This is a genomic window from Streptomyces sp. NPDC059850 (genome assembly GCF_042731515.1).
Classification (GTDB): Bacteria; Actinomycetota; Actinomycetes; order Streptomycetales; family Streptomycetaceae; genus Streptomyces.
This window is the reverse complement of the sequence record NZ_JBHWJI010000054.1, coordinates 18360-68277: the sequence shown is the minus strand read 5'-3', so window position 1 is coordinate 68277 and position 49918 is coordinate 18360. Positions and strand designations below refer to the sequence as shown.

General features: G+C 70.7%; 45 protein-coding genes and 1 pseudogene. 8 read left to right on the top strand and 38 right to left on the bottom strand.

Features of this window, described 5'->3' with window-relative positions:
• Window positions 1–45 precede the first annotated feature (45 nt).
• The 27 genes from ACFV9T_RS33510 to ACFV9T_RS33380 form a co-directional block, all read right to left on the bottom strand.
• Entirely contained in the window at window positions 46–573 is a 528-nt protein-coding gene (locus tag ACFV9T_RS33510) for a PPOX class F420-dependent oxidoreductase (RefSeq protein WP_385446268.1), read from the bottom strand.
• Between the two features lie 54 nt (window positions 574–627).
• Window positions 628–1611: an NADPH:quinone reductase gene (locus tag ACFV9T_RS33505; protein WP_385446272.1), complete on the bottom strand. Its 984-nt coding sequence runs from the start codon at window positions 1609–1611 to the stop codon at window positions 628–630.
• Window positions 1612–1648: 37 nt separating this feature from the next.
• Window positions 1649–2623: a UbiA family prenyltransferase gene (locus ACFV9T_RS33500; RefSeq protein WP_385446267.1), complete on the bottom strand. Its 975-nt coding sequence runs from the start codon at window positions 2621–2623 to the stop codon at window positions 1649–1651.
• A 12-nt stretch (window positions 2624–2635) separates the two neighbouring features.
• A complete protein-coding gene (locus ACFV9T_RS33495) occupies window positions 2636–4183 on the bottom strand; it encodes a class I adenylate-forming enzyme family protein (RefSeq protein WP_385446266.1) in 1548 nt (515 codons plus the stop codon).
• 41 nt (window positions 4184–4224) lie between these two features.
• The gene (locus tag ACFV9T_RS33490; RefSeq protein WP_385446265.1) at window positions 4225–4902 is read right to left on the bottom strand and encodes a methyltransferase; all 678 of its coding nucleotides are present in this window, start codon (window positions 4900–4902) and stop codon (window positions 4225–4227) included.
• On the bottom strand, window positions 4903–6405 hold the full coding sequence (locus tag ACFV9T_RS33485) for a flavin-containing monooxygenase (RefSeq protein WP_385446264.1): 1503 nt from the start codon (window positions 6403–6405) through the stop codon (window positions 4903–4905).
• Between the two features lie 21 nt (window positions 6406–6426).
• A complete protein-coding gene (locus ACFV9T_RS33480; RefSeq protein WP_385446263.1) occupies window positions 6427–6888 on the bottom strand; it encodes an SRPBCC family protein in 462 nt (153 codons plus the stop codon).
• Between the two features lie 28 nt (window positions 6889–6916).
• Complete coding sequence (locus ACFV9T_RS33475; protein ID WP_385446262.1) at window positions 6917–7693, bottom strand: maleylpyruvate isomerase family mycothiol-dependent enzyme; 777 nt, start codon at window positions 7691–7693, stop codon at window positions 6917–6919.
• Entirely contained in the window at window positions 7690–8802 is a 1113-nt protein-coding gene (locus ACFV9T_RS33470) for a PEP-utilizing enzyme (protein ID WP_385446261.1), read from the bottom strand. The genes ACFV9T_RS33475 and ACFV9T_RS33470 overlap by 4 nt, the downstream gene beginning before the upstream one ends.
• Window positions 8799–9449, bottom strand: a complete 651-nt coding sequence (locus ACFV9T_RS33465; protein WP_385446260.1) for a transcriptional regulator — start codon at window positions 9447–9449, stop codon at window positions 8799–8801. The genes ACFV9T_RS33470 and ACFV9T_RS33465 overlap by 4 nt, the downstream gene beginning before the upstream one ends.
• Complete coding sequence (locus ACFV9T_RS33460; RefSeq protein WP_385446259.1) at window positions 9446–9739, bottom strand: acyl carrier protein; 294 nt, start codon at window positions 9737–9739, stop codon at window positions 9446–9448. The genes ACFV9T_RS33465 and ACFV9T_RS33460 overlap by 4 nt, the downstream gene beginning before the upstream one ends.
• The gene (locus ACFV9T_RS33455; protein ID WP_385446258.1) at window positions 9726–11258 is read right to left on the bottom strand and encodes a PEP-utilizing enzyme; all 1533 of its coding nucleotides are present in this window, start codon (window positions 11256–11258) and stop codon (window positions 9726–9728) included. Before ACFV9T_RS33455 ends, ACFV9T_RS33460 begins: the two co-directional genes overlap by 14 nt.
• Window positions 11255–12238, bottom strand: a complete 984-nt coding sequence (locus ACFV9T_RS33450) for an SDR family oxidoreductase (protein WP_385446257.1) — start codon at window positions 12236–12238, stop codon at window positions 11255–11257. The genes ACFV9T_RS33455 and ACFV9T_RS33450 overlap by 4 nt, the downstream gene beginning before the upstream one ends.
• Complete coding sequence (locus ACFV9T_RS33445) at window positions 12235–13353, bottom strand: SDR family oxidoreductase (protein WP_385446256.1); 1119 nt, start codon at window positions 13351–13353, stop codon at window positions 12235–12237. The genes ACFV9T_RS33450 and ACFV9T_RS33445 overlap by 4 nt, the downstream gene beginning before the upstream one ends.
• Entirely contained in the window at window positions 13350–14597 is a 1248-nt protein-coding gene (locus ACFV9T_RS33440) for an acyl-CoA dehydrogenase family protein (RefSeq protein WP_385446255.1), read from the bottom strand. The genes ACFV9T_RS33445 and ACFV9T_RS33440 overlap by 4 nt, the downstream gene beginning before the upstream one ends.
• Entirely contained in the window at window positions 14594–16285 is a 1692-nt protein-coding gene (locus ACFV9T_RS33435) for an AMP-binding protein (RefSeq protein ID WP_385446254.1), read from the bottom strand. The genes ACFV9T_RS33440 and ACFV9T_RS33435 overlap by 4 nt, the downstream gene beginning before the upstream one ends.
• 29 nt (window positions 16286–16314) lie before the next feature.
• Window positions 16315–17910 carry a class I adenylate-forming enzyme family protein gene (locus ACFV9T_RS33430; protein WP_385446253.1) on the bottom strand — a complete coding sequence of 532 codons (1596 nt, stop codon included), beginning with the start codon at window positions 17908–17910 and terminating at the stop codon, window positions 16315–16317.
• Window positions 17911–17947: 37 nt separating this feature from the next.
• The gene (locus tag ACFV9T_RS33425) at window positions 17948–18478 is read right to left on the bottom strand and encodes an SRPBCC family protein (RefSeq protein WP_385446252.1); all 531 of its coding nucleotides are present in this window, start codon (window positions 18476–18478) and stop codon (window positions 17948–17950) included.
• A gap of 17 nt (window positions 18479–18495) precedes the next feature.
• A complete protein-coding gene (locus ACFV9T_RS33420; protein ID WP_385446251.1) occupies window positions 18496–19146 on the bottom strand; it encodes an isochorismatase family protein in 651 nt (216 codons plus the stop codon).
• A gap of 9 nt (window positions 19147–19155) precedes the next feature.
• Window positions 19156–19944: a 2,3-dihydro-2,3-dihydroxybenzoate dehydrogenase gene (locus ACFV9T_RS33415; RefSeq protein ID WP_385446250.1), complete on the bottom strand. Its 789-nt coding sequence runs from the start codon at window positions 19942–19944 to the stop codon at window positions 19156–19158.
• 38 nt (window positions 19945–19982) lie between these two features.
• Window positions 19983–21167 carry a 3-deoxy-7-phosphoheptulonate synthase gene (locus ACFV9T_RS33410; RefSeq protein WP_385446249.1) on the bottom strand — a complete coding sequence of 395 codons (1185 nt, stop codon included), beginning with the start codon at window positions 21165–21167 and terminating at the stop codon, window positions 19983–19985.
• Window positions 21149–23143 carry an anthranilate synthase family protein gene (locus ACFV9T_RS33405; RefSeq protein WP_385446248.1) on the bottom strand — a complete coding sequence of 665 codons (1995 nt, stop codon included), beginning with the start codon at window positions 23141–23143 and terminating at the stop codon, window positions 21149–21151. The genes ACFV9T_RS33410 and ACFV9T_RS33405 overlap by 19 nt, the downstream gene beginning before the upstream one ends.
• 58 nt (window positions 23144–23201) lie before the next feature.
• The gene (locus ACFV9T_RS33400; RefSeq protein WP_385446247.1) at window positions 23202–24185 is read right to left on the bottom strand and encodes a ParB/RepB/Spo0J family partition protein; all 984 of its coding nucleotides are present in this window, start codon (window positions 24183–24185) and stop codon (window positions 23202–23204) included.
• A 395-nt stretch (window positions 24186–24580) separates the two neighbouring features.
• A complete protein-coding gene (locus ACFV9T_RS33395) occupies window positions 24581–25840 on the bottom strand; it encodes a cytochrome P450 (RefSeq protein WP_385446246.1) in 1260 nt (419 codons plus the stop codon).
• Window positions 25841–26028: 188 nt separating this feature from the next.
• Window positions 26029–27393, bottom strand: a complete 1365-nt coding sequence (locus ACFV9T_RS33390; protein ID WP_385446245.1) for an amino acid permease — start codon at window positions 27391–27393, stop codon at window positions 26029–26031.
• A 36-nt stretch (window positions 27394–27429) separates the two neighbouring features.
• Window positions 27430–29640: a phage holin family protein gene (locus tag ACFV9T_RS33385; RefSeq protein ID WP_385446244.1), complete on the bottom strand. Its 2211-nt coding sequence runs from the start codon at window positions 29638–29640 to the stop codon at window positions 27430–27432.
• A gap of 213 nt (window positions 29641–29853) precedes the next feature.
• Complete coding sequence (locus tag ACFV9T_RS33380) at window positions 29854–31092, bottom strand: hypothetical protein (RefSeq protein WP_385446243.1); 1239 nt, start codon at window positions 31090–31092, stop codon at window positions 29854–29856.
• A gap of 261 nt (window positions 31093–31353) precedes the next feature.
• On the opposite strand from ACFV9T_RS33380, the gene ACFV9T_RS33375 reads away from it, so the two are divergent.
• Entirely contained in the window at window positions 31354–31551 is a 198-nt protein-coding gene (locus ACFV9T_RS33375) for a hypothetical protein (RefSeq protein WP_385446242.1), read from the top strand.
• A gap of 15 nt (window positions 31552–31566) precedes the next feature.
• Here the strand turns inward: ACFV9T_RS33375 and ACFV9T_RS33370 are convergent, their stop codons facing one another.
• From ACFV9T_RS33370 to ACFV9T_RS33355, 4 genes are all read right to left on the bottom strand, one after another.
• Window positions 31567–32277, bottom strand: a complete 711-nt coding sequence (locus tag ACFV9T_RS33370) for a maleylpyruvate isomerase family mycothiol-dependent enzyme (RefSeq protein WP_385446241.1) — start codon at window positions 32275–32277, stop codon at window positions 31567–31569.
• Window positions 32278–32318: 41 nt separating this feature from the next.
• Window positions 32319–33413: a methyltransferase domain-containing protein gene (locus ACFV9T_RS33365; protein WP_385446271.1), complete on the bottom strand. Its 1095-nt coding sequence runs from the start codon at window positions 33411–33413 to the stop codon at window positions 32319–32321.
• 1399 nt (window positions 33414–34812) lie between these two features.
• Window positions 34813–35427 (bottom strand): DJ-1/PfpI family protein, encoded by a 615-nt coding sequence (locus ACFV9T_RS33360; protein ID WP_385446240.1) that lies wholly within the window; start codon window positions 35425–35427, stop codon window positions 34813–34815.
• 28 nt (window positions 35428–35455) lie between these two features.
• Window positions 35456–36400, bottom strand: a complete 945-nt coding sequence (locus ACFV9T_RS33355) for a GlxA family transcriptional regulator (protein ID WP_385446239.1) — start codon at window positions 36398–36400, stop codon at window positions 35456–35458.
• A gap of 394 nt (window positions 36401–36794) precedes the next feature.
• On the opposite strand from ACFV9T_RS33355, the gene ACFV9T_RS33350 reads away from it, so the two are divergent.
• Window positions 36795–38399: an ATP-binding cassette domain-containing protein gene (locus ACFV9T_RS33350; RefSeq protein WP_385446238.1), complete on the top strand. Its 1605-nt coding sequence runs from the start codon at window positions 36795–36797 to the stop codon at window positions 38397–38399.
• 10 nt (window positions 38400–38409) lie between these two features.
• Here ACFV9T_RS33350 and ACFV9T_RS33345 read toward each other — a convergent pair whose 3' ends face one another.
• Window positions 38410–39111, bottom strand: a complete 702-nt coding sequence (locus ACFV9T_RS33345) for a TetR/AcrR family transcriptional regulator (protein WP_385446237.1) — start codon at window positions 39109–39111, stop codon at window positions 38410–38412.
• A gap of 98 nt (window positions 39112–39209) precedes the next feature.
• Here ACFV9T_RS33345 and ACFV9T_RS33340 point away from each other — a divergent pair, with 98 nt between their 5' ends.
• Window positions 39210–40121 carry an SDR family oxidoreductase gene (locus tag ACFV9T_RS33340; protein WP_385446236.1) on the top strand — a complete coding sequence of 304 codons (912 nt, stop codon included), beginning with the start codon at window positions 39210–39212 and terminating at the stop codon, window positions 40119–40121.
• A 648-nt stretch (window positions 40122–40769) separates the two neighbouring features.
• Here ACFV9T_RS33340 and ACFV9T_RS33335 read toward each other — a convergent pair.
• The 3 genes and pseudogenes from ACFV9T_RS33335 to ACFV9T_RS33325 all read right to left on the bottom strand — a co-directional run bounded on the left by ACFV9T_RS33335 (window position 40770) and on the right by ACFV9T_RS33325 (window position 43622).
• Window positions 40770–41381 carry a hypothetical protein gene (locus tag ACFV9T_RS33335; protein WP_385446235.1) on the bottom strand — a complete coding sequence of 204 codons (612 nt, stop codon included), beginning with the start codon at window positions 41379–41381 and terminating at the stop codon, window positions 40770–40772.
• Window positions 41378–41710 (bottom strand): annotated as a pseudogene (locus tag ACFV9T_RS33330) (IS5/IS1182 family transposase); the annotation flags it as partial. The pseudogene ACFV9T_RS33330 and the gene ACFV9T_RS33335, both read right to left, overlap by 4 nt.
• A gap of 1252 nt (window positions 41711–42962) precedes the next feature.
• A complete protein-coding gene (locus tag ACFV9T_RS33325; RefSeq protein ID WP_385446234.1) occupies window positions 42963–43622 on the bottom strand; it encodes a hydrolase in 660 nt (219 codons plus the stop codon).
• A gap of 160 nt (window positions 43623–43782) precedes the next feature.
• Here ACFV9T_RS33325 and ACFV9T_RS33320 point away from each other — a divergent pair, with 160 nt between their 5' ends.
• Complete coding sequence (locus ACFV9T_RS33320) at window positions 43783–44247, top strand: MarR family winged helix-turn-helix transcriptional regulator (RefSeq protein ID WP_385446233.1); 465 nt, start codon at window positions 43783–43785, stop codon at window positions 44245–44247.
• Window positions 44248–44250: 3 nt separating this feature from the next.
• Here ACFV9T_RS33320 and ACFV9T_RS33315 read toward each other — a convergent pair whose 3' ends face one another.
• Complete coding sequence (locus ACFV9T_RS33315) at window positions 44251–44664, bottom strand: ATP-binding protein (protein WP_385446232.1); 414 nt, start codon at window positions 44662–44664, stop codon at window positions 44251–44253.
• 119 nt (window positions 44665–44783) lie between these two features.
• Here ACFV9T_RS33315 and ACFV9T_RS33310 point away from each other — a divergent pair, with 119 nt between their 5' ends.
• The 4 genes from ACFV9T_RS33310 (at window position 44784) to ACFV9T_RS33295 (ending at window position 48079) form a co-directional block, all read left to right on the top strand.
• Entirely contained in the window at window positions 44784–45605 is an 822-nt protein-coding gene (locus ACFV9T_RS33310; protein WP_385446231.1) for a helix-turn-helix domain-containing protein, read from the top strand.
• On the top strand, window positions 45602–45838 hold the full coding sequence (locus ACFV9T_RS33305) for a DUF397 domain-containing protein (protein WP_385446230.1): 237 nt from the start codon (window positions 45602–45604) through the stop codon (window positions 45836–45838). The genes ACFV9T_RS33310 and ACFV9T_RS33305 overlap by 4 nt, the downstream gene beginning before the upstream one ends.
• A gap of 106 nt (window positions 45839–45944) precedes the next feature.
• The gene (locus tag ACFV9T_RS33300; RefSeq protein WP_385446229.1) at window positions 45945–46934 is read left to right on the top strand and encodes a hypothetical protein; all 990 of its coding nucleotides are present in this window, start codon (window positions 45945–45947) and stop codon (window positions 46932–46934) included.
• Window positions 46931–48079, top strand: coding sequence for a GDSL-type esterase/lipase family protein (locus tag ACFV9T_RS33295; protein ID WP_385446228.1), 1149 nt, complete (start codon window positions 46931–46933; stop codon window positions 48077–48079). The genes ACFV9T_RS33300 and ACFV9T_RS33295 overlap by 4 nt, the downstream gene beginning before the upstream one ends.
• Window positions 48080–48096: 17 nt before the next feature.
• On the opposite strand, the gene ACFV9T_RS33290 is transcribed toward ACFV9T_RS33295, so the two are convergent.
• Together ACFV9T_RS33290 and ACFV9T_RS33285 are read right to left on the bottom strand one after the other, a co-directional pair.
• Window positions 48097–49308 (bottom strand): cytochrome P450, encoded by a 1212-nt coding sequence (locus ACFV9T_RS33290; protein WP_385446227.1) that lies wholly within the window; start codon window positions 49306–49308, stop codon window positions 48097–48099.
• Between the two features lie 85 nt (window positions 49309–49393).
• Complete coding sequence (locus tag ACFV9T_RS33285) at window positions 49394–49762, bottom strand: winged helix-turn-helix transcriptional regulator (protein ID WP_385446226.1); 369 nt, start codon at window positions 49760–49762, stop codon at window positions 49394–49396.
• Window positions 49763–49918: the final 156 nt, after the last annotated feature.

The following is a 49918-nucleotide window of genomic DNA, read 5'->3' as shown; positions in this document are numbered from 1 at the left end:
CGTCCGGGATCTTCCCGGACGCGCCCGGCGCCGTATGACCTGTGGCTAATCCCGGGCCCGTTGGGCCGCGGCGCGTTCCGCCTCGGCCTTCAGCAGGGCGTTCGGGGTGATCTCGATGTACGCGGCCTCCTCGTACACCGTGGCCACCGTGCGGTCGTAGAGCTTCCGGCCCTTGCCGTACGAGTCCACGATGATCTGCGCGGCGCGCGGCTTCTCCTCGTCCGGCAGGATGCGCGCCGTGCACGGGATGACGGCGCCCTTGGGCCTGCCCCGGATGTTGGACGGCGCGAACAGCACCTGGTCGTTGTTCCGCATTCGCCGCACCTTCCAGGAGTCGCAGCCGGTGCGCAGATAGGCGCGGCCGTTCTTGAGGCCGAACCACATCGCGGACGGTACGGGGTCGCCGCTGCGCTTGTAGGTGACCAGGAGGGCGAACCGGCGGCGCCTGAACTGCCGCAGATCACCGGGGCCGCCCGGGGTCGCCGTGACCTGCCAGGTCACCGGGTCACGCCAGGAGTCGTACATCCGCAGAAATCGCTGTTCCCACCATTCCTTGCTGAGCAGACGCGGCACGTACGGCCTTCCTTTCTGTTCCGGTCAGGTCTGTTCCGATCAGGTCAGTTCCGGTCAGGGGATCAGCACGATGCGGCCCGGGCCACCGGGCCCGGGTTCACCGCCCTCCCGGCCTTCCAGCAGGCGGTGGGCCCGCGCCGCCTCCGTCAGCGGAAGCTCCGCGCGGACCCGGCCGCGCAGCCGACCGGTGGCCAGCTCGCGGTTGATGGTCTCGGCGGCGCCCGCGAGGTCCGCCACCGAGGCGTTGCTGATGGCGAAGCCGTGGAGGCTGATGTCGCGGGTGTAGACGGCGCCCACGGGCAGCACGGCGCGCGCGCCCATCCCGGCCATCAGGACGACGCGGCCGCCCCGGGCGAGCAGCGGGATCGTCGTCTCGAAGTCATGGCGCCCGGAGCAGTCCCACGCCACGTCGACCCCGTCCGGGGCGAGGCGGCGGACCGCGTCGGGGGTGTCCGGGGCGGCGCGGTCGAGGACGTCGGCCGCGCCGCAGGTACGGCACCACTCGGCGTTCTCCGCGCGGTCCACGGCGATGACGCGCGCCCCGGCCGCGCTCGCCAGCTGGACCACGGCGCTGCCCACGCCGCCGCCCGCGCCCTCGACGAGAACGGTCTCGCCGGGCCGGACGCGGGCCTCCCGGAACAGGCCGAGGTGCGCGGTCCCGGCGGTGTGCAGCACGGCCACCGCCGCCACCGGGTCGACCCCGGCGGGCAGCGGATACAGCCGGTCCACGGGGACGGCGGCGTACTGGGCGAAGGAGCCCTGTCTGCCGTCGTGGCCCAGGCTGTTGCTCCACACCCGGTCGCCGGGCGCGAAGGGCCCGGCGGGGGTTTCGACGGTGCCGACCAGGTCACGTCCGACGACGAACGGGAAGGTCACCTCGGTGGCGAACGCGCCGGAGCGGACGAAGGTGTCCACATGGTTGGCCGCCACCGCCTCGACCCGGACGAGCGCCTCGTCCGGGCCGGGTACGGGACGGGGCAGCGGCCCGGTCCGGATGTCATCGGCACCGCCGAAACCGGTGATGTACGCCGCCGTCATATCGCCGTTCACTGCACTGCGCTCCCCTTGCAGACCGTCATGCGAGAAGGAAGGCGAGGGCCAGTCCCAGGCAGCCGAGGTCGACCGAGCTGAGCCCGATGAAACGCGCCTTTCGCCATTCTTCCTTTCCGGCACCGTAATAGAGCTGAACGGCGTGGAGGACAACGACCGGCACGGCCGTGAGCCCGAGCATCGGATCGAATCGGGTCGTGGTGTAAAGCAGCGTCAGCAGGGTGACGCTGGCGGCGAAGAGCAGCCCCAGGAATACCTTGAACGCGGCAGGCGGCAGCAGGACCGCAAGCGTGTAGCGGGAGACCTCGGAGTCGCCTTCTTTGTCTGACGCGTTCCCGTAGGACACGATCAGCAGGAACCACAGTCCGACCAGTGCGCTGGCGATCAGGGATTCGCTGGAGACCTGGCCCGCGATCAGCCAGTACGGCACCAGGCCGATACAGCCGATGACGTAGAAGATGGTGATTTCGAGTCCGGCGGGCAGATAGCTGAGCTTCAGTCCGGTCGAGTACTGCACCGAGGCGATCTGCCCGACGAGCATCACCAGGATGGCGGCCAGCGGCGCCGTACCGTCCAGGCTGGCCACGGCCCCGAGCCCGGCGGCGATCGCGATCACCCACATCGCCACCCCGAACCGGACCGCCTCGCGTTCCGTCAGCACCCCGGTGAGCAGCGGTTTCTTGGCGACGGTGGAGGCGGGGCGGCCCGCGTAGTTGCGGGCGTCGCTGCCGTCCCGGTAGCCGCCGAGGTCGTCAGCGGCGCCGCCGCTCCACTGGGTGGCGCACACCATGAGCAGGGTCAGGGCGAGCGCGGCCGCGGTGTCGCCGCCGACCCGGCCGTCCAGGCGCAGCAGGAGCAGGGCGAGGAGCCAGCCGTAGGCGTGGTGGTAGATCCGGACCTTGCCGAGCTGGACGTAGCCGATGAGTTTGGTGCCGAGCGGTGTCTTGGTCGCGCCGGACGCCGCGTTGGAGGTGGTGCCGGATGCGCTGGTGGCGGTCATGGGCACGCTCCCTCAGACGCTGATGGAAAGGCGCTGCTGTTCGGCCAGGGTCTTCTTCAGCAGCTCCCGCTTGATCTTTCCGGTGACGGTCCGGGGGAACTCGCTGTCGGGGATGATGACGGGTTCGGCCATCGCGGCGAGACGGCGGGACGCCGATTCCCAGGCCTTGCGCCGGAATTCGGTGCCCGGCCGCAGGGAGAGGACGGGCTGAAGCGTGCCGCCCATTTCCAGCACCACGAGTTCCAGGAACTCGGGGAACTTCTCCAGCAGGATGTCCTCGATGCCGATACCGCTGATGGCCCCGGAGACCTTGTCGACCTGGCGGTCGATCAGGGTGATGCGTCCGGTGCGCGATTTGGTGCCCCAGTCGCCGGTGTCCCACCAGCGTTTGTCCGGGTAGTTCTTGGACGTCAGATCGGGCCGGTTGATGTATCCCGAGAAGACGCCGGGGGTGTGCACCACCATGCGCCCCGGGGTGCCCGCCGGTACGGGCCGCCCCGAGTCGTCGACGATGCGGACCCGGCAGAACGGGAACCGGGGCCCGGCCGGGTGGCCGCGCAGCAGCTTGGCGCGGCGCAGTCGGCGCAGGGCGCGCAGCGGCTTCTGGGTGCCCTTGAGGTGGCTGCGGATGGAGATGGGCCCGGTCTCGTTCTGGCCGTAGACCTCGACGCAGACGGCGAAGCGGTGGTCCGAGCCCTTCAGCAGGGCGCTGACCGTGTCCGGGTGGATGACGTCGAATCCGGCGCCGAAGAAGCGGATCGAGCGGAACGCGCCGCCGGGCGCGAGATGCTGCCAGGCGCGGAAGGTGTTGGGGTGGGTCTCCAGATAGCCGGGGCGGTGGCGCTTGAGCATCCGGTCCACGTTGTCCGCGGAGTCGTCCTCCAGGAGCAGCAGCGGCGCCTTGCGCATGAGGGCGGCGAGGATGCCGACCACGGTCCGGCCGTGCACGGGCGAGATGGCGAGGGCGAGGTGGCCCTCCAGCCGGGAGAGCCAGTGGATGACGGCCTGGACGCGGGCGTTGAACTGGATGCTGGCGCTGGAGCACTCGGCCAGCTTGGGGGTGCCGGTGGTGCCGGAGGTGTGGACGACGACGTACGCCGCGTCGGAGGCGACCTCGCGGGGCCTCGATATCCGTTTGTGGGTGGGGAGTTCGGCGGCGATGTCGCGCCAGTCGATGAAGGTGCCGATGTCCGGGAAGGTCTTCTCGCTCTCCGCGAGCCGGGCGTCGGTGGAGATGACGGCGGTGATGCCGGAGACGTTCTCCACCATCGAGGCGACGACCGGTCCTGAGAGGGTCGGGCTCATCAGGATGGGCACGGCGTCCAGGGCGGTGATGGCCGCGTAGGCGACGATGATGTCGGTCGGGGACTCCAGCCAGACGACGCAGCGCCGCCCCGGCTCGACGCCATGGGCGCGGAGGGCGGTCGCACCGCGCGCGGCGGCGTCGGCGACATCGCCCGGCCGTACCTTCTCGTCCTCGGCGGCGACGGCGATGGGCTGGTGGTCGACGATCCAGGGCTCGGCGTCGCTGGGCAGACTCAGCAGCTTGTCGAAGATCAAGGGTGGGCCTCTTCTCCTACGATTCCCCTACGCGGGGCGTCCTACGAGGGGACGACTTCCAGCAGTTCGTAGACCACGGGGCCTTCCGGCTCGTCCACGGTGGTGGAGTCGACGGTGATCAGCCGCTGCTTCTCGGCCGCCGCCAGCTCGTCCAGCTCGGCGCGACCGGCCCGGCTGCTCAGTGCGATCAGCACCCGTCCCCCGGGCGCGACATGATGCCTCGCCTCGCGGAAATACCGCTGGTGTGCCTCGTATCCGGGGTCGACATAGGCCAGTTCATGGGCGCTCAGATCGAGTTCCGGCGGCGCCCACACATTGTTGGAATGCCAGTAGACCACGTCGAACGGGGGTGCGTCGTGGAGCGCGTTGAACAGATCGCTGTGCACGGAGGTGAGCCGGTCCGCGACGCCGAAGCGCTCGGCGTTGAGTTCGGTGTTCTTCACCGCCGCCGGATTGAGATCCGTGGCGTATACGGCACGGCAGCCCGCGAGCGCGGCTTCGACGGCGATCAGTCCGATACCGGAGCCGATTTCGAGGAACGTGCCTCCGGCCGGGAAGTCCAGCAGGGAGAGATGGGCCAGGCTGGACTTCGAGTGCGCCGGGGAGAACACATCCGGCAGCAGGGTCCATTCCTTGCCGCTCAGCTCGATATCCGTTCGCTGCCGCACTTCGGCCCGGCTCGCCTCGCTCCGGCTCAGGGGCTGGGTGTAGTCGTACATTCAGCGCTCCGCAGGGGTCGTCGCGTAGTTCTCGATGTCGAAGCGGGCCAGGCCGTTGCGCAGCCTTTTGGTGGACCATGGCCAGGTGACGAAGTTCTTGCCCTTTTCGTCGAGATAGACGCTGCCGCATCCGCCGGTGTTGTAGACGGTCGAGGCGAGGCCGCGCTGCACCTCGTCGTTGAACGAGCGGAAGGGCTCGGGCCGGATTTCCATCGCGTCGATGCCCCGGTCGCGTGCGGTGCGTATCGCGTCCACGACGTAATCGAGCTGGGCCTCGGCGAGGGCGAGCAGCGAGTTGTACATCACGATGTTCGGGCCGAGCAGCAGATAGGCGTTGGGCAGGGCGGGCAGCGTGGTGGCCCGATAGGCCTCGGGGCTTTTCGACTTCCAGGTCTCGGACAGCAATTGGCCGTCGCGTCCCCGGATGCGTGTCGCGATCGGCGGGTGGCGCATCTCGAAGCCGGAGCCGAAGACGACGACGTCCACCTCCACCCGCTCGCCGTTCGCCGCGATCAGCTCGCTGCCGTCCGCCCCGGCGAGGGCGTGCGGCACGAGCCGGGCGTTGGGCCGGGTCAGGGCCGGGAGGTAGGTGTTCGACAGCAGCAGCCGCTTGCAGCCGACGGTGAAGTCCGGGGTCAGCTGGGCGCGCAGCTCGGGGTCGGGCACCTGGCGCCGCAGGAGCCGCTTGCCGACCGGGGTGAGCAGCCGGGCGGAGCTTCGGCGGCGCATGACCAGGGCCAGGGCCTTCAGGAAGCCGTCGCAGACGCCCCGGAACAGCCGCTGGGTGACGGGGACGTGCCGGAAGAGCCGCCGCACGGGCCTGGGGACCCGGAAGTCGAGCCGGGGTATCACCCAGGCGGCGGTGCGCTGGAAGACGTACAGCTCGCGCACGTGCGGCTGGATCTCGGGCACGAGCTGGATGGCCGAGCAGCCGGTGCCGATGACGGCGACCCGCTTGCCGGTGAGGTCCACGTCGTGGTTCCAGCGGGCCGAGTGGAACGTGGCGCCGGGGAACCCGTCCAGACCGGGCAGGGACGGGGTGATCGGCTCGTGCAGCAGCCCGGAGGCGAAGATGACGTGCTGGGCGACGAAGCGCCCCCGGCTGGTGTCGAGGACCCAGCGCCGCCGCTCCTCGGACCAGGCGGCCTCCAGCAGCTCGGTGCCGAAGCGGAGCGCCGGGGTCAGACGGAACTTCTCCACCGTGTCCTCGATATAGGACAGCAGCTCGGGCTGGCCGACGAAATTCCTGCTCCAGCCAGGATTGGGGTGGAAGGAGAAGGAATAGATCGACGAGGGGATGTCGACGGCACATCCCGGATAGGTGTTCTCCCGCCAGGTCCCGCCGACCCGGTCGGCCTTCTCCAGGACCAGGAAGTCAGTGATGCCGCCGCGCCGCAGTTTGACCGCGGCGGCGATACCCGATAATCCCGCGCCGATCACGATGACATGCGCCTGCTGTTCCCCGGCCGGGGCCGGGGTGTCGTCGTCCGTCGATATCGCCATGGGTTTCCCCCTGTCGCGTCATCACGCGCGTTCCAGAATCTCCTTGCTCAACCGCAGTTCCCGCTCCACAGAGCCGGGGATGGTACGCCGCAGCACCGGATCGAGCATCCAGCGGGTGAGCGGGTTGAAGTCAAAGGAAATCATGCGGGTGGCCCGGATGCCGCCGTCCACCGGCACACAGGAGAACCGGGCGCTGAATTCGGCCATCCGGTGATTGAACTTGTTCAGTGGCAGCGGTGCGAGACGGATGTCGATGCACGAACCCGGGGTAAGCCGCATCTGGGCCACGGCTTTCGGCTCCGGAAGAGGCAGCCCGGGCAGCTTGGGCTGAAACTTGAACTCGGTGAGATTTCCGGTCCTGCGCACCCAGGAGATCGGTCCGACCTTGTCATCGACTTCGACGTAACGTTCGATGTCCATCACGAAGTCGAGGAAGGCTTCCGGTGTACAGGCGATTGTCTGTTCTTTCTCCACCTTGACCATGACGTCACACTACCGTCCTGCCTCGCTTTCAGAGATACGCCCGCGCGTACAGCACCGCGAGTTCGGCGAGTTCACCATCGGCTTTCAGCCCCGACGCCGCGCCCCGGGTGCGCCGGGTCGCGACCCGGCACCACGCCAGCAGCGGTCCGCGCAGCACATCGGTCGCGTCCTCCGGTCCGAAGGTGTGGCCGGTGCCGTCCCGCGCGGTCAGCTCCAGCCGGAGGGTGCGGCCGCCGGGCGGGCGCACCCGGGAGCGGGCCAGCGCGTAGCGCAGGGTGGCGTGGCCGAGCGCGGCGATGTGGCGCAGCCGGGGCGTATCGGCCACCGGGAGGCCCAGCGCGTCCCGGATGTCCAGGCCGTGCGCCCAGTGCTCCATGAGCCGGGCGGTGGCGAACACCTCGGTGGTCATGCCGAAGCCCCAGGCCACACGGTCGCCGGGGGCGCGCTCCGCCATGAGTCGGCGGGTCGCCGTACCGGCGCGGTCCCACCAGGCGGTCAGGTCGCCGGGCGGGAGCCCGTCACCCCGGCGGCATCCGGCGGCGGTGAAGTCCTCGGCGGTCGGATAGTCGGGGACGGTCGCGGCGAACGCGCGCGGGCCGCCCGCCAGGGTGTCGCGGGCGACCTCCTCGGTGTCGGCCAGATGGGACACCTGGTCGGCGACGGTCCAGCCGTCCGCCGCCGAGTCACGGCCCCAGTCGGCGTCGGCGAGGGACCGCACCAGCGCGCCGAACTCCCGCTGCTCAGCGGCGAGATCGGCCAGCTCCTCGCGTACCGGGGTCACCGGGGTCGCACGTACGGGGGTCACAGGATCGCCACCGTCCCCGCCGAGCCGTCCACCGCGACCGGGCCGCCCGTGGCCAGCCGCTCCAGCGCCACCGCGCCGACCCCGGTCACACAGGGCACCCCGAGTTCGCGGGCGACGATCGCGGCGTGGCACAGCATCCCGCCCTCGGCGGTGACCAGGGCCGCGGCCTCCGCCATCAGCGGGACCCAGTCCGGGTCGGTCTGCTCGGCGAGCAGCACCGCGCCCGGCTCCCAGCGGGGGTCGTCGATGTCCCGCAGCCGCAGCGCCCGGGCGGTGGCCACCCCGGCGGAGGCGGCGATGCCATGTACGACCTTCGCGTCCGCCTGAGCAAGGACAGGCCCCGGCGACTCCCCCAGCGCGGTGGTCATCGGCCGGAACTGAAGCCACACCAGACCGCTGTCCAGCAGGGCGAATTCCAGGTCGGCGGGCACGCCGAGCGCGTCCTGCAGCGCGACGCACGCCACGCCGACCGGCAGTCCGCCGCTCGTCAGCGGCTCCGCCTCAGAGCCCCCGGCGGGCCCCTCGGGCGCCCACTCCTCCCAGGCCGGGGTGACGGCACCGGAAACCAGGGCGTCGCCGCTGCCGTGCACCCACTCCAGCCGCCCCCGGCCGGGCGCGCGGCCCAGCCACAGCCCGCTGCGCACCGGGGTACGGAAGGGCTGGAGCAGCACCGCCATCCCGACGTCGAGCAGCGGACGGCCGGAGGCGGTGCGCTCCCGGTAGGCGGCGACCCGGCCGCTGCGCGCGGAGTCCCGTACGGCGGCGATGGCGTCGGCCAACTGGGCGGCAGGCACGTCGAGTTCGCTGCGGAACATGCCCGCGTAGCTGAGCGCCGCCCCGTCCTCGACCGTGGCCGAGCTGCGCACCGCCCAGCGCGGGGCGACCGCCGCGAGCCGGGCGAGGTCGTCGGCGGCGGGCTCCCCGCCGACCGGCACCACCCACGTGTCGGGGATGGTCACCCCGGCGCGCAGCAGCGCGGCGAGCCCCACGGCCTTGCCGCCGACCGCGATCCGGTCGCCGTCGCCGAGCGCGCCCGTGAGCCGCAGCACGGTGTCCGCGCTGCCGACAGGAGTGTCCGCGCCGCTCACCGGGATCTCCGCGCCGCTCATCGCGACGTCCCCGCCCGCTCCTCTTCCTCCCGCTCGATCCCCATCGAGAGCAGCAGATCGCGGTGCAGCTCCATCCAGGTGTCGTGGTACGAGTCGCACATGACGCCCGTGAACGCCTTGTGGTCACCGTCGCGCAGCCGGGCCAGCGCGCCGGTGAGCCCGTCCGCGTAGCGCCCGAAGCGGGGTCGTACGGCGGCCAGTTCGGCCAGGATCGGGGCGGCCTCGTCGTGCACCGTGCCCAGTTCGGCCACCCGCTCCTGGTCGTAGGCGGGGTCGGTGTGGTCGTTCGTCGTGCCGTCGCGGAGCTGCCAGCGGGTGCACAGCTCCTTGAACCGGTCGTTCACCGGCAGGAAGCGCTCGTATCCCGGTCGCAGCCGGTCCCGGGCGTCGCCCGCCAGATCGTCGGCGATCAGCGTGGCGTGCCGTTCGCGGCCCTCGGCCGTGATGCGCCACAGTCCGCGTCGCTCCATGTGGGTGGCGAGCCCGTCGGCCCGCAGTTTCTCCAGTTCGGCGAGGACGTCGTCACGGTCGTGCCCGGCGGCCGCCACCAGCGGGTCGGCGGTGGCCATGCCCTTGATGACCAGGGTGTGCAGGACGTCGAAGGCGGCGGTCTCGGTGTCGGGAAGCACGGCATCTCCCGTCGTCATGTCGAAGTGGCGTCGGCGCGCAGTTCGTCGAGGAGTCCGACGAGGTCGCCGACCGTCGTGATCCTGGCGGCCTTGGGGTTGTCGACCAGCGCCACGCCGAAGCGCTCCTCCAGGGCCAGCAGGATCTCCAGCGTGGCCAGCGAGTCGATCTCCAGGTCCTGGATGATGCGGTCGCTCGGTCGCAGATCCCGCTGCACCCGCTTGACCTGGGCGTAGACCTCCTCCAGTGCGGTCAGGGTCTCGGAATTGACGGACGTCCGGGCGGTCTGGGTGGAGTCAGGAAGGGTCAAGGATGTTCACCTCTCCGGTACTGCCATTGATGGAGACGGCCGTGCCCGCAGGCAGCGAGGCCGCGCCGGGATAGCCCACGACGCACGGAATCCCGTACTCGCGGGAGAGGATCGCGATATGCGACAGATCGCTGCCGCGCTCGCTGAGCACGCCCTCGGCGAAGGGCAGCAGCGGGGCGATGTCCGCGTCGGCGGACGAGCAGACGATGACCACCGGCTCGTCGGGCAGATCGCCCTCGGGGGTCATCACCGTGCCGGTGCCGATGCCGGGCGCCACCCCGCGCAGCCCCTGGGGCGTCCGGCTCAGCCACGGGCGGATCACCCCGTCGTCGCCGGTGAGGTCGAGGTGTTCGGGCATGGGGGTGGCGAGCGCCGCCCGGCAGGCCTCGATCCGTGGCCGGGCCCGCTCGATCAGCCCCGGCCGGGTGGCGAGTTCGCTGAACTCCCGGATCGTCAGATACGGCCACAGGTCGGCGTCGCCGCCCATCGAGGACGCCAGCGCGGGCAGCAGCCGCCGGTAGATGTGCAGGGTGCGCATCGCGAGGGACTTGGAGTGCTCGCGTCCGGCCATCATCTCGCCGACGGCGACCGCAAGCGACCGTACGGTGCGGCTGCGCCAGGGCGAGACCATGCCCGCCAGGGCCTCGGCCGGGTCGATCGGCGCCACGGACGCCTCGCCGCTGCCGCCCGCCACCTGCTTGTGCCGCACCGCGTAGTCCTGCCAGGGCGCCTGGTCGTCCGCGACCTCGTAGAAGGAGGAGGCCAGGAAGTCGCCGGGGCCGTACGGGTCGAGGGTGGACGCGGCGGTGTGCAGCCGGTCCCAGACCAGTTCGCGCGGGCGGGTCAGCCAGTGGGCGATCTCCTTGCCGTGCCGCAGCAGCTTGCCGTAGACACGCCGCTGCAGCGCGGTGACCGGCACCAGCCCCGAGGTGGTCAGGATGTGCACCGCCCAGGCCTCTTCGAGGACGGGCTGCGCGTCGCGCAGCACCCCGGCGAGCGCGATGGGGCTGTCGGTGGTGGTCGCGGCGCGCAGCCTCCACTCCAGCTCGGCGACCCGCTCCTCCAGGGAGCGCAGCCGGGGCCCGGTGTCGCGCAGTTCGCCCAGCAGCTTGGCGCTGCCCGCGACCTGGCGGACCCGGCCGGAGCGCAGCGCGGTCAGCTCCTCCGGGGAGTCGATGCCCTCGAAGTACGCGTCGGTGACATCACTCGGCTGAAGTCCCGGGATGGACGCGGACAGATGACAGTAGGCGGCCAGATTGTGGTACGGGCGGCAGCCGAAGTAGCCGACGAAGACGTAGTGTCCGCCCTCGGCCCAGGCCGGGCGGCCCCACAGCCGCCGGGCGAGCGCGCGGGTGCCGCGCTCCATCGGGTCGCCCACCAGCGACCACGACATGGGCGAGAGCCGCTGCGGCGCCACTTCGCCGAAGTTGCCCGCCGAGTAGACACGGAAGTAGGGGTGCGCGTCAGTGTCGACCGACACCTCTACCGACTGCGGTTGCTCGGTCGCCTGCTCAGTCATACGAGGGCCCTCCTCTCCGTACCGCCACGCAGCGCCTCACCGGTGGCCCCGAGGTAGTCGGGGTCGGGGACGGGCCAGGGCTCGGGAATGTCCCTGAGGACGCCCACGTCCAGGTCGAACCAGGGCTCGGTGTACTCGGTCAGCTCCTTCGGCGCGCCGACCCGTTCGCCGACCAGGCGGGTGAACCGGCCGAGCTGCTTCGCCTCGACGATCTTCGGTACGACGCCCCAAGGGCGGCACACCTCCGTGAAGACCTCGCCGAGGGTGGGCAGCGCCGGGTCGAACCAGGTCCAGGTGGCCCGTCCGATGGGCGTGGTGAGCGCCTTCAGCACGATCTGCGCGGCGGAGGTGGCGTCGGTGATCCAGCACGGGAACTCCCCGCGCCGGGCCAGGTGCACCGGGTATCCGGCGAGCAGATGCGGGAAGACCATCGGCAGTCCGTGCCGGGTGTCGGGGCGTCCGCCGCGCGGGTCGGGGCCGAGCACCGGGCCGAAGCGGACGACGCCGACGGGGAGTTCGGGGGTGTCCCGGACCAGCCGCTCGGCGCAGTACTTGCCGTACTCGTACCAGTTGCGGAACCGCTGGCCGGTGTACAGCTCGCGGTTGGTGACGCGGCCCTTGGCGCGGCCGAGCGCCAGCAGCGAGGAGATGTGCACGGCCTGCCGCAGCCCGGGCAGTTCGCGCAGGAAGGCCAGCGCCTGGCGCATCCCGGAGCTGTGGGTCTCCAGCACCTCACCGGGCCCGGAGGTCCAGGACACCGAGCCGAAGCAGAGCACCACATGGGTGGTCTCCTCCCGGACCCGGGCCAGGTCGGCGGCGGACAGGCCGAGGCGTGGCATCCGTACGTCGCCACGGACGCCTTCGCCCACGGCGGTGCGGCCGCTGCGGGAGAGCACCCGGACGGTGGCGCCCTCGCGTTCGCACGCCTGCGCCACGGCCGTGCCCAGGAAGCCGGAGCCGCCCAATATCAACACGTTCATGCCAGGAACCTCGACAATCCGCTGTCGGCGGGGGCCAGGGGACGCTTCGGCGCCGGGAGGTCGAACAGCAGCCGGGCGAGGAGTTCGGTGGAGGGTTCGGGCAGCGGCCCGTCCACCAGACCGGCCAGGCGGCCGCGTTCCATCACCCGGTCCAGTCCGATGTAGCGCAGTCCGATGACGCTGTTGCGCCACGCCTGGGACAGCGGCAGGAAGCGTTCGGCGTTGGCGGAGATCCACAGCACCTGTTCGGCGGAGGCCGGGACCAGCCGCAGCCACTTGCCGAAGTGCAGCGGCGACAGGGCGCGCGCCACTTCCAGCAGGCCACGGATCGAGGGGGCCCGCTCCCCCGCCGACAGATGGGTGACGACGGGCTCGGGGCGCGGCCCTGAACGGTGCAGCCCGGCCAGCGCGTCCAGCAGGGTGCCCGCCGCGAGGTCGCGCGGCAGGACGTCGACCCGGGCGCCGCGCATGGCGGGCAGCACCCGGCCGGGCAGCTCGTCCCACCGCTCGGCCAGCAGGTACAGCGAGTTGCGCTTGCGGGTGGCGCCGGTCCGCGAGTCGCCGAGCAGGGCGGCGACCCGGCTGATGAGGACATCGGGTTCGCCGGGGCCGTGGCGCCGCGTCAGCTCCTGTTCGGCCAGCCACTTGCTGTGCTCGTACGCGGTGCGGTGGCGGTCGGCGGGGAGCGGGGTCTCGGCGATCCGGCCGAGGGCGCCGCCCGCGACGAAGATCGAGGACGCGTAGCCGTAGACCACCCGGCGGCCGGAGCGGCGCTGCAGCTCGCGGGCCACGTCGTAGCCGTTCACGGCGCCGAGCACATTGACGGCGTACAGATCTCGGCCGCTGCCCGCCCAGTTGGTGTCCCCGGCGAGGTTGACGACGGCGTCGACGTCCTCGGCCAGTTCGTCCAGCTCCGCGTCCGTCAGCCCCCACAGCGGTTCGCGCACATCGCCGCCGACCTGGGCCGGGGCGAGCGAGGGGAACAGCCGCTCGAAGGGGACCTGGCCGGGGCGGGCGCGGCGCACCAGCGGCACGATTTCGATCCCGCGCCTCGGGGCGATCTCGGCGACCGCGGTGCCGAGTTGTCCGGTGATTCCGGTCAGCAGCAGTTTCATCCGAGATCGACACCCTCGTCGTAGGCGGCGATGTCGGGCACCAGTCCCCCGGCGACCAGCTCCCACATCATCTCGTCGGTGCCGCCGCCGAGCCGGGCCAGCCGGGAGTCGCGCCACATGCGGGCGAGCGGGGTCTCGTCCTCCAGATAGCCGGGGCCGCCGAACAGGTGCATGCACTCGCTCATGACCTCTTCGACGAAGCGTGCCGCCGTGGTCTTGAGCGCCGCGATCTCGCGGGTGCCGCACGCTCCGGGGACGGCCACGCCCTGGGCGGCGGTGTAGACGGCGTAGCGCAGGGCGATCAGCCGGGACGACAGCTCGGCCAGCCGCAGCCGCAGCGACTGCTGTTCGATCAGCGGTTTGCCGAACTGCTTGCGGCGCTGGAGGTGCGCGGTGGCCAGCCCGATGGCGCGGGCCGCGCCGCCGACGGCCTGGGCGGCGATGGAGAGCCGTTCGTGGTTGAGCCCCCAGGTGGCGCCGAGCAGTCCGCCGCCGCGCCGCCCGACCAGGGCCTCGTCGGGCACCTCGGTGTCGATGAGCATCCAGGTGGTGTCCAGCGCGGAGGTGCCCGCCTTGTCGAGCCGTTTGCGGGGCGTGAGCCCGGCGCGCGGTACGGCGAACAGCCCGAGCCTGCCGTCGACCGGCCCGGAGCCCTCGTCCAGCCTGCACAGCAGCAGGGCGAAGTCGCAGACCAGGCCGAGCGACAGATACTTCTTCTCGCCGGTGACCCGCCAGCCGCCGGGCGTCTTTCGGGCGAGGGTGCGCACTCCGTTGAGGTCGGAGCCGCCGGTCGGTTCGGACGCGCCGAGACAGCCGACGAGGCGCCCTTCCAGCGCCCCGGCCCGGTACTCGGCGAGCAGGGCCGAGTCCCCGAAGCGGGTGAGGATGGACAGGACCGTCTCGCAGTGCAGGCTGAGCCCGACCGACAGGCTGGCGTGTCCGAGCCGCCCGCTCTCCTCGGCGACGATCACGCCGAACCCGGGGTCGCCGTACGGCTCCGCCGCCGACGCGTCGCGCCAGCGCTCCTCGAACAGTCCGGCGCGGCCGAGGTCGGCCAGTGCGTCGCGCGGGAACAGCCCCTCGGCCTCGGCCTGTTCCGCGACCGGTTCGAATGTCCGCCGCAGCAGCTCCGCGATGCCTTTACGGGTGTCCTCCACCCGTTCGCCGAACGGCCCGGCCGTGAAGAGGCGGGAGGTCTGCCCGGCCGGTGCGGTCTGCTCCGCCGGTGCGGCCACAACACTCACGAGTCGTCACGCTCCTTCAGTTCACCCGCCACGTACGACAGCCACAGCGAACGGCGGCGGGGCTTGCGGCTGGAGGTCAGGGGGATGGTGCCGCGCTTGACGTACAGCACCTTCGCGTGGGCCGCGTCGCCCGTGAACGACGCGATGACGGACAGCGCGTCGTCCAGCCGCTCGCCCAGGGGGCGTTCGGTGACCACCAGCACCGTGGGTGCGCCCCCGGTGATCCCGGCGACGACGGTCGCGTAGCGCCGGGAGATGGCCCCGGAGGCGACGAGTTCGAGTTCGATGTCCTCCACGAAGACGTTCTGGCCGTTGATCTTCACGCTGTCGCCGAGCCGCCCGATCACATACAGCTCGCCGTCCAGCAGGAACCCGGCGTCGCCGGTATAGAGCCTGCCGTCGTGCAGCTTGGCCAGGTCGTCGGGGCCGGGGTCGGCGTAGCCGTCGGCGACCGAGGGGCCCTCGACGTAGATCTCCCCGAGTACGCCCTCGGGCTGCGGGGCGCCGTCCTCGTCCAGGATCTCCACGCGCGCGGTCTCCAGCGCCGGACCGCAGGAGACCTGCCAGGTCCAGGGCTCGTCGACCGGCACGGTGCTCAGCTCGACGATCTCGCTCACGTCCAGCTTCTCGCCGAGCCGCCGCTCCAGACCGCCCGCCCGCACCATCCGGGGGACGTGGTGCTTGCTCACGCCGGTGACCGCGAGGGTGCCCTCGGCCAGCCCGTACGCGGGCATCAGCGCCCGTACGTCGAAGCCGTGCGGGCCGAGCAGCGCGGCGAAGCGGGCCAGCACCGCCGGGTCGATCCGCTCCGCGCCGCTGACGACGGCGGTCAGCGGGGAGAAGTCCAGCCCGTCGAGGTCGCCGGGGCGGACCGCCGACAGCACCCGCTCGAAGCCGAAGTTGGGCATGCACATGTTGGAGTACGGGGTGCTGCCGTACTCGGCGATCCAGCCCCGGGTGTCCCGGATGAACTGCTCGGGCCGCATCAGCGCGTGCTCCACCTGGAGGGTCAGCGCGCCCAGCAGCCCACCGACGAGCCCCATGTCGTGGTAGAGCGGCAGCCAGGTGACCGCGCCGTAGCCCACCGGGTCCATCCAGCCCTGGATCATGCGGAGGTTGGCGGCCAGGTTGGCCATCGAGATGCGCAGCCCGCGCGGTGAGCCGCGCGAGCCCGAGGTGAACTGGAGCACCGCCAGCTCGCCCCAGGCGCGCGGCGCCTCCTCCGGGCGGTCGGCGTACTGCGGCGCCAGGACCTCGGTGCCGCCGCCGAGCCGGGCCACGTTCTCCGCGACGACGTCCCGGTAGCGCGGGTCGGCGATGGCGTGGCGCGGGTGGATGCGGGCGGTGATGGCCTTCAGCTGGTTCTCGTAGCCCTCGCCGCCGCGCAGGGCGAGCGGCAGGGGCAGGACCGACGGGGTGGCGCCGATCGCGAGCAGCCCGAAGAACTGCGTGACGAAGTCCTCCCCGCCCGGCACCACCAGCGGCACCACATCGCCGGGCCGCACCCCCGCGTCGGCGAGCGCGGCGGCCGCGCCCAGGGTCCGCCGGGCCAGCTCCCGGTAGGTGAGCCGCTGCCAGGAGCCGTCGTCCAGCCGGAACCGCATGCCCCGGTCGTCGGACGGGTCGTCCAGCCAGCCGAAGACGCGCTCGTGGTCGGGCGTTTTGGGCCGGGAGTTGCGCTGCGCCATGGTGACCTTCCCCCTTGATTCGGTCGGCTCTATGCGGTCGGCCGGGCGTCCGGCCCGGGCTCGGCGGTCCGGTCCCGCAGCAGCCGCGCCAGCTCCAGCCGCTGCACCTTGGCGGTGGCGGTGCGCGGCAGTTCGTCCAGGGTCAGCTGCACGGGCGGGCGCATCGGGGCCAGCCGGGCGGCGGCCTCCGCCCAGCGGGCGGCGTCCAGCGGCCCGCCATCCCGGGTCACCACGACCGGGGTCGGCGCGCCCTCCTCACCGGGCACGACCACGACCTCCAGCAGGCTGTCGAGCCGCGACATCAGCAGGTCCTCGGCCTCCAGCGCGCTGCCGAACCCGGGGATGACGTCGACCTCGCGGTCGGAGACGTGCAGACAGCCCCAGCGGGTGCGGTAGCCGACGTCACCCATCCGCCACCAGCCGTCGTCCAGCTGCCGCCGGAAGCGGGCGTCCTCGCCGAAGTAGGTGAGCGCCCGGCCGTCCGAGCGGACCTCGATGAAGCCGGGGTCACCGGGGCCGGGGGTGCGGCCGTTGCGGTCGACCACCCGGACCGCCGTCATCCCGGGGAACGGGAAGCCGACGCAGCGTCCGTCGGCGGACATCGCGCGCCGCCGCGAGGTGGCCCGGCCGACCGTGGGCCCGACCTCGCTCTGCCCGTACAGCTGGAGGTGGAACGGGCGCCGGCGCCGCGACGCGCCCAGGATCTTCTGCACGGTCCTCGGGTGGATCGCGTCGAACGTGCTGCTCAGGGCCTGGACGTTGGACAGCGGACCGCGCGGGTCGTCCGCCAGCGGCTCCCACTCCACGAACGTATTGGGATGCGCCTCCAGGACACCGGGTTTGACCTCGGCGAAGATGTCGGCGATCCGCTCGGGCGTGGCGTCCTTGGTGATGACGATCGGGAAACCGCGCTTGAGCGCGATGGCGAGCGCGGTCACCAGGCGCGAGTGGACGAACGACACCCGGACGGCGAGGGTTTCGCGGCCGCGTATCAGCAGCCGGGCGCCCAGCGCCTGCGGGCGGTAACGGGCGCGCAGCGAACGGGCGGTGTGGACGACGAGCTTGGGGATGTCGGTGGTGCCGGAGGTGTGGGTGAGCAGCGCGGGGCTGCGGGTCCTGGTCCGGGTGTACGGGCGCGGCTGCGCCTCGGGGTCCCGCCGCAGCGCGGTGGTGCCCTCGGCCTCGCCGGACACCAGGAAGACCCGCTCGCAGCGCTTGGTCACGTCCGGCGGCAGCTCGCCGACGAGCTTCTTCTCGTCGGTGATCAGATGCGGCCAGTCGCAGCGGTTCAGCAGCTCTGCGACGACCTCGCCGGTAAGGCTGGGCGAGAGGGCGACCGGGACGGCGCCGAGGCGGGCGACCGCGCAGGTGAGCAGGAAGATGTCGAAGCCGTCCGATTTGTAGACGGCGACCTTGTCGCCCGGACGCACCCGAAGATCGCGCAGCGCGGACGCCATTTCGGCGACGAGATTCGCGCAGGCGTAGACGGTGAGATCGCTGCCCAGCTCCGGTGCGATGTCGAGTTCATGGTCGAGGGTGATTTTCTGGTACGGGCTCTTCTTGGCGGCTTCGTCGAAGAAGGAACCCAGGAACAGACCCCTGTTCCCGATGCGTTGCAGGATCACGGTGGCGTCACCCTTCGCGTTGCGTCCGCGTGCGCCGTCAGGCGGCGTTTTCGAGTGCGGCCTTGATGCGGGCGAGCGACTGCCGCATATCGCCGTCGATTTTGTCCGACCAGTCGTCGAGGAACTTCTTCACCTCGGCGTCGCTCATGCCGTGGAGAATTCCCCGCATGCCTTCGGTCAGTTCGCCCATCCAGAAGGCGTGGGTGAGCGCGCTGCCGTTCGCCGTCGGCTCGACCGTGAACGACCATACGCTCTCCTGGGCGCGGCCGTCGCGGGTGCGCATGGCCCAGCTGAACACGCGCGGGGCGGTGGATTCCACGATCTCGCATTGGGTGGTCCAGTCACCGCGTACGACCGGCGCCCAGGCGACCACATCCGGCTCCCGGTGATTGCGCGCGGTGAAGACGGAACCGACGGCCGCCGGTTCTCCCTCGGTCCACTCCCCGCCCAGGCATTCGGGACTCCAGTCACCGCTGTGGGTGAGGTCGCTGACATAGGCGAAGACGGTGGCGGGATCAGCGTGGATGTCGGTGGTGGCGGCCACGCGGAACGTTTCCGTGGAACTCATGGGTCAGCACCCCATCTTTATCGGGCGACTCGGGCGGCCAGGAAGTCGAGCATCTGCTCGGTGGTGTGGATCGCCGCGCAGCAGCGCGCGGCATAGTCCAGCGCGGACCGGTGGTGGTCGGCGGTGAAATCGGCGAGTGCGTCCGCCACCAGGAACGGCTGGATATCGGAGCTGAAGGCGTCGACGGCGGTCATCAGACAGCCGACATGGGCGTAAACCCCGCACACGATCAATTGATCGCGGCCGGACTTCTGAAACAGATCACGGAGTTCGGAGCGGACGAAAGCGCTGTAACGCCATTTCGTCAGCACGGTATCCCCGTCGGACGGCCGCAGCGGTGCGACGATCCCGGTGTCCCGCTCGTGCGCGGACATGCCGGGTCCCCAGAAGTCGTACAGCAGTCCGCGCTGGTCGCGGTCCATGTCGCCGGGCTGGGCCGAGTACACCACCGGGATGCCGAGCGCGTCCGCCCAGTCGCGCAGGGCGCGGGTGTTGGCCAGCAGCTCCCCGTACGGGGCGCTGCCCGGGTCGTAGGGCGCCAGGAAGTATTCCTGCATGTCGTGGAAGAAGAGGACGGCGCGCTCCGGGGCGGGCCGCCAGTCGACCTGGTTCTTCGGCAGGTCGGCCGCGGTCGGCATCGGATAGGGCGCGATGGCGGGAATGCCCATGGCCTTTGCTCACACCCCCAGAATGGCGCCGCCGTCGACGCACAGGTCCTGCATGGTGATGTGCCGGGCCCGGTCGGAGGCGAGGAATACCACGGCGTCCGCGATGTCGCCGGGTTCGGCGATGCGCCGCAGCGGGATTCCGGTCTTGTACGTGGCCATCGAACCGTCGAGGGTCGTCTGCCGGTCGGCCTCCGTGGACCATAGCGAACGCAGCATGTCGGTGTCGGTCGAACCGGGCGAGACCACGTTGCAGCGGATTCCGTATTCGGCCAGTTCCAGGCCGAGGGATTTGGTGTAGAGGGACGCGGCGGCCTTCGAGGCGCCGTACGCGGCCATATGCGTGCGGGGTATCCGTCCGGCGTTGGAGGCGACGGTCACGATGGCGCCCTCGCCGCGTTCCCTCATGCGCGAGGCGACGGCCCGGGAACAGTGGAAGACGCCGTCCAGATTGATGGAGAAGATAGCCCGCCAATCGGCGTCCGACATCTCCAGCGCGGATCCGGCCCGCATCACTCCGGCCGCGTTCACCAGCAGGTCCACGGCGCCGAGTTCGGCTTCGATCAGCTCGACGACCTCGTTGATCCGTTGGCTGTCGGTGACATCGGCGGGAAACGCGATGGCGGTGAGTCCGTCCGCCGCCATCTTCTCCACCAGATCGGTCAGCCGGTCGGGGTCCCGGTCCACGGCGGCCACCAGGGTTCCCTGGCCCGCGAGCGCGCGTGCGATGGCGGTTCCGATTCCACCGGCCGCGCCGGTGACCAGGGCGACCCGGCACGTAGTTTCCTTGTGCTCGGTCAATTCCTCACCTCCTGAGGGTATTCCGAGTCTACGGATTCCTATGCGCGAATCCAGGTGCGCAGCAATTCGGCGGCCTGGTCAGGATTCAGCCGCGGATCGCACAGCGTCGTATAGCGCTCGGCCAGTCGCTCGACCCCGTCGACCTTTCCGCCGAGGCATTCGGTGACATCGGTCGCGGCGACTTCGAGGTGGAGTCCGCCGGGGTGCTCCCCCGCCCTTTCCAGGACCGACTTGCAGCGGACCGCCTCGTCCACGACGGCGGCCAGGTGACGGGTCTTCACCCCGCCCGCCCGGACGGTGTTGCCGTGCATCGGGTCGCTCAGCCAGACCGCCCGGTGGCCCCGCGCCCGTACGGCGGCCACCAGCGGCGGCAGCAGTTCGGCCACCCGCTCGGCGCCCATCCGCGCGATGAGGGTGAGTCTGCCGGGGGTCCGGTCGGGGTCCAGCAGCGCGCACACCTCGGCGAGTTCGGCGGGGTCGGTGGAGGGGCCGAGCTTGAGCGCGACCGGGTTGGCCACCTGGGACAGCAGCCGCACATGGGCCGAGCCGGGCGCCCGGGTCCGGTCGCCGAGCCAGGGCAGATGGGTGGAGCCGAGGACGCGCTGTCCTGCCTGGTCACGGACCAGCGCGGCCTCGTAGTCGATGACCAGCGCGTCGTGGCTGGCCCAGGGCCCGTCGGGGAACCGTTCAAGGCGCTTGGCGGGTACGGCGGCGCGGCGGTCCCGGTCGCGGGCCAGGACCCGTAACACCTCGGCGCTCGCCTCGTACGCCCGCACCATCCGCCGCGGATCGTGCGCCCGCGCCTCGGCGGTCGGGGCCTCGCCGTTGACCATGTGGCCCCGGAAGGCGGGCAGCGGCACTCCGTCGACGTCCTCGAAGGGCTGGCTGCGCGGCTTGGCGAACTGGCCGCCGATCCGGCCGACCCGTAACACCGGCCCGTCGTCGGCGAGTTCACCGGCCAGGGCGTGCAGCACCGCCGTCTTGGCGCGCACGTGGTCCGCGCCGGTCTCCGCGAAGCTCTCCGCGCAGTCGCCGAGCTGGACCATCCGCGCGCCACCACCGGCCACCACCGCCAGCGCCCCGCGCAGCCGGGCCACTTCGGCGGCGGTCACCAGCGCGGGCGCGGCGGCCAGGGCGGCGCGGCTCGCCACGTAGTCGGGGTGGGATTTCCACTCCGGCTGCTGCGCGGCCACCACCTCGCCGATCACCGGTCGGCTTCGCATTCGATCAGCTCGGCGGGTTGCCGGAGGGCCCAGCCGAGCAGGTCGGCGAGGAGGTCGGTGCCGTTCTCGGTGAGCACCGACTCCAGATGGAACTGGGTGGCGGCGAACCGCTCCCCGCGCACCGCGTGCACCTCGCCGGTGGCCGGGTTGCGGCACAGCTCGACGGCGCCGTGGGCAAGTGGGGAATAGAGCCGGTCGGCGGTGTGGCGGGCGGCGTACGAGTTGTAGAAGCCGACCGGCTCGGACCGGCCGAAGAAGTCGATACGGCGCTGGGTTCCCTGGTTGGGCCGCTCCCTGGGGAAGAGTTCGAGCCCCAGCAGCGCGCACAGCACCTGGTGGCTGAGGCATTCGCCGACGAACGGGATACCCCGGGCGAAGAGCCCGCCGATCAGCTCGGCGATGCCGCGCACCTTGGGGTCGGCGGTGGCCCGGGGGTCGCCGGGGCCCGGCCCCAGCACCACGCAGTCGCAGCCGTCGATGTCCTCGGCGCGGACCGCGTCCCACGAGCGGATGGTGGCGTCCAGGCCCAGCGAGCGGGTCTGGTGGCCGAGCATGCCGGTGAACATGTCCTCGGCGTCCACGATCAGCACCCGCCCGGCGTCCGGACCGGCCCACCGCACGGGCCGGTCATCCTCCTTGCCCAGCCAGAACGCCGACAGACCGGCGTTGCGCCGCTCCAGCGCGCTGATCACCTTGGGGTCGTGGGCGAGTGGCGCACCGCCGCCCGTGGGGCGGACCGGTGGCGCGGGCCCGGCCCGCCGCTCCAGTCCGGTGGCGGCCAGCAGCGCGTCCACCTTGGCCCAGGTCTCGGCGACCTCCGCGGCGGGCCGGGAGTCCCGGACCAGGGTGGCGCCGACGTCGACGCGCAGGGCGCCCTCGCGGCTGATGTCGGCGGTGCGGATCATGATCGCCGAGTCCAGGGTGGACCGGCCGCTGGCGTCCCGGCCGAGGAGGGCGAGGGCGCCGCCGTAGTAGCCGCGTCCGCTCTCCTCGTGCCGGGCGATCACCCGGCAGGCGTTCTCCAGCGGGCTGCCGGTGATGGTCGGCGCGAACATCGTCTCGCGCAGCACCTCGCGGACGTCCCGCGAGGTGGCGCCCTCCAGCAGGTATTCGGTGTGCGCGAGCTTGGCCATCTCGCGCAGATACGGGCCACGGGCCCGGGCGCCCCGGTCGCAGACCCGGGAGAGCATCTTCAGCTCCTCGTCCACGACCATGAAGAGTTCGTCGGTCTCCTTCTGGTCACCCAGGAACTCCAGCACTCCGTCCAGATCCGCGCCGGACGGCGGATAGCGGTAGGTGCCGCTGATCGGGTTCATCCGCGCGGTGCCGCCGTCGACCTGGACGTGCAGTTCCGGGGAGGCGCCGACGAAGGTGCGCTCGCCGGTGTGCACGACGAACGTCCAGTAGGCGCCCGACTCCATGGTCAGCAGTCGCCGGAAGACGGTCAGGGCGACCTCGGGCCGGTAGTCGGCGAGGGTCGCCCGGAAGGAGCGCCTGATGACGAAGTTGGAACCCTCTCCGGCGCGGATCTCCTGGTCGAGGATCTTCTCGACGACCTTCTCGTAGTCCTCGTCCCCGATGTCGAACCCGCCGTCGCGCAGGTCGACTTCGGCGTCGGGGAGCAGGTCCAGGGCTTCCTTGACGGAGAGCGCGGCGCGCCGCTCGGCGGTGAGCGCGAGGATCGGTTCGCCGTCGTCGTTGCACGCGTAGCCGCGCTCGGTGACCTGGCGGAAGGGGATGACGGCCAGCACCTCGGCCGGTCCGTCGCCCCCGGTGGCCGCCGCGTCCGCCGGTCCGGGACACGGCAGTTCGGCGAGGGTCGCCACCTCGGCCACCGTCCCGGTCAGCACCTCCACTTCCTCCCCGCCCGCGCCCGCTCTGCGCAGCAGGGCGAACGGGGGCGGGTCGGATGCCAGCGTCGAGTGGAGGAGGTCCTGGGCGTCCGTATGGAAACCCCTGACTTGATGGATCGTCATGCCTGCCTTCCCTAGGCGCCAAAAAGCGAGTGGGGAATGGGGAGTGTCAGCCCGGATATCAGCCGGATGCCTGCTGACTGGAGCGCTGCTCCAGCTCCGTAGCGAAGTCCTGCCACGCCCGGCTGCACTCACGTGCGGCCGTCACGATCAGCTCCACGCGGTGCGGCGGGACGTTGTCGCTGATCCGGGTCCACTCTTGCGGCCCCACCGTGCAGGCGTCCAGCAGCCGCAGCAACGTGCGGCCCGACTCGGAGAGCCGCAGCGAGGGGTCCTTGCGCAGGTTGTGGAGCAGGGCGGGGAGGTCGGGGGCGCGGTCGGCGCCGTCGATCCTGGCCACCGCCTTGGGCCCCAGCGGGGTCGCGCTGGCCGCCGCCTTGGGCTCGCGCCGGGTGGGCCCCGACGGGGCCTCACCGCGCCGCATCCGGTCGCGGACGTCCCGCACGGTGGCGGCACAGACCCCGGCCTCCCGGGCGACCTCGCGCAGCGAGACGCCGGGGCGTTCGGCGAGTATCCGACCGGCCTGGATACGGCCTTCGGCGGCGTCGACCGGGCGTTCCCGGCCGTCACGCCCCAGCCGGGTGCTCGACTGGGGAATTTCCCCAGTCGCACGGCGGCGGATCGCGCCGACCGTCTTATGGGACAGCCCGGTCACCGAGGCGATGGCTCGATCGGACCATTCGGGATGGGAGTTGATGATACGTTTGGCGGCGGCATTTCTGTCGGCGCGCGGCAGGGGAAGTCCGTGCGAGACGTTTGCCTTGACGGCGAGGACGAACGCTTCCTCGTCATCGCATTCGCAGAAAATCGCCTCTATTTTGCCCTGACCGCGCAGATCCGCGGCCTGCACTCGATGCATCCCGTCAATGACGTGCATCGTCCTGCGATTGACCAGAATGGGCGGCAGTTCGGCGTCCGACTCGGCAAGGAGGCGCACATGTTCGGTGTCCGCACCCGACAGCCGGGGCGAATCGAAGTGCGTTAACTCGCTCAGGGATACCATTTCGGTGGACCGCTGCGCCATGATCTCGGCAGTGTCAGCCATGAGCTGACCATTCATGTGCCTATCCCCCTGTGACAATCCGGTGCTTCATGGAAGACAGCGTTGGACGAAGACATCAGGAGGCGTACTACCCATGGAGGGCTGGGTGCTGGACGACAGGCCCAGCCACATCGACGCGAAGGTGCAGTAATGACCGGCTCAAGGCCACCCCCGTGGACTTCCGCTTACCCCGTATGTCGCGTGGAACGAATCCGGTCGGGATTGTTGACGCAACCGCGTATTCATCGTGGCGAGTTAACATCAGTTCCAATACCAAGCGACCGTAGCAGTCGCCGCGCGGAGTACGCAACCAAAACGTGATCGACCATTTTATGGTCAACTCACGCTTTGCGAGGTATGCCAGGTGGATGCCCTGAAGTAGATCTAGCCCCGCGGATCTAGCCCCGCAGCCGGACGGGCAGTTGCCGATGTCCATTGGAGATGAACGACTCCAGTGGACGAAGCTCGGCGCCCGGTACCGCGAGGGCGAGATCGGGAAAGTGTTCGAAGAGCGCGCGCAGCCCGATACGGCCTTCCAGCCGGGCCAGTTCCGCGCCCAGACAGAAGTGCGGGCCGTATCCGAACGCCAGATGCTCGCGGCGGGTCTCCCGCGTAAGGTCGAAGTGCTCGCCGCGCTCGCCATGGACGCCCGGATCGCGTCCCGCGGCTGCGTAGTTGATGACGATGGGGTCGCCCTCGCGGAAGGTGAGCCCGGTCGCCGCGTCATGCACGTCCTCGATCGGGAACCGCATGATGATGGTGGCGATCGGCGCCTGGTGGCGCAGCGTCTCCTCCACCGCGTCCTGCCATGACGCCTCTCCGGTGCGCAGCAGGGCGAGTTGTGCGGGGTGGGTGAGGAGATTGACGATGGCGTGATCGAGCAGGTTGACCGTGGTCTCGTGTCCCGCGCCGATCAGCAGCAGCACGCTGTCCATCAGCTCCTGCTCGCTGAGCCGGGAGTCGGTCTCGTCGTCGTGCGCCTCGATGAGCGCGCTGGTCACATCGTCCCCGGGAGCCTGCCGCTTGATGGCCAGCAGCTCGGTCAACAGCCGGTACAACTCACGGTTGTTGGCCTCGGCCTCCGCCTCCGAATGACCGGTCTCGAAGACCCCGGCGATCGCGGTACGGAAGTCGTCGTGCAGCGCGTCGGGGACCCCGAGGAGCGTGTTGACGACCATCAGCGGTAACACCCAGGCGAACCGCGACCGTAAATCCACCACCGCTCCGGGCGCGGTGGCCTCGGTGGCGTCCAGCCCGTCGAACAGGGACCCGGTGATCTCCTCGATGCGCGGCGCGAGCGCCCGCACCCGGCCGGGCGTGAACGCGGCGCCGATCAGACGGCGCAGCCGGACGTGTTCGGGTCCGTACGCGGTCAGCGCGCTGCGGACGTCCATCCAAATGCGTAGCGGCCACTTGGGCGGAATGCGCTCCTCGATGTAGGCGTCGGACCAGTGCCGGTACGCGTCCTTGGAGATCCGGCGGTCCGCGAGCAGCCGCTTCACCAGAGCCGGGTCGGTCACCGACCAGGCCACCACCCCGCCGGGCAGCTCCACCGGCGTCGCAGGACCCAGATCCCGCAATCTGTCCGCCTCCGCGTGGATGTCACCCGCGGTGGGGTCGAGGCGGAAGGGGCAGCCGGTGTTCAGGTCGATGCTCATGGAGGGAAATGCTCGCGCAGATGCGTGGCACATGAATAGAGGAAAGCCACAGGAAAGAGCGCAACTTCCATCCCCTCGACCTCACCCGCCGCAGAGGAAATACGGCGTTTCAGCGAGGAATTCGCCGACGCTCTCCGCATATCCCCGGGGAATACCGGGCGGGCAAGAAAACGCGACGCGCCCCGGCTTTACGGAATTCCCGCCTCCGCGCCCCGGACGGCCACGCTCTCCTCGTCGCCCTGGCGCTTGCGGCGGGCCGCGATCACCACGTACACGAGCACCCCGGCGAACAGGAACAGCACGCCCTGGTACACCGCCGCGTACCCGGCGCCCGACACCAGCCAGAAGGAGAAGCCGAAGCCCGCCAGCGCCAGCACCAGGTCCCAGACGAAGCGCCCGGTCCTGACCTCGTCGCGGCGCCCCGCGAGCAGGAAGTACAGCTGGGCACCGGCCGCCAGCAGATAGGGGACCGTCGCCGAGAAGGTGGTGATCAGGACGAGGGTCGCGAAGACGCCGTTCGAGCCCGAGGTGTAGTTGACCACGGTCAGGAGCGACGCCAGGATCACGCCGATGATCACCCCGGCCGTCGGCACCCCGCGCCGCTTGGCCGCGAAGACGGCCGGGAAGAGCCCGTCCTGAGCGGCCGCGTACGGCGCCTGGGCGCTCATCAGGATCCAGCCGTTGAGCGCGCCGACGATGGACACCACGGCGGCCACCGCGATCAGCGTGCCGCCCCAGGTGCCGCCGAACATCGCGTCGACCGCGTCCGAGAAGGGGGCGGTGGAGTTCACCAGGTCCTTGTGGGCGACCGTGCCGAACACCGCGACCGTGCCGAGGAGGTAGACCACGGCCGCGCCGATCGTGCCGAGCACGCTGGCCCGCCCCACGTTGCGCTCCGGGTTCTCCATCTCGCCCGCGCTCATCGACGCCGACTCCACGCCCAGGTAGCTGTAGAGCAGGATCGCGGCCGCCGCCGACATGCCACCGACCGCGCTGCCGCCGCCCGCGTTGAAGGGGCCCATCTTGTCCGGGTCGAAGAAGAAGAGCCCGACGACCGCGACGAAGAGCAGCGGGATGAACTTCAGCACCGTCGACACCAGCTGGACGGCGCCGACCCAGCGCGTCCCCGCGAGGTTCGCGAGCCCCGGCAGCCACAGCACGAGCAGCGCGATGGCCAGGTCCACGCCCTTGGACTCGTTCCCGGGGGCCAGCACATGGACGTAGCCGACCGCCGCCACCGCGAGCGCCGCGTTGCTGACCCAGGTCATCGTCCAGTACGACCACGCCGACAGGAATCCCGCGAAGTCGCCGAAGGCGGCGCGGGCGTGCACATACGGCCCGCCCGTGCTCGGGTCGCGCCGCGCGAGGCGCCCGAAGACGAGCGCGAGCGCGATCGCGCCGACCGTCAGGACGACGAACGCCAGCAGACTGAGGGTGCCGTACGGGGCGACGGAGGCGGGGAGCAGGAAGATGCCGCCGCCGATGATGTTGCCCATGACGAGGGCGGTCGCCGTGGGCAGGCCGAAACGGCGCGTGTGGTGCTGGTCGAGCATGTGAACATCGTCATGGACGATGTACGGTGCACCAAATCACCGGGCTTTGTCCGGCAGGACGGGGTCGGCGGCCGGAAATGGTACGGCCGGAGGGCTCGGAATCCGGGATTCCTTCGCGGGATCCTGCGCACCGTCAGACACACTCCACTCCGGTGGCGCGGCCTCCGCCGGAACCGCGGCCTCCGCCGTCTCCACCGGAATCGCGGCCTCCGCCGGAACCTCCGGCCCGTCCGCCTCCCGCAGCCAGCGCCGCAGCACCGTGTGCACCCGCTCCGCGCCCACCAGCTCCTCCCCCGCCGCGACGGGCGCGGAGAGCTGGACCGGCCACAGCAGAAACGGGTGGCCCTGCTCGCCGCCGAGCCCGCCGTGCGAGCCGATCTGCTCCTCGAACGCGTGCACCTCGCCGGTCGCCGCGTCATAGGCCGAGTTGACCATGATGTCGGGGGTGTTCCGGAAGTGCGCGGTCCGCCGTACGGCGTCGGCGGCGCCCGGCCCGAAGACCGCGAGCGGGCTCTCCTCGATCACCCGGCCGGTGTCGAGATGGTGCTCGGCGCCCTTCGCCCCCAGCACCACCGCGCCCTCCGTTTCGGAGCGTACGAGCAGGAAGCCGACCCCGGGGTGGTTGGCGAGGGTGTGCAGCAGCGCCGGATAGCGGCGGTCGATGGCCTCGCGGCTCATCCGGCCGGGGACGTCGGGGAACGAGACCAGCCCCAGGTTCCCGGAGGCGAGCACCACCGGCCGGGCCCCCTCGGGCCCCTCTTCGTCCTTCTCGGGCCGGTGCAGCGCCGCCCGCGCCGCCTCGCGCGCCTCCGCGCCGCTCGCCGTACGCCCCGCCGCCTTCGGCACCGGCAGCCCGCACCCGGCGCGCACCAGGTCCTCCAGCGTCAGCCCGTACGCCCCCGCGAAGGTGGCCCCCGGGCTCTGGCCGTGGTCGGACAGCAGCACGATCCGGTAGTCGCGCGGCGCCCGCTCCGCGACCTTGGCGATCAGCGCGATCGACCGGTCGAGGCGGGCCAGCACCTGCTGCGCGTCGCGGCTGCGCGGCCCGGAGTGGTGCGCGACCTCGTCGTACGCGACCAGGTCGGCGTAGATCGCGGTACGGCCCGCCAGGATGTCCCCGCTCACCGCCGCCACCACCACGTCCCGCTCGACGACCGTCGCGAACGCCCGGATGAAGGGGTACAGCCCGCCGCGCCCCACCCGGGGCGTCTCCCGGCGCAGCTTGGCCCGGGTGGACTGGCACAGCTCCCGGACCACCTCGGCCACGAACGAGGCCGCCGTGCGGGTGGCGTTGGCCGGGTCGGAGAAGTACGTGAAGTAGCCGCTGCGGGACCGGTTGCGCTTACTGCGCCGGGCCGCCACGGAGAGCACGAGCGCCAGCTCGTCGGCGCCCCCGGTGAACAGATTGCCCCGGCTCGCGCCGTCCACCGTCAGCAGCCCGTCGTGCCCGGCGCGGGCGGCGGCGCGGCGCTGCAGCACGGCCGCGCTCGTCGGCCGGTTGCTCACCATCACCTCCCCGCTCTTCTTCTCGTACCAGCGGAAGGCGGGCACATCCTCGTTCGACCCGTGCAGGATGCCGAGCTGGCTGGCGCCGGTCTGGCTGGACCAGTCGGTGCGCCACGGGGTGACGGTGTGGCTGCCGCCCACCCACGCCGACACGGTCTCCATGACCGGCGGCCTGCTGTCCCGTGGCCGCAGCGCGTCCCGCAGCACGGCGTGCCCGACCCCGTCGAGCTGGAGGAACACCGTCCCCGGTGGCCGCTCCCGGCCGCCGTCCCCGCCGCTGAGCCGCCGTTCGCGGTCCGCGAGCCGCGCCAGCCGCCGCCGGTACGCCCCGTCGTCCCGCACCGTCAGGAACGTGCTCGTCGCCGAGGACGCGGCCGACATCACCGCCGCCACCACGACCGCCGTCTCCGGGTCGACCGTGCCCCGCCCGGGGATCAGGCTGATCGCGAGCAGCAGCAGCGACCCGTTCAGCACGAACACCAGCAGCCCCAGCACGAGCGCGGGCATCAGCAGCAACGCCCGTACCAGCAGCGGCCAGACGAGCGCGCTCAGCACACCGAACGCGCCGGCGCCGCTGGCGGCGGTGACCGCGATCCTCGTCGCGCTGTCGCCGTCAGCGGCCTGCAAGCGGAAATCGGGCAGGATGCCCGCGAGCGCCAGCATGGTGAGCGTCGACACCGCCCACACGGCCGCCACCCGCAGCAGGGCTCCCCCCACGGTCTTCCATCGGGGCTTCTGCACGCCGGGGCCTCACTTCAGACTCCGGTCCGCGCGGGGGGCGCGGACCGGCTTCCAGCGTTACACAGCGCGGGTGCGTAGCGGCGGGCACGAGGTGACAGGGAGTAGACCATTCCGCTTACGGCACGGTCACGGCGCCCGGCGCCCGGGTCGCCCTGCGCGTCCGGCCCCGGCCTGGAGGGCCGAGGCCGGGGCCGCCGCGTCTTCAGCGGATCGCTACACGGTGGGGTGGAGGTAGAAGGCCTCCGTGTCCCGGGGCTGCCCTGCTGGGGTGAGGTAGTCCAGGACGGCCCAGACGCCTTGCTGGTTGGTTCGGCGCTCCAGGGCGGCGTAGTAGCCGCTGTCGTAGTTGAGCAGCACCGTCCTGTTCGGGTAGCGCGGGTCGAGGTTCTGCAGGACGTAGGTCTGTTCGTCTTCGTCGGGGGGAAGGTCAGCGTTGCAGTCCCAGAGCTGGAGGTAGTCCCCGACGCGGGAGAACTCGCGGTTGTGCACATCCAGGCAGCGGCCCTGGCTGGCCGCGGACCGAAGCCGGACCAGCGGCTCCCCGAAACTACTGGTGCCCGCGTCTTCCGTGAACCAGCGGGAGCGGGCACCCTGGCCCTGGTCGTCGCTGTACTGGACGATGTGGGTGCCGTTTTCCGGGCGGCCCAGGCTGACGCTCAGCAACTGCTCGCTCGACTCGACGTGCATGGTGAAGGAGCGCGGCCCGGCGGCCCCTTCCAGGGCCCCGAAATGGACGGGCCAGTGGTCGCTCCCGGCGTTGGACTCCACGGTAGCCCGCCACCGGTCCGTGTCGACGTTGGAGACCAGGTAGTCGTACTCGGCGTCGGAGCCGCGAATGTACGTGGGCTCGCCCGCGTTGTAGATGCGCGCGCTGCCGGGGAGGCCGAGTCCGGGAAGGCTGCTCGGGTGGCGGTTGAAGTCGCCGAGCGCCGCCCAGTTGCCGATGGCGGCGGCTCTGGCCGCGATGTCGATGCGCTGCACCAGGGACCCGCCGTCGTTCCCGCCGCGGGACTGGGCGTGCACGGAGGCGAACAGGATGTCGTTGCTGCGGTTGGTCACCGCGAGGGCGGGCCGGTAGGCACCGGGGATGTTCAGCACCTCGTCCGGCTCCCATGAGGTGACCATCCCGAGGTTCCGGCTGGGGGTTTCCAGTATGTACAGGTGCCGCTCGGGGCCGCGGGGGCCTTCCTGCCACAGGTAGTGGTCGATCCCGTTGGTGCTTCCCTGGTAACGGGCACCTGTCGGCGGGGTGGCGGGCACCTCCTGGAGGGCGACCACGTCGTGGGCGCGAGCCAGGTCGTAGGCGGCGCTCCAGCGTGACCTGCTCTGGTCCATGTTCCAGGTCGCCGGTGAGCTGCTGTCCGGGTCGGCCGCCTGTGCCGTACCGGGAACGGCGACGACCCCCGCGCATGCGAGGAGCAGGGTCACGAGCAGGGCGATCGGGGTTCTCAAGCGCGGGGGTCGGTTCCGTCGTAAGTTGTCGCCGACATCGTGCTGAGCGCGACGATGGATGCGCATGAACGTTCCTCCCCCTCAAGGGAATTGGCGGCTGCCGATCGGACGTCTTCCACGGTCCCCGATACGCCTTGCCCGGTGACGCCCCTTCATGTCAACTTCACCGAACCTGCGCGCCCCTGGCCCAGGATGGCCAGGAACCGGGACTCCACCGCGGCGGGCGATCGCGCTGGTCGACACCGGCCCGCGGAGGGACGCATGTCGCCGATGTCCGGCGCGCCCGGATCGTCGCGCTACGAGGTCGACCACTCCATCACGCCCGAGGGCGCCCGGGTCGCCCCTCGCATCCATGACGACGCATGCGTCACGGCGTTCCTGCAACCGACCAACTACCAGGTCAGCACCAACGGGCCGTACCTGGAAACCGGCTGCTTCGCACCACCCTCCGGCCACTGAGACGGGCCGGGACATTCACACGCGGTCCAGGCGCTGTGGCGGGTGGGGCGGCCACGGCCCGAGAGGGGGCAGTTCCCCCGCCGCCACCGGTAGCACCACGGGCGTACGTCCGGACAGCCAGGCCGCCAGGTCGCGCACGCGTCCGTCGACCACCGTGCCCGGCGTCCCCTCACCGGCGGACCACTGGCGGCGCATGTCCTCGGCCCGGACCAGAGTGCCTGCCGGAAGGCGGCCGAGGAGGAAGTCGATGGCATGTGCGGCCAGGTCCTCGGGCCAGTCGTCCGGCCCTACGCCGAGGTCCAGGTCGACCATGTGGATCCACGCCTCGCGCCAGCGCGCGAAGACCGTGGCGGCGATGTCCGCGTTGCGGAACGTGACCGGACGGCTCCAGTCCACGTCGTCGGCGCGTGACCAGACCGCCTCCAGCCCGGCGGTGTGCGCGGCGAGTTCCGCGCGGTGCTCGACGGCGCTCCGGCCCGCCGTGGCCTCGATGATCGCGTTGCGCTCGTCCATGCCTCCGTCGTAACCCGCGACCAGCTCACCGCGCAGGGCATGCTCCGCGAGACGGGCGAACATCCGCGCGTTGTCCGTGAGATGCGCCAGAACATGCCCGCGTGACCAGCCCGGAAGGGCGGACGCCTCGGCGACCTGCTGGTCGTTCAGTCCGGCCACGACCCGTTCCAGCGTCCGGTGGGCTTCGGTCACTGCCGCTACAGGAGGGTGCATGCCGAAGATCATGAACCGCTTAGCCGAAGGCTGTCCATCGCCTACGCCACAGTGCTGTCCGGCTCGTCCAGCCACACCCGATGTCCGTCCGGCGTCACGGTGAGCCCGAACCGGGTGTGGTCCGGCGCGCCCTGCGCCTGCCACCACCGGTACGCGCCCTCCACTTCGTCCCACAGCCGACGCGCCCCCGCCTGCCAGACGCGCGCCCGCTCCTTGTCCGCACGGAACACCACGCACGCCCAGGACCGGTCCCCCAGCCCGTAGAACCACACGGCCCGCGCCCCGTCGTCCGCCTTCTCCGCCACGACCTGGACGCAACGCGGTACGCGCAGCCCCAGCACGAAGGGGAGGGCGCTGTACTGCCCGGTGACGAACTCCGCCTCGGTGATGTCGGTGACGGACGTATCGGCGCCGTCGGTCGTGTCGTACGCACTGTGGTCAGGGAGCGCCAGCCGCTGGGCGCGCAGCTTCATGAACTCGGCGGGCCGGGTGAAGCGGCCGGTCGCCGTCCCCTGGTGCACCGTGAGCCGGGCGATGGCGTCGGCGTGGGTGAAGTGGGTGCCCCAGGGCGCGACGATGAGCCCGCCGGGGCGGGTCTGCTCGATCCACGCCCCGGGGATCGCCCGGACCCCGACGGTGGCCATGACGCGGTCGTACGGCGCGCGGCCCGCGTATCCCCCGGCTCCGTCGCCCACGACGACGGCCGGGTGCCACCCGGCGGCGCGAAGCCGCTCGCCCGCCTTCCGCGACACGTCGGGGTCCACCTCGACGGTGGTGATGCCGCCTTTGCCACAGCGGTGGGAGAGGGCCGCCGCCGTCTCGCCGGTGCCGGTGCCGACGTCCAGCACCGCCATGCCGTCGTCCACGGCGAGGTCCTGGAGCAACGTGTAGACGACGGACGGCATGGAGGAGCTGCTGGTGGACACCCGTCCGGGTTCGGCGCCGCTGTGCTCGCCGTCGTCCCACTGCGTCACGATCGGCGCATCGCGGTCGACGGCGGCGTACCAGGCGCCGGGCTCCTCGGTCTTGTCGACGGCGGTGGCGGCGTGGGTACGGGTGTCGAACGGCCACATGAGGTCGGGCAGGAACGCGGCCCGGTCCACGGCGGCGAACGTAGCCACCCAGTCCGCCGCCATCACCCGCCCCTCCAACAGCACCCGCCCCAACACCTCCCGCCCGGGGCGCGTCACTTGGGCGGATTCGGCACGCCGGGCCCGCCGTCAGGGGTCGGCGGCTGATGCGGACCGGGGTAGGGCTGCCCTGGCAGCGTGTCCCCGTTTCCGCCTGCGCCATGAGCCGTGATGATCTGCGGCATCGGCACTCTCTCCTTCGTCCGGCCGGAGCCCTCGGTCAGCAGCATAGAGAGCGCCGCTAGAGCCGGACACGAATCACAAACACTGGACGCATGCCCGCCGTGGACGCGGAGGCCCTACGGGCCGGGCAGCGCCACGAGGAGCGGACGCAACGGGACCGGTGTCGACACCACACAAGATCATGATCACGGGCGGACGACTACTCGGCGTCACCACCGACTGCGGGCCAGAGCCAGTGACCGTACAGTCCCGCGCGAGCCGATCTTCTTCCGGTGGTCGCGCAGCGGGTCGCCGAGGAAGGTGAACCAGCCGGGTCGCCGACCCGTTGATGCATGCATCGCAGCAGCTCGACAAGTACCGCTTGTCACTCGTCACGGGCCCACAGCGAGGCCCTATTTCAAGGAAAGGGATTGAGGATGCCGGTGAACCCTTCCTCTAATCAGTCTGACGAAAATATGGCCTGGGAGGAAGCGAACAGCAAACGCTATCTTAACGACCCTCCGCCGATAAGCATTCGTGGCACCGATGCCGGGCTCCACCAGTGGTGGAATCGATGGAAGAAAGAGGGCCAAGAAGGTGCACTGCCCAATCCGAGCGGCTGGCACAGATACGTCCAAGACGCGGCGTATACACGGGAAGTCGAGGGGAGGGCGCGATACAAGGGTAATCCCGAAGCAGAATTCAACCTATTGAATGATCTACGGCAAAGAGCTCACGCCTTCGGGGCCCTGGTAAGGGTGCATCGCGGATCGGAGGAGGATGCCCGAGAATTCCAGAAGAGGAAGTATTGGCCGACGGAGACCCGCGAGGCCGCAAGGGAACGTGACTGGCGCACAACAAACCCAGCGCCGGCCTACTCCTACTTGCCACCTCCGCCGCCCTACTCGGAGGCCACCCGAGCTCCGAGTGACCAGGGGGAAACACAACAACTGAGCTCCTTGCGTCCTCGAACGCCCCGGCCAGGACCAAGGCGCTGACCGTACCCTTCGCAAGGGTCTGTAAGGGCGGCTACTGACCTTCAAAGCGTGGTGTCGTAGGGGCTGACGTCTCATGGTCTCTGCGGTATGCCGACTGCATGAGGTACGCGCAGGGTGGTGGTCTGACCGCTGAACGGCGAGCCCTCCGGGAGAAGTTGCGGATGGAGCAGTCGGCTTCGACCACCCCGTTCAGAACAGCGGTGACAGGCCCCGGCCGTCCGCGTGGGCTAGCCCAACGCGCCCGCCTACTGGCGCATCCGGGCGGTCAGGTCGGCCGGGGCCTTGTCCGGGGAGCCGGAGTCGTAGGGCGGCTGGGGGTCGTACTGGAGCATCAGCTGTACGGTCTGCGCGGTGTCGTCCCCGGCGATCCGCCCCGCCAGGGCCAGGCCCATGTCGATCCCGGCCGAGACACCCGCCGCGGTGACGTACTTGCCGTCGAACACGTAGCGCTCGTCCACCGCCTCCACGCCCAGGGCCCGCAGGCCCTCCATGGCGGTCCAGTGGGTGGTGGCGCGGCGGCCGGTGAGCAGTCCGGCCGAGCCGAGGATCAGCGAACCGGTGCACACCGACGTGGTCCAGGTCGTGGTGGCGTCCACGGCCCGCAGCCAGGCGAGCACCTCCGGGTTCTTCTGCTGCTCGCCCGGGTACGGACCACCGGGCACCAGCACGACGTCCGGCCGCGCCACCTCCTCCAGCGTGGCTTCGGCCACCAGTTGGAGGCTGCCGCTGTCGTTGCGCACCGGGCCGCGGCGTTCGGCCACGAACACCGGCTGGGCGCCGGGCAGTCCGGCCAGGGTGTCGTACGGGCCTACGACGTCCAGCGCCGTGAAGCGTTCGTACAGCAGGATCGCGATCTGCATGATGGTTCCTCTCGATGAAGGGATGGGCTCAGGGATGGAACCGGCGCCGGTACTCGGCGGGGGCTGTGCCCAGGTCGCGGACGAAGGCGCGGCGCATGGCCTCCGGGGTGCCGTAACCGCAGGCGCGGGAGACCTCCTCAACCCCGTCGTCGGTGTCCTCCAGCAGCCGCCGCGCCCCTTCCAACCGCACCTGGTCCACGTACCGGCCGGGCGTGACGCCGGTCTCGTCCCGGAAGGCGCGGGCGAAGTGGCGCGGCGACAGGTTCGCCCGCTCGGCCAGGACAGGTACGGACAGGTCGGCGCCCGGGTGTTCGGCGATGTACTGCTGAATGTCGCGCAGCGGACGGCGCTGTGCGCTCTGCGCCGCCAGCTGGACGCTGAACTGCCGCTGCCCGCCGGGGCGGCGGAGGAAGACGACCAGGAAGCGGGCCACTCTGAGCGCGACATCGCGGCCCAGGTCCTCCTCCACGAGGGCGAGCGCGAGGTCGATGCCGCTGGTGACCCCGGCGGAGGTGGCCACCGGCCCGTCGCGGATGTAGATGGGCTCCGGATCCACCTCCACGGCGGGGAACCGCTCGGCCAGCCCCTCCCACAGCGCCCAATGGGTCGTCACCCGGCGACCGTCCAGCAGCCCAGCCGCGGCCAGCGCGTAGGCCCCGGTGCACACCGACACCAGCCGCCTCGCCGCCGGGGCGTGCTCCCGCAGCCACGCCACGACCCCCGGATCCATCCGGGTGGCCTCACCACCCGGCACGATCAAGGTGTCCGGAACGGGCGCGTCCGGCAGCGCGAGATCCGGAGTGACCAACAGCCCGCTGGAGGTGCGCACCGCCGAGCCGTCCAGGCTCCCGGTCCTGATCTCGTACGCACCGGGAACCACCCCCGCCGCCCCGGCGAAGACCTCCAACGGCCCGGTGAAGTCCAGGCTCAGTACGCCGTCGAAGAGGACGACGAGCACGGTGCGCGCTTCCATGTGATCCATGCTGGCGGCGGGAAGCGATGGCAGCAATGACACGTTCCCCACCTTTCCTGCCATGCGCGCGGCGCGGCCCAGGCATCCTGAAGCCGCCGAGGCGGTCCCGGAATTGGGCCTCCCGTCCCGCCTCAAACTCACCCGATCGAGCGGATCGCGGTCTCGCACCATTGACCACGGGTGGGCGTGAACTGCGCCGACACACCGAACGCCGACCAATGCGGTTGAGCGCGCGGGTCGCTGTCCCCCAATGGGCGCGTGACTCTCTCCACCACCCCGGCCCCCGACAACACGGCAACCACCCCGGCTCCGCGCCGTCCTGACGGCCGTGGCGCTGAGCGCCACCTCCAGGCTTCTGGCCGGACTTCTCGCCCCTGGCACCGCAGCGCACCGTATGGGCCAAGCCTTACCGGCCCTGGTGATCGTCACCACGACGGCCTGCGCGAGCTACCTGGCCGACGCCGTTGCCCGCTTGTCGGCCAGCCGCTTGGCGCCCCAGGTCAACCGCGAGGCCGACCTCGCCGTCATCACCGCCTCCGTCAACGCCGAACTGGGCGCCTACGAGAACGCGAGCTTCGAGGACGGGCGGTTCGCCGCCACGCAGGGCGCGGTGAAGATGCCGGAACTGATCACCAGCGCCCAGACCCTGGTGTCCGCGTGTGCGCAGCTCCTCGCCGCGCTGGCGGTGGTGGCCACGCTCAACGCCGCGCTCCTGCCGCTCCTGCTGCTGGCCGTCTTCCCCCGGGTGTGGGGCGCGGTGCGCGCCGCCCGGCTCGACCACGAGGCCGCCCACCGAGGCCTCGCCGACACCCGCCTGCGCCGAGTCCTCGCCCAGTACACCACCGACCGTGGTACCGCCGCCGAACTGCGCTCGGCGACCATGGGCGACTTCATGGTGGAGCAGTACCGCGTCATCTCCGGCCGCCTGGAGGCCGAGCAGATCAGCGCCTCCCGGCGCGCGGCCCTCACCCAGGGCGCGGGCGATCTGCTCGCCACCCTCGCGCTGGCCGCCGTGTGGGCCGGGATCCTCTACCCCACGCTCACCGGCCGCATGGACGTCGCCACCGCGGCGACCACGGTCGTGGTGGTCCGCACCGCCAACGCCGCGCTCTCCGGCAGCGTGCGGGCATCCGCGCGCCTGTTCGCGACCAGCCTCTACGTCACCGACTGGGTCAGGTTCCTCGACACCGCCGACGACTGGGCCATGCACCGTGGAACCAAGACGGCCCCGGCAGGCGGCCCCGAGGTGATCCGCGCCCGCGACCTCACCTTCACCTACCCGGGCAAGGACACCGCCGCCATCCGCGACGTCAGCCTCGACATCCGGCGCGGAGAGATCATCGCCCTCGTCGGGGAGAACGGCTCGGGGAAGACCACCCTGGCCAAGCTGCTGACCGGGCTCTACCTGCCCACCACCGGGACCGTCACCTGGAACGACGACGATCTCGCCGACCTCGACCCCGCGACCGTTTGGCGGGCCACCGCCATGGTCCCGCAGGACTACACCCGCTGGCCGCTCGCAGCGCGGGAGAACATCACCCTGGGCCAGCCCCGCCCCCAGGGTGACCACGCGGTGCACGTCGCGGCCGAGCGCGCCGGGGCCGACACCGTACTGGCGAAGCTCCCCAGCGGCCTGGACACCTCCCTCGCCCGCTCCTGGTGGGGCGGGCACGATCTCTCCGGAGGTCAGTGGCAACGCATCGCCATCGCCCGTGCGTTCCACCGCGACGCCCCCGTGGTGCTCCTCGACGAGCCCACCTCAGCCCTCGACGCACGAGCCGAACACCAGGTCTTCAGCCGCCTCAGACTCCTCGCGGGCGACAAGACGGCGCTGTTCATCACGCACCGCCTCGCCAACGCCCGCGTCGCCGACCGCGTAGTGGTGCTGCACGACGGCCGGATCGCGGAGTCCGGCACCTACAGCCAACTGCTGGAGAACGGCGGGCTCTTCGCGGATCTGCACCGCCTGCAAGAAGGACCCGAGGCCAACGCGGTGTGACGACGACCCGCTACCCCGACGAGGACGACGGCGCGCAGCTGACCCCTGCCGTCTGCTGGCGGGCGAGGAGGCCGGAGGTGGTTACCGCTGCGGTGCGGCGCACCAGGTCAGTGAAGTCGATGCGCATACCGGCCAGCGCCGGGTCGGAGGCGTAGGCGCTCCGCACCGCCTCCGAGGGGCGGCTGCAGGGCCAGGCCGTCATCGCCATCAGCAAGGTGGTCTCCACCAGGGTCACCGAGCCCTCCGGGCCGAGCTCGGGGAGGTGCCGCGCCACGCGCCGAACCAGTGCCTCGATCGACTGTCGTGCGGCGAGCTTGTGGCCGATGGCGACCTCTGCGGAGATGTTGTGCTCCAGTACCGCGGCCTGCGCGCTGAGCAGGTCGCACAGCACCGGCCGCTCGGCCATCGAGGTGGCCAGGAGATCGGCGAGGCGGTCCCCGCGCTCACCCGGCGTGCCCTCGCCGGGCGGCTCGGTGTGCTCCAGTGCGGCGATCCAGCCCTTCACCTCGGCGTCCAGCAGGACGAGCAGGACAGCCTCCCGCGACTCGAAGTAGCGCAGCACATTCGCCTTGGCCAGCCCGACGCGTCGGCTCAGCTCGTTCAGGCTCAGCTGCGCGACCGGCATCTCGGTCAGCATCCCGGCGGCGGCCTCAAGGATCTGCTGGCGCCGCTGGGCGCGCTGCTCGTCAGTGCGTGCTCGCTGAAAGGCCATAGCCACATGCTACAGACCGTCGGTACTTTACTAAGGGACCGAAGGTACGTTACGGTGCGGCGGAGACAAGATACCGGCAGTATGTAATGGAGTCCGTCATGTACCAGGTCCCCGACCAGCACGGAAAGCTCGCCGTCGTCACCGGCGCGAACAGCGGCACCGGCAAGGCCACCGCCACCGCCCTCGCCGCGGCGGGAGCCACGGTGATCCTCGCCGTGCGCACCCTCTCCAAGGGCGAGCAGGCCCAGCGCGACATCCTCACCGCCCACCCCGGCGCCGAGGTCGAGATACGCCACCTCGACCTGGCCGACCTGGCCTCCGTCCGCACCCTCGCCGACGCCCTGATCGCCGACGGCAGACCGCTGGACCTGCTGCTGAACAACGCCGGCGTGATGATGCCCCCGGTCCGCCACGAGACCAAGGACGGCTTCGAGCTGCAGTTCGGCAGCAACTTCCTGGGGCCCTTCGCCCTCACCGTCCGCCTGCTCCCGCTGCTGCTCAAGGCCCCCGCGCCGCGCGTGGCGACGATGAGCAGCGGCACGGCCGCCCGCGGCACCATCCGCTTCGGCGACCTCAACGCGACCACCGGCTACAAGCCGATCCCCGCCTACGCGCAGTCCAAGCTCGCCGACCTGCTGATGAGCCAGCACCTGGCCGACCTGGCGGTGCAGAACGGGTGGCCACTGCTGTCCACCGGCGCGCACCCGGGCAGCGCCCGCACCAACATCGCCGCGAGCGGCCCGACCATGGGCGGCCGCCCGCCGCTGCTCCTGCGGATCCTCGGCCGCCTGGTGCCCTCGCAGGACGCCACCGGCGGCGCCCAGCCGCTGCTGCGCGCCGCCACCGACCCGCACGCTCAGCAGGCCGCCTACTACGGGCCCCGCTGGTCCATGGTCGGCCCGCCCGTCGTGGCGAAGCTCCCGCGCACGGCGACCGACAAGCAGGTCGCGGCCCGGCTGTGGGCCGAAGCCGAAAAGCTCACCGGCGTCTCCGTGCCTGTCGGCCACTGAATCCGCCGAGCCAACCGAACGCAGGGAGGCCGAGGCCTCCCGGGAGAAAACTGGCCATTTAGGGGGCGAGCGATGGCCACAAACAGGGGAGCCAAGCAGCCCTCTGCCTGGGGAGGATCTACAGGTCTCTCAGTGGGCGGTTCGCCTATGCGGGCACCGCCCCAATGCCGGAGCGAACCCCCGGATCAGGTCGAAACCGTACACTACGCCCCTGGACGCAACCCCAGGGCCAGCAGCGCCGGGTGAAGTCAAACCCCAGGTTCAGATCGACCGTCCGCTTGCGACCTCCTCCCGGCGCACCCGCTCCACCGGGGCCTCGCGGGATTCCAGTTCATTCGTCCTCCGCGACAGACACCGTCGCCTGCCGCACCCCGGCGGCCCAGCCGAGCAGCCTGGCCCCGCCATGGTCAATGGACCGGTTCGCCCCTATGGGCAGACCCGTCGGACTTCGTGTCCCTCGGCGCTTGCCGCACTCCGGCCCGCCGGATAGCTCCGGCAGGCCGGAGGTTGTCCCTACGGGCCCGGACGGGCCGTCGGATGGAGGGAAAGGCCGTTCACCAGCTGTGCCTGTCAGGCGGATTGGCGCGTCGCGCTACGACAGGAGTGAAGGAAATGCCTCCCTGTTCCTGTCGGGAGGGGAGCGGGTTGTCAGCCGCGGGAATGTCCGTGCTCTTGCGGTATCTCAGCCAGAACGAAGTCCGGGGAGTTCTCAGCCGGCGAGGTCTGGGTCGGCCGCGGCACGACGGCCGCCCCGTTGTCGGCAAGAGCTGGGCTGGCCATGCCGCTGATGACGCCTAACGTGAGCGCGCAGGTGGCAAGGATCTTCCGAGAGCGGGTCATTAAGACTCCTTCGGGGGATGAACTGCCCCTTGTGGGGCGGGAGTTATCGTACGACAGCGATGACCTTACGTGAGAGGATCTTGGGGATCTCCTGGAGGTGAAGTTCCCCAAGGACGGGTAGTTGCTGAGCTTGAACTCGGCTTGTCGTCGGCGGTGAGCCATGGTCCAGTTCCAATGAGGCATCCTTCGGTGAGACGGGGCCGTTGCTGGAATGCTCCACGGCGTCTCCGAACATGCCGTGCCTTCAACGTTCTTCGGCAGCAGTTCGTGGCCGAGGGCTTCGCAGACCTCCTTGGCCCGTAGCGGCCCGGTCGCCTGGTTGAAGACGGTGAGGATGCGGGGGTAGTCCGGGTGCTCGGCCAGGTCCCGGGCGGCGCTTTCCTGGAGGTCCAGGGCGTCGAGCAGGGGCTGGAGAGTCACGCGGGTACCGCCTGCGGCTCACGCCAGGTGGGGGTGTTCGTGCCGGTGAGGCGTCGGGTCATGACGTGGGTCATCGCCCAGTAGACGCGGGAGGCGGAGGAGGAGGGGCCGTGTTCGCAGTCGCGGACCAGGCGCCGGTGCAGTATCAGGATCCCGTAGGTCTGCTCGACCCTCCACCGCTTCGGCTGCGGCACGAACCCCTTGTACCGCGGGTCGCGTTGGACGATCTCCATGTCGATACCCAGGCCGGCGCCGTGCGCGGCGAGGACGACGCCCGCGATGACCAAGCCGAGGACATCCACGACCAGGCCGCGCTTGCGGCCCGGCACCCCCCGCCCACCGCGGGCTGACCGGCGCAAGGACTCCATCGGGGCGGCGTTCGCCGCCCCGATGGGCGCGGGGGCAGGCGTCAGCCCCGGACTGCGGCGCGGATCTGTTCGGCAGCTCCGCGGCCTCGGGAGCGGTCGCATAGGGCGCGGCTTCCGCGTACAGCTCGGCGAGGCGATCCCCGACACGTGTGCTGCCGATGGAGCCGAACAGCGCCAGAGCGGTCCGTGTTTCCTGGTGGGCGCCGCTGACTTCGCCGACGACCAGGTGAGTGCGGGCCATCCCGAGGTGGTCGAAGGCTTTGCTGCGGACTGGTGTGGACGCCATGGGCCAACCCTGGAGGGGGTGAGCAGGTGCCAGGGCAGTTCCGGCCCGACCGTCATGGGGGACGTGCGGTCGGGCAGTCCGAGGACAAGACGGCGCTGTTCATCACACACCGCCTTGCCAATGCCCGGGTGGCCGACCGCGTGGTGGGCCCGCATGACGGCCGGATCGCGGAGTCCGGCAGCTACAGCCAATTGCTGGAGAGAGACGGGACCTTCGCAGAGCTGCATCGCCTCCAAGAAGGAACCGATCGGGTTGAACCGTCAGGTTGCAGGTCCCGTTGAGAGCATTGCCAGCTTGCGCATCGAGTTCGATGGGAGCGCTTACGCAATGCCACCGCCGAGGAGACAGCCCACCGATCCAGCTGCATCAACGACAAGGCAGGATAACGCAGTTTCGAGTTACGCCGCCTCATTCGCCGTGCCGCCCGAGGGGGCTTGGGACGACGCACCTGTCCCTCGACCGCCCGTACCCGCCACCCAAATGCCACCAAGTCAATTGCTGCCCGGTGCACCAGAGGTAGGGCAAGGTATCGCACGTTCGAATTACGCTGGCTCGTTTGCCGTGCCAGCCAATCCGCGAGCCCGGGGGAACGCACCTGCCGCCCCTCAGCCATCCGCACGTGCCGCCCCTCGACCGTCCCGTCAGCTACCCCCTCCCCCAGGCGAATGGCTGCTCCAGCAGACAGTCCCTCCCGAGGTCATGGCGAGGGGTGCAGGCGCGCCACCCCAGCCGGGAGTACTGCACCCCTCTGACACGCAGATGCCGCCCCCACAACTCCCGGGGCTGGCCGCTGCGGCCAGGCTGGGACAAGATCGGTGGCAGCAGCAGCCCGGCCAAGGGGGGAGTTCTTCCCAGCCCTCCCGGCCGCAGGACCAGCAGCCCAAGGCCAGTAAGGGGATGAAGAAGTAACCTCAGGACGCGGACGGGTCAGGCGCCGCTCCCGGCGCGACGCTCGGCGAGGAGCTGCGTCTCCCAGGCGAAGGCCACACCGGAGGCACCGCCGTGCTGCGCCAGCACCTCGGCGGCGCCCGGCACGGTCTTCTCACGGGCCCAGTCGCGCTGCCACTCGCCCAACACGGCCTGCCAGGTGATCGGAACCACGCCCGCCTGGACCATGCGGCGCACAGCCATTTCGTGCGACTCCTTCGTGGCACCGCCCGAGGCATCGGTGACCGCGAAGACCTCGAAGCCCTCGCCCGCCGCCTGTATGGCTGGCATCGCCAAACAGACCTCCGTCCAGAGACCAGCGATGATCAGCTTCTTGCGCCCGGTCGCCTTGACGGCATCCACGACGCGCTCGTCCTCCCAGGTGTTGATGAAGGTCCTGTCGATCGGCTTCTGCTCCGGGAACACGTCCCGCAGTCCCTGGATGAGGTAGCCGCCGCGCTCCTCCAGCACGGTCGTCAGGATGGTCGGCACGTCGAACACCTTGGCGGTCTTGGCGAGTCCGACGACGTTGTTCACGACCATCGTCGGTTCGTGGCTGTTCAGGTTGGCGAACTGGAACGGCTGGTGGTCGATCAGTACGAGCACGCTCTCCTCGGGCGTCAGCAGGGCGTCGAGTCCGGCCTTCTTCTCGGTGCTCATGGGATTCCCCTTCTGGAGCTTCACGTCGGCCATTTGGTTGACGTGACAACTAAGCTAGAGGCAGGTAGTTGATGCGTCAACTGGCCGCCATGGGGGGCGACTTCGGGGTACGTGCCGGGTGGGCGGACACCCGCCTGAGCCGCGCCGCTACGCTCCCCCCATGAACGCAACGCCTCGCTGGCTGACCTCGGAGCAGCAGGCCGCCTGGGACGGCTTCATCCACCTGCAGGAGAAGCTGATCGGACGGCTTTCTCGCCGGGTCCAGGCCGACTCCGGGATGTCCGCCTCCGACTACCTCGTGCTGGCCAAACTCACCGAAAACGGCGGGCGGATGCGCTTCATGGACCTGGTGAAGCTGGTGGAGTGGGAGAAGAGCCGCATGTCTCACCAGGTCAGGCGGATGACGACGCGCGGACTGGTGGCCAAGGAGGATTGTCCCGACGACGGGCGCGGAGCGTTCATCGTCGCCACCGCGGCGGGCCGCAAGGCGATCGAGGACGCCGCGCCCGTGCACGTCGAGCACGTTCGCCGACTGTTCATCGACGCCCTCCCCCCTGAAGACCTCGCCGCGCTCGCCAGGATCTCGAACCGTGTCCTCGCCCACATGGAGAAGCAGCCCGACTGACGCCTAAAGGCGGACGCGGGCCCAGACGGTCTTGCCTACGGTCCGCTCCTGCACGCCCCACGCCTCGGCGAACCCCTCCACGATCGCCAGCCCGCGCCCGCGCTCGGAATCCGGCGACGCGTCACCGGCTACCGGCATCCCGTCGCCGGGGTCGGACACCTCGATGCCGACCAACTTCTCTGCGTCGTATGCGATACGCACCTCGTAGTACCTCCCGGGTACGCGGCCATGCCGTACCGCGTTGGTGGCCAGCTCCGACAGCACGAGCATCGCCAACGGGAGCGAGCCGGGCGCTACGCCCCACCCCTGCAGTGCGGCCTCGGCCGCGTGGCGTGCGCGGCGGACGGATGGGGGTACGGGTGTAAACCGCTGCTTCCAGCCATGGCAGGGATTTACGTCGTGACTTTGTGCATTCATGCCCCCACTGTCGGTGCAGGTGGCTACCTTCGCCAGTAACAGAACGTCGACTGCGGCGGACGACAACTCTGGTCGAACGGACGTTGATTGGCGTTGAGCCGCGTTGAGGGGTGGTTGAGATGCCACAGGCCAAAAAGAAGGACGCCGCACCGCCGACGGTGCAGTACTTCGCCGCTGTGCTGCGGATTCTGCGGGAGCACGCGGGACTGACGCAGGAAGAGCTGGGCAAACGGATGAACTACACCGGCTCGGCGGTGAGCGCGGTGGAGACGTGTGCGAAGCCGCCTACGGACGAGTTCATCGAAGCGGCCGAGAAGGCGCTGGACGCAGGCGGGCTATTGAGGGCCGCCATCGGCAGCCTGCGGCTGGAGCGGTACCCGGAGTTCTTCCAGGGATTCGTACAGTTGGAGCAGGAGGCGCTGAGCATCTCGTCGTACTGCACGCAGGTGATCGACGGCCTCTTGCAGACGAAGCCGTACGCCCACGCGCTACTCCGGAGCAACTACCCGCCGTTCGAGGCCGATGAGCTGGAGCGGCTGGTTGAGGCCCGCATTGACCGCAAGGCACTGTTCGACCGCAAGCCGATGGCGCTGGTCCATACCGTGATCGAGGAGTCGGCACTGCGGCGAGAGATCGGCGGCCCTGAGGTCATGCGCGCCCAGCTCCAGCACCTCGTGGAGTGCGCGGCTCGCCCCAACGTGACCATCCAGGTCATGCCATCGAACCGTGCGGAACACGCGGGCCTTCGAGGCGCGTTTACGGTTCTAGAGGCTCCCGACCAGACCTCCCTGGTCTATATGGAGAGTCACGGCGAGAGCATCCTGGTCTCCAAGCCCGACAAGGTGAACGCCTTGGCGCAGCGCTATGCCATGATCAGGTCCCAGGCTCTCGGGCCAGAGGAATCCGTGCGCTTCATCGAGCAGTTGATGGGTGAGCTATGAGCAGACTCGTATGGTTCAAGAGCAGCTACAGCGACTCAAGCGGAGGCGACTGCGTCGAGGTAGCCCTCGACTGGCACAAGTCGAGCTACAGCGATTCCGGCGGAGGCCAGTGCGTCGAGGTGGCGCAGACGCCCGCCACCGTCCACGTCCGGGACTCCAAGGTCCCGGACGGGCCGAACCTTCAGATAGCCGCGGACGCCTGGTCCGCGTTCCTCACGCTCGCCACCCGCTAGCGCGACAGCCGTCCCTTCACGCCGCGGACAGGACGAGTGAACCACTCGGGCCCTGTCCGCGTTGCTGGCCGTGAAGAAGACGTTCCGAGTCGCATAGAGGGATACCGTGCCACACGACGCCATGGTCGCCGCCGGGTACATCGCTTGGGTCAGCGAGGATGAGGGCCGCCGCCTGGAAAGGCTGCCGGACAGCGACGAGCTGGTGGATATACCGGCCATGTACGTGGGAGAAGGGCAGCACCAGCAGTACGTCCCCGCGCGGCGGCAGGCGCCGGTCGGCCGAGCGCTGCACAGCTATCTCAGCCTTGCCAACCCCGGGGCAGGGAAGTTAACAGCGGAGACACTGACCAGCATGAAAATACCCGGGAAGGACGTACCGGGGCTGGGCTGGCACATTCACCCGGACGCACTGACCGAGGCCCAATACAAGCAATGGTCAACCCCCGCGGACCGTGAACAAGCGAGCAACATCAAACGGCTCTTCACAGAAGGCCGGGTGACGCGAGGGTTCATACCGAGCACCGTCACCAAAGAGCGAAGAAACTTCACCGACGCCTGGGAGGCGGTGGCCCGCAACCGACTGCATGACAACCATGCGCGGCGCAGGATCACGGCGGGCCCGGCAGAAGCGTGGGCGCTGGCCGACCAGGGCGGGCTCCCCCTTGAGCGGTCGGCCGCAAAAGGCCGCTTGAGCATCGCCGCCAGCGCGCTGTCGACAGAGCAGGCACGACGCATGAACAATGCGGCATTCATCGGGGAGCTGTACACGAAGGACCTGCTGTCCCCAGGCCACATCGTATCGGAATCCGTTTACCGCCATCGGTTTCCGGCAGGCTGGGAATGGGTGCAGCAGGCCCTGCTCCGCATGCGCAGCCTCACCTCTTCCGGATCGGCCTCCGCGACGGAGGGCGAAAGGCGTGCGCTGATCGACAACGGGAGGATCATGCTGGTGAGCCGAAAGAACAGGAGTGGCGGGACTGTTTGGAAGATCGCTACGGGTGTGCCGAGGGAAAGCGTCGAGACGATTCTGGAGCGCATAGAGCGGCTATCGGCTGCTCAGGCGCCGTACGAATCGCAGGGGGCCCGCAGCTCGTGACGGCGCACGGCAAGACGCGACAACGCGCCCTGATCGCCTGTGCGGCGCTGGCGGCCGGTGCGCTCGCCCTCACGGCCTGCGACGGCGGCGGCACGAACGACACCGGCTCGGCCGCGCCGAAGATCGTTATCTCGGCGAAGGACGGAGCCAAGGGAGCGTCCGTCGACACGACGGGCGTGAAGGCGAACCACGGGAAGCTCACCAAGGTCACCATGACCGTGGCGGGCAGCGGTTCGGCCGTGCCGGGGGCGCTGTCGGCGAACAGTACCCGGTGGAACCCGAAGGAACGGCTGAAGCCCCGGACCACGTACCGGATCTCAGCGAGAGGCAGGGGCTCCGGCGGAGAGGCCCTGACCGCCGACTCCGTCTTCACGACGAGCGGAAAGGCGGGGGCCGGTCTCGAATACGTGGCGATGGGCAGTTCCTTCGCCGCGGGACCGGGCATCCCGCCCGGGCAGCCCGGCGGCGGGGCCACGGCATGCGGGCGGTCGGTGAACAACTACCCGAGCATCGTGGCCCGCGACACCGGGGCGCACCTGACGGACGTCACCTGCAGCGGCGCCACCACGGCGAACATCCTCAACCGTGGCCAAAGTGGGCAGCCGCCGCAGATCGACGCCGTGACCAGCACGACTCGCTTGGTCACGATCACCATCGGCGGCAACGACGTCAACTACCTCGGCAGCCTGGGCGCGTACTCCTGCCAGACCGGCGGCGGCACCAACTGCGGCACCGTGGACCAGTCCGCGATCGACCAGACCTTCGGCCTGCTGACCGACCGGCTCAAGAACGTCGTGAACGCGGTCCACGGCATCGCCCCCGACGCGGACATCTACCTGGTGAACTACTTCACCCTCCTGCCTGACGCCGGTACCTGCGCCGGTGCGCCCCTCACCACCGACCAGGCGGCGTTCGAGCGCGGCGTCGCCTCCCGCTTGGCGAACGCGACCGCCTCCGCGGCGGAGGGCACCGGGGCGACCCTGATCGACCTCGCCGCCGCCAGCCGGAGCCACGACGCGTGCTCGCCCGACCCCTGGGTGGAGGCTTACCGGCCTGCCGCGGGGCGGGTCGCCTACCATCCGAACGAGAACGGTATGCGGGCCGCCGCCCGCTTGGTGAAGTCCGCGCTCAAGGCTCCGGAGTAGCCGGAGCGCTCAGAGCCTCACCCGTCCCACGTAACCGGCAGGTGGCGGACACCGCGCGTGGATACGCCCACCTTCCACTCCACGTCCCGCTCGGCGTCGGCGAACCGCAAACCCGGCAACCGCTCAAGCAACGTGTGCAACGCGATCCGCAGTTCCATCCGGGCCAGCGGGGCGCCGAGGCAGTGGTGGGGGCCGTGGCCGAAGCCGAGGTGGGTGGCTTCGCGGCGGCGCAGGTCGAGTTGGGCGGAGTCGGTGAAGACGGACTCGTCGCGGTTGGCCGAGTTGATGGCGACGACGACCGGCTCACCGGCCCGTACGGTCACCCCGCCCAGCTCGATGTCTTCGAGCGCGTACCGGGGCTGCATGCTGCCCGAGCCGAGCGGGGTGAAGCGCAGCAGCTCCTCGACCGCCTGCGGGACGAGGGAGAGGTCCGCGCGCAGGGCGGCGAGGTGGTCGGGCTGGGTGAGCAGGACGTAGAGGAAGTTGCCGAGCTGCGTGGCGGTGGTCTCGTGACCGGCGATGAGGATCGCCTCGGACAGCGAGAGCAGTTCGTCCTCGGACAGCCGGTCGTCGTTCTCGCGCGCGGCGACCAGCGAGCTGAGCAGATCGTCCTGCGGGTCGGTGCGGCGCTGTTCGGCGAGACCGGCCATGTAGTCGCGCAGGAGGGTCCGGTAGCCCTTGATCTCTTCGAGCGTGTACTTCGTGGTGGAGAGGAACGCCTCGGACCACAGCCGGAAGTCGGCCCGGTCCTCGAAGGGGACGCCCAGCAGCTCGCAGATGACGGTGATCGGCAGTGGCAGGGCGAAGTCCTCGACGAGGTCGGCGGGGGCGCCGTCCGCCCGTATCGCGTCGACCAGGTCGTCGGCGATGTGCTGGACGCGTGGCCGTAGCCGGTCGATCTGGCGCACGGTGAACGCCTTCGTCACCAGGCGGCGCAACCGGCTGTGCTCCGGCGGGTCGAACGTGCTGATCGTGCCGGGGCCGGGCGCGTACGGCCGTACGCGCGGGGAGTCGCGGCCGACGGAGGCCGCCCGGCTGAACCGGGGGTCGCCGAGGACGAGCCGGGCGTCCTCGTAGCGCGTGGCGAGCCACCCCGGTTCGCCGTACGGGAGTTGGACCCACGCGAGCGGCTCCTCGTGGCGCAACTGGGTGTACAGCGGGGCCAGGTTCAGCTTCTCGGCCGCGAACGGGTACGTCAGGGGCTCGGCGGGCTGGGCGGACGACGTCATGCATCCTCCTTGGCGGCCGGGTGGGGGGAGGTCGGCCACCTCGGTTCGCATTGTCCGCGCCGAACACCAGGGAGATCATTAGAGATCAGTCGGCTCCGGGGGTCCGGGGGGTGATGCCGCGCCGGGAGAGCCACTGCTCGCCCCACTCGTTCAGGGCGCGGAGCAGCGATTCCAGGGACCGCGCCTCATCGGTGAGGCAGTACTCGACGTGGGGCGGCACGACGGGGTAGACGGTGCGCTCCACCATGCCGTCCTCTTCGAGTTCGCGCAGCTGCCGCGTCAGGGCGCGCGGGGCGACGCCGGGCATCTGGCGCTGCAGCTCGTTGAAGCGCATGGTCCCGTCGAGCAGGTGGAACAGGATGACGCCCTTCCACTTGCCGCCGATGATCTTGACGGTGGCCTCCATCGCACACCCCGGCACGTCTTTGAAGGGGAAGGATCGCCCTGGGGACATGTGGCCTGCACTTCCTGTTCGTGAGTCGTGTGGATTCCCGCCCCGCCGGGTGTGGGAGTGGCGGGGGGGGGGGGGGGGGGGGGCGCCCCCCCCCCCCCCCCCGGGGGGGGGGGGGGGGCCCGGGCCCCCCCCGGCGCGCCCCCGCGTCGGCACCCG

Bases quoted from the DNA above. Each gene is read 5' to 3' on its own strand.
- ACFV9T_RS33505 (WP_385446272.1), bottom strand. From the start codon at position 1,611: ATGACGGCGGCGTACATCACCGGTTTCGGCGGTGCCGATGACATCCGG.
- ACFV9T_RS33500 (WP_385446267.1), bottom strand. From the start codon at position 2,623: ATGACCGCCACCAGCGCATCCGGCACCACCTCCAACGCGGCGTCCGGC.
- ACFV9T_RS33490 (WP_385446265.1), bottom strand. From the start codon at position 4,902: ATGTACGACTACACCCAGCCCCTGAGCCGGAGCGAGGCGAGCCGGGCC.
- ACFV9T_RS33485 (WP_385446264.1), bottom strand. From the start codon at position 6,405: ATGGCGATATCGACGGACGACGACACCCCGGCCCCGGCCGGGGAACAG.
- ACFV9T_RS33480 (WP_385446263.1), bottom strand. From the start codon at position 6,888: ATGGTCAAGGTGGAGAAAGAACAGACAATCGCCTGTACACCGGAAGCC.
- ACFV9T_RS33470 (WP_385446261.1), bottom strand. From the start codon at position 8,802: ATGAGCGGCGCGGAGATCCCGGTGAGCGGCGCGGACACTCCTGTCGGC.
- ACFV9T_RS33465 (WP_385446260.1), bottom strand. From the start codon at position 9,449: ATGACGACGGGAGATGCCGTGCTTCCCGACACCGAGACCGCCGCCTTC.
- ACFV9T_RS33455 (WP_385446258.1), bottom strand. From the start codon at position 11,258: ATGACTGAGCAGGCGACCGAGCAACCGCAGTCGGTAGAGGTGTCGGTC.
- ACFV9T_RS33450 (WP_385446257.1), bottom strand. From the start codon at position 12,238: ATGAACGTGTTGATATTGGGCGGCTCCGGCTTCCTGGGCACGGCCGTG.
- ACFV9T_RS33445 (WP_385446256.1), bottom strand. From the start codon at position 13,353: ATGAAACTGCTGCTGACCGGAATCACCGGACAACTCGGCACCGCGGTC.
- ACFV9T_RS33435 (WP_385446254.1), bottom strand. From the start codon at position 16,285: ATGGCGCAGCGCAACTCCCGGCCCAAAACGCCCGACCACGAGCGCGTC.
- ACFV9T_RS33425 (WP_385446252.1), bottom strand. From the start codon at position 18,478: ATGAGTTCCACGGAAACGTTCCGCGTGGCCGCCACCACCGACATCCAC.
- ACFV9T_RS33420 (WP_385446251.1), bottom strand. From the start codon at position 19,146: ATGGGCATTCCCGCCATCGCGCCCTATCCGATGCCGACCGCGGCCGAC.
- ACFV9T_RS33410 (WP_385446249.1), bottom strand. From the start codon at position 21,167: ATGCGAAGCCGACCGGTGATCGGCGAGGTGGTGGCCGCGCAGCAGCCG.
- ACFV9T_RS33405 (WP_385446248.1), bottom strand. From the start codon at position 23,143: ATGACGATCCATCAAGTCAGGGGTTTCCATACGGACGCCCAGGACCTC.
- ACFV9T_RS33400 (WP_385446247.1), bottom strand. From the start codon at position 24,185: ATGGCTGACACTGCCGAGATCATGGCGCAGCGGTCCACCGAAATGGTA.
- ACFV9T_RS33395 (WP_385446246.1), bottom strand. From the start codon at position 25,840: ATGAGCATCGACCTGAACACCGGCTGCCCCTTCCGCCTCGACCCCACC.
- ACFV9T_RS33390 (WP_385446245.1), bottom strand. From the start codon at position 27,393: ATGCTCGACCAGCACCACACGCGCCGTTTCGGCCTGCCCACGGCGACC.
- ACFV9T_RS33375 (WP_385446242.1), top strand. From the start codon at position 31,354: ATGTCGCCGATGTCCGGCGCGCCCGGATCGTCGCGCTACGAGGTCGAC.
- ACFV9T_RS33370 (WP_385446241.1), bottom strand. From the start codon at position 32,277: ATGCACCCTCCTGTAGCGGCAGTGACCGAAGCCCACCGGACGCTGGAA.
- ACFV9T_RS33365 (WP_385446271.1), bottom strand. From the start codon at position 33,413: ATGGCGGCGGACTGGGTGGCTACGTTCGCCGCCGTGGACCGGGCCGCG.
- ACFV9T_RS33360 (WP_385446240.1), bottom strand. From the start codon at position 35,427: ATGCAGATCGCGATCCTGCTGTACGAACGCTTCACGGCGCTGGACGTC.
- ACFV9T_RS33355 (WP_385446239.1), bottom strand. From the start codon at position 36,400: ATGGAAGCGCGCACCGTGCTCGTCGTCCTCTTCGACGGCGTACTGAGC.
- ACFV9T_RS33350 (WP_385446238.1), top strand. From the start codon at position 36,795: ATGGGCCAAGCCTTACCGGCCCTGGTGATCGTCACCACGACGGCCTGC.
- ACFV9T_RS33345 (WP_385446237.1), bottom strand. From the start codon at position 39,111: ATGGCCTTTCAGCGAGCACGCACTGACGAGCAGCGCGCCCAGCGGCGC.
- ACFV9T_RS33340 (WP_385446236.1), top strand. From the start codon at position 39,210: ATGTACCAGGTCCCCGACCAGCACGGAAAGCTCGCCGTCGTCACCGGC.
- ACFV9T_RS33325 (WP_385446234.1), bottom strand. From the start codon at position 43,622: ATGAGCACCGAGAAGAAGGCCGGACTCGACGCCCTGCTGACGCCCGAG.
- ACFV9T_RS33320 (WP_385446233.1), top strand. From the start codon at position 43,783: ATGAACGCAACGCCTCGCTGGCTGACCTCGGAGCAGCAGGCCGCCTGG.
- ACFV9T_RS33315 (WP_385446232.1), bottom strand. From the start codon at position 44,664: ATGAATGCACAAAGTCACGACGTAAATCCCTGCCATGGCTGGAAGCAG.
- ACFV9T_RS33310 (WP_385446231.1), top strand. From the start codon at position 44,784: ATGCCACAGGCCAAAAAGAAGGACGCCGCACCGCCGACGGTGCAGTAC.
- ACFV9T_RS33305 (WP_385446230.1), top strand. From the start codon at position 45,602: ATGAGCAGACTCGTATGGTTCAAGAGCAGCTACAGCGACTCAAGCGGA.
- ACFV9T_RS33290 (WP_385446227.1), bottom strand. From the start codon at position 49,308: ATGACGTCGTCCGCCCAGCCCGCCGAGCCCCTGACGTACCCGTTCGCG.
- ACFV9T_RS33285 (WP_385446226.1), bottom strand. From the start codon at position 49,762: ATGTCCCCAGGGCGATCCTTCCCCTTCAAAGACGTGCCGGGGTGTGCG.